A 55,421-nucleotide genomic window follows, 5' to 3' on the forward strand; every position below is an offset into this window, starting at 1 on the left:
TAACGGGTAGAAAAAAACCGCGGGGGGGGGGGGGTTGCCTGCTATATTTAAACCCAAAACCGCGCGCGGGCACCCCAGCTCCCACAGAATGGGGCGCCCGCTGGGACGCCCCTTGCAGCGTTACGCGGCGCCTTGGCCCTCGGCCAGGAAGAACCAGGTTTCCAGCACGGAGTCCGGGTTCAGCGACACGCTTTCAATGCCCTGTTCCATCAGCCATTTGGCCAGGTCAGGGTGGTCCGATGGCCCCTGGCCGCAGATACCGATGTACTTGCCGGCCTTGTTGCAGGCGGCAATGGCGCTGGCCAGCAGCTTCTTGACCGCCGGGTTACGCTCATCGAACAGGTGCGCGATGATACCCGAGTCGCGGTCCAGGCCCAGCGCCAGCTGGGTCATGTCGTTCGAACCGATGGAGAAACCGTCGAAGAATTCCAGGAATTCGTCGGCCATCAGTGCGTTGGACGGCAGTTCGCACATCATGATCACGCGCAAGCCGTTGACACCACGGCCCAGGCCGTTCTCGGCCAGCAGGTCGACCACCTGGCTCGCCTCGCCCAGGGTGCGCACGAACGGCACCATGATCTCGACGTTGGTCAGGCCCATGTCATTGCGCACGCGCTTGAGGGCGCGGCATTCGAGCTCGAAGCACTCACGGAACGACTCGCTGATGTAGCGCGAAGCGCCACGGAAGCCCAGCATCGGGTTTTCTTCTTCCGGCTCGTACAGTTTGCCGCCGATCAGGTTGGCGTATTCGTTGGACTTGAAGTCCGACAGGCGCACGATGACCTTTTTCGGCCAGAACGCTGCGGCCAGGGTGCTGATGCCTTCCACCAGCTTGTCGACGTAGAAGTCCACCGGGGCGCTGTAGCCGGCGATGCGCTTGTCGACGCTGTCCTTGATGTCGGCCGGCAGGCCGTCATAGTTCAGCAGCGCCTTGGGGTGCACGCCTATCATGCGGTTGATGATGAATTCCAGGCGCGCCAGGCCGACACCGGCGTTGGGCAGCTGGGCGAAGTCGAAGGCGCGGTCGGGGTTGCCGACGTTCATCATGATCTTGAACGGCAGCTCGGGCATGGCGTCCACCGAGTTCTTCTTGATGTCGAAGCCCAGTTCGCCCTCGAAGATGTAGCCGGTGTCGCCTTCGGCACAGGAAACGGTCACGCCCTGGCCATCGACCAGCAGCTGGGTGGCGTTGCCGCAACCCACTACCGCCGGAATGCCCAACTCGCGGGCAATGATGGCCGCGTGGCAGGTACGGCCACCGCGGTTGGTGACAATGGCGCTGGCGCGCTTCATCACCGGTTCCCAGTCCGGGTCGGTCATGTCGGAGACCAGCACGTCGCCGGGCTGGACCTTGTCCATCTCGGAGACGTCCTTGATGATGCGCACGCGGCCGGCGCCGATGCGCTGGCCGATGGCACGGCCTTCCACCAGCACGGTGCCCTTCTCTTTCAGCAGGTAGCGCTCCATGACGTTGGCCTGGGAGCGGCTTTTCACGGTTTCCGGACGGGCCTGCACGATGTACAGCTTGCCGTCGTCACCGTCCTGGGCCCATTCGATGTCCATCGGGCACTGGTAGTGCTTCTCGATGATCATGGCCTGCTTGGCCAGCTCGCTGACCTGCGCGTCGGTGAGGCAAAAGCGCGCGCGGTCGGCCTTGTCGACGTCGACGGTCTGCACCGACTTGCCGGCCTTGGCCTCGGCGCCGTAGATCATCTTGATGGCCTTGCTGCCCAGGTTGCGGCGCAAAATGGCCGGGCGGCCGGCTTCCAGGGTGTGCTTGTGCACGTAGAATTCGTCGGGGTTCACTGCCCCCTGCACCACGGTTTCACCCAGGCCGTAGGCGCCGGTGATGAACACCACGTCGCGGAAGCCCGATTCGGTGTCCAGAGTGAACATCACGCCGGCGGTGCCGGTTTCCGAACGCACCATGCGCTGCACGCCAGCCGACAGGGCCACCAGCTTGTGGTCGAAGCCCTGGTGCACGCGGTAGGAAATGGCGCGGTCGTTGAACAGCGAGGCAAACACTTCCTTGGCCGCGCGGATGACGTTTTCCACGCCGCGGATGTTCAGGAAGGTCTCCTGCTGGCCGGCGAACGAGGCGTCGGGCAGGTCTTCGGCGGTAGCGGAGGAGCGCACGGCCACGGCGATGTCCGGGTTGCCCTTGGACAGTTCGGCGAAGTGGGTGCGGATCTCGGCGTTCAGTTGCTCGGGGAACTCGGCTTCCATGATCCACTGGCGGATCTGCGCGCCGGTCTTGGCCAGGGCATTCACGTCATCCACGTCCAGGGCGTCGAGCGCCGCATGGATCTGAGCGTTCAGGCCGCTCTGTTCGAGAAAATCGCGGTATGCCTGAGCCGTAGTGGCAAAGCCACCGGGTACCGATACGCCGGCACCGGCAAGGTTGCTGATCATCTCGCCAAGGGATGCGTTCTTGCCCCCCACATGCTCAACATCGTGTTTGCCGAGCTTATCGAGGGAAACTACGTACTCTACCAAGGTGATCTCTCCACTAACTGTGTTGGAAAAGCTCAGGACCCGTACAGCTCCCAAACGGGAGGGTGCCGAGTGTTTATGGCCTGGACCCGGAAAATAAGTGAGAATGCCGGGCAATCAAGGCCGGCAAATCCGGCCTATCATATCCAAGAATCGTCACCAGCTTAAGGCCCAAGGCGCAAATGAAACGATCTGCTTTCTTTATCTCCGACGGCACGGGTATCACCGCCGAAACGCTGGGGCAGAGCCTGCTGGCTCAATTTGAGAACATTACGTTCAACAAGTTCACGCGCCCCTACATCGACAGCGTCGACAAAGCCCGGACGATGGTCAAGCAGATAAACGATTCAGCCGAGCGCGACGGCGTGCGACCGATCATTTTCGATACCATCGTCAACCAGGAAATCCGCGAGGTGCTGGCCACCTCCAACGGCTTCATGATCGACATCTTCTCCACCTTCCTGGCCCCGCTGGAGCAGGAACTGAGCGCTCATTCGTCCTATTCGGTGGGCAAATCCCACTCCATCGGGCACAACTCCAACTACATGGAGCGCATCGAGGCGGTGAATTTTGCCCTGGACAACGACGACGGCGCCCGCACGCACTACTACGACAAGGCTGACTTGATTCTGGTCGGTGTTTCGCGTTGCGGCAAGACACCAACGTGCCTGTACATGGCAATGCAGTTCGGTATTCGCGCAGCCAACTACCCGCTGACCGAGGACGACATGGAGCGCCTGCAGCTGCCGGCCGCCCTCAAGGCCCACCAGCACAAGCTGTTCGGCCTGACCATCGACCCCGACCGGCTGACCGCCATCCGCCATGAACGCAAGCCCAACAGCCGCTATTCGAGCTTCGCCCAATGCGAATTCGAGGTGCGCGAGGTGGAAAACCTGTTCCGCCGCGAAAACATCCCCAATATCAATTCAACACATTTCTCGGTGGAGGAGATTTCCGCCAAGATCCTCGTGGAGAAAGGCGTGGAACGCCGTTTCAAATAACCCTGACACCGCACCCCGTTCGCTGGCGCCATGAAACCATCATGCTAGAATGCGCCGCCCGCGCCGTGGGTGCTGATTTCCGGGAACCATGACCATCAAGCCTCTGCACCGCCTGATCTGCCTGCTGTTCGTCCCAGGCCTTGCCACGGCCGCCGAAAAGACCACCTACGGCCTCAACGAATACGCACGCCTGGACGATATCGACCTGCAGGTGGCCGCCAAGCTCGACACCGGCGCCAAGACCGCCTCGCTCAGTGCCCGCGACATCAAGCGCTTCAAGCGCAACGGCGAGTCCTGGGTGCGCTTCTACCTGGCCATCGACTCGGCCCACAGCCACCCCATCGAACGCCCCCTGGCGCGCGTCAGCCATATCAAGCGCCGTGCCGGCGACTACGACGCCGACGCCGGCCAGCACTACACCGCCCGCCCGGTCATTACCCTGGCCGTGTGCATGGGCACTGAAGAACGCGACATCGAAGTCAACCTCACCGACCGCAGCGCGTTCCAGTACCCGCTACTGATCGGCAGCGACGCACTCACGCATTTCAGTGCGCTGGTCGACCCCAGTCTAAAATATGCGGCCGGCAAACCTGCCTGTCGCAACGCTCATACCGCAGAGTAATCCCGATGCGTTCGCTTACCCTCCATCTGAAAGTCCTCATCGGCGTCCTGGTCACCCTGGGCCTGGCGATCACGGCTTATCAGATATTCGTGCTCGGCATTCCCATGACCGAGGACGAGACCGACGACCTGTGGAACATCGACGCCAAGGTCGAGTTCGTCGCGAGCCCCAAGGACCCGGTCAAGATCCAGATGTTCGTGCCACCGCTGACCCGCGACTACGTGAGCCTGAACGAAAGCTTCATCTCCAATAACTACGGGGTGAACGTCAACCGCATCGACGGCAACCGCAAGGTCACCTGGTCGGCGCGCCGCGCCAGTGGCAACCAGACCCTGTACTACCGCCTGGTGCTGACCAAGCGCTACAGCAGTGAAAAACCCAAGATCAAGGGCCCGACCTTCCGCGACAGCATGACCATCGACGGCCCGGAGAAAATCGCCGCCGAAGCCCTGCTGGCGCCGATTCGCCAGCATTCGGCCGACGTCGAGACCTTCGTCAGCGAGACCATCAAGCGCGTCAACAACCTGGCCGACGACAACGTCAAGCTGCTGCTGGCGGGCGACCCGTCCACGGCGCACAAGGCCAGCATCGTCGACCTGCTGCTGTCCATTGCCCACGTACCCATGGAAAAGGTCCACACCATCCGCCTGGTGGCCGACCAGCCGCAGGCGCCTGAGTTGTGGCTGCGCAGCTTCAACGGCAGCCAGTGGCTGTACTTCAACCCCGACACCGGCGAGCAGGGCCTGCCCGCCGACCGGCTGCTGTGGTGGACCGGCGATGAAAACCTGATCAGCGTGGAAGGCGGCAAGAAGGCCATGGTGACCTTCACCCTCAACAACAGCGAGATGAACGCCATCCGCCTGGCGAAGCTGACCGACGCCAACACTGACGCCGACTTCCTTGAATACTCGCTGTACAGCCTGCCGCTGCAGACCCAGCAGACCTTCATGATCATGGTGATGATCCCCATCGGCGTGCTGGTGATACTGATCCTGCGCAACCTGATCGGCCTGCAGACCCTGGGCACGTTCACCCCGGTGCTGATCGCCCTGGCGTTCCGCGAGACCCAGCTGGGCTTCGGCATTGCGCTGTTCACGGTGATCACCGCGCTGGGGCTGTCGTTGCGCTCCTACCTTGAACACCTGAAGCTGCAGATGCTGCCGCGGCTGTCGGTGGTGCTGACCTTCGTGGTGGTGCTGATCGCCGCCATCAGCCTGTTCAGCCACAAGTTGGGCCTGGAACGCGGCCTGTCGGTGGCGCTGTTCCCGATGGTGATCCTGACCATGACCATCGAGCGTCTGTCCATTACCTGGGAAGAACGCGGGGGCAGTCACGCCATGAAAGTGGCAGTAGGCACGCTGTTCGCCGCCTCCCTGGCGCACCTGCTGATGACCGTGCCGCAGTTGGTGTACTTCGTGTTCACCTTCCCGGCCATCCTGCTGATCATGGTCGGCTTCATGCTGGCCATGGGGCGCTACCGGGGCTACCGCCTGACCGAGCTGTTGCGCTTCAAGGCCTTCGTCAAGGCGGACTCCTGAATGTTCGGCCTGGTCAAGACGTGGAAAGCCCTGCAGGCGCGCGGCATCATGGGCATCAACCGGCGTAACGCCGACTACGTGCTGAAGTACAACAAGCGCAGCCTGTACCCAATCGTCGATGACAAGATCATCACCAAGGAACGGGCCATCGCCGCCGGCATCCACGTGCCGGAGATGTACGGGGTGATTTCCACCGAAAAGGAGATCAGCCAACTACCGGCCATCATCGGCGGGCGCAGCGACTTCGTCATCAAGCCGGCCCAGGGCGCCGGCGGCGACGGCATCCTGGTGGTGGCCGACCGCTTCGAGGACCGCTACCGCACGGTGTCGGGGCGCATCATCAGCCACGATGAAATCGAGCACCAGATTTCCAGCATCCTCACCGGCCTGTACTCCCTGGGCGGCCACCGCGACCGCGCGCTGATCGAATACCGGGTCACCCCCGACCAGATCTTCCGCAGCATCAGCTACGAGGGCGTGCCCGACATCCGCATCATCGTGCTGATGGGCTACCCGGTGATGGCCATGCTGCGCCTGCCCACGCGCCAGTCCAATGGCAAGGCCAACCTGCACCAGGGCGCCATCGGCGTGGGCGTGGACCTGGCCACCGGCGTGACCCTGCGCGGCACCTGGCTGAACAGCATCATCAGCAAGCACCCCGACACCACCAACGCGGTGGACGGCGTGCAACTGCCCAACTGGGACGGTTTCATGAAACTGGCTGCAGGCTGCTATGAGCTGTGCGGCCTGGGCTACATTGGCGTGGACATGGTACTGGACCAGGAAAAGGGCCCGTTGATCCTGGAGCTCAACGCCCGCCCCGGGCTGAACATCCAGATCGCCAACGACTGCGGGCTGACACACCGCACCGAGGCGGTGGAGGCGCGCCTGGCGGAACTGGCCGCCGAAGGGCTGACGGAAAGCGCCGAGCAGCGGGTGCGGTTTACCCAGGGGTTGTTCGGGCACGTGCCGACACCCGCCTGAGACTTGTGGGAGCTGGCTTGCCGACAACAGCTCGCTGGCAAGCCAGCTCCCACATGGCAGCGGCTACAAAGTTTGCCTCCACAGGTCTACAATCGCCCCCCTCGCTTTTCGATGGTGTTTCACCGCCCGCATGCCTACCTGCTCCGTCGTACCCCTGCCCTACAGCCCCGACCCCGGCGCCTGGTTCGCCGCCATCCGTCACGCCCCCGGTGCCATCCTGCTGGACAGCGCCAAGCCGGCCGCCGAGCGCGGGCGCTTCGACATCCTCAGCGCCTGGCCGCTGGAAACCCTGCGCGCGCTGCCCGATGAAAGCGGCGACGCCTACCTGCAACGCCTGCGCGCCGCCCTCGGCCGCCTGGGCCCGGCGCAGCTGCCGCAAGGCCTGGACCTGCCGTTCGCCGGCGGCCTGATCGGCTACCTGAGCTACGATTTCGGCCGGCGCCTGGAGCACCTGCCCAGCCTGGCCGTGGACGACCTGCAACTGCCCGACGCCCACCTGGGCCTGTACGCCTGGGCGCTGATCAGCGACCACCAGCTGCGCACCAGCCAGCTGATGTTCCACCCAACCCTGGGCACCGACGAGCGCCAGCGCCTGAGCGCGCTGTTCAGCCAGCCGGCCAGCGGCGAGGCCGGCCCGTTCAAGCTGGACGCGCCCATGCGCCCCGACCTTGCCCCCGAGCAATACCGCCAGGCGTTCGAACGCATCCAGGCTTATATCGCCGCCGGCGACTGCTACCAGGTGAACCAGACCCAGCGCTTCCGCGCCCCCTGCCATGGCGACCCGTGGGCCGCCTACCGCGCCTTGCGCCAGGCCTGCCCGACGCCGTTTTCCGGCTTCCTGGCAATGGAAGACGGCAGCGCCATCCTCAGCCTGTCGCCAGAGCGCTTCGTGCAGGTCTGTGATGGCCACGTCGAGACCCGCCCCATCAAGGGCACCCGCCAGCGCGACGCCGACCCCGAGCGTGATGCCGCCAACGGCCGCGAGTTGCTGGCCAGCCTGAAGGACCGCGCGGAAAACCTGATGATCGTCGACCTGCTGCGCAACGACCTGGGCCGCACCTGCAAGATCGGCTCGGTGCGCGTGCCCGAGCTGTTCGCCCTGGAAAGCTACCCCAACGTGCACCATATGGTCAGCGCCGTGGTGGGCGAGCTGGCCGCCGGCAAGGACTGCCTCGACCTGCTGGCTGGCAGCTTCCCGGGCGGCTCGATCACCGGCGCACCGAAGATCCGCTCGATGCAGATCATCGACGAGCTGGAGCCCACCCGCCGCGCGCTGTACTGCGGTTCGCTGCTGTACCTGGACGTACGCGGGCACATGGACAGCTCCATCGCCATCCGCAGCCTGCTGGTGAAGGACGGCCAGGTGAGCTGCTGGGGCGGCGGCGCGATCGTGGCGGATTCCGATTGGGAGTCCGAGTACGCCGAATCAGTGTTCAAGGTCAGGGTGCTGATGGATACCCTCGCCGCCTTGTAAATGTGGGAGCTGGCTTGCCAGCGAGCTTTTCAGCCCCATGAAAAACTCGCTGGCAAGCCAGCTCCCACAGGGACTTTTTGTTACCATCGGACACAAATGAGCGCCCAAGCGCCGAATGAACTAGGAAGCCGCCTGATGAGCCTGAACCTCGACGTCGCCGAACTCGCCGCGACTTATGCCAACAAGTCCCCACAGGACATCCTGAAGCTTGCCTTCGAGCACTTCGGCGACGAGCTGTGGATTTCCTTCAGCGGCGCCGAAGACGTGGTGCTGGTGGACATGGCGTGGAAGCTGAACAAGAACGTCAAGGTGTTCAGCCTGGACACCGGCCGCCTGCACCCGGAAACCTACCGGTTCATCGACCAGGTGCGCGAGCATTACAACATCGCCATCGAGCTGGTGTCCCCCGACCACACCCGGCTTGAGCCGTTCGTGAAGGAAAAGGGCCTGTTCAGCTTCTACAAGGACGGCCACGGCGAGTGCTGCGGCATTCGCAAGATCGAACCGCTGCGCCGCAAGCTGTCCACCGTCAAGGCCTGGGCCACCGGCCAGCGCCGCGACCAGAGCCCAGGCACCCGCAGCCAGGTGGCGGTGATGGAAATCGACGGCGCGTTCTCCACGCCCGAGCGCCCGCTGTACAAATTCAACCCGCTGGCGCAGATGAGCAGCGAGGAAGTCTGGGGCTATATCCGCATGCTCGAACTGCCGTACAACAGCCTGCACGAACGCGGCTTCATCAGCATCGGCTGCGAGCCCTGCACCCGCCCCGTGCTGCCCAACCAGCACGAACGCGAAGGCCGCTGGTGGTGGGAAGAAGCCACGCAGAAGGAATGCGGGTTGCACGCAGGCAACCTGATCCAGAAAGCCTGAACACAAAAAAACCGGCCAGATTGGCCGGTTTTTTTATGCCCTGCGGGCGGAAAATCAATGCACCGGCAGCTCTACGCCGTCGAACAGTTCTTCCAGTTCCTGCTTGTTGTGGCACTGGATGGCCTTGGCCATCACCTCACGGGTCAGGTGCGGGGCGAACTTCTCGATGAAGTCGCACATGAAGCCACGCAGGAATGTGCCACGGCGGAAGCCGATCTTGGTGACGCTGGCTTCGAACAGGTGGTCAGCGTCCAGCATGACCAGGTCGCTGTCGAGCTTGGCGTCCACCGCCATCTTGGCGACGATGCCCACGCCCAGGCCCAGGCGCACGTAAGTCTTGATCACGTCGGCGTCGGCCGCGGTGAACACCACCTTGGGGGTCAGGCCGCGGTGGCTGAAGGCCTCGTCCAGTTTGGAACGGCCGGTAAAGCCGAACACGTAGGTGACGATTGGGTATTCGGCCAGCACTTCCAGGGTCAGCTTCGGCAGTTTGGTCAGCGGGTGGCCCTGCGGCACCACCACGCAACGGTTCCAGCGGTAGCACGGCATCATGATCAGGTCGCCGAACAGTTCGAGGGCCTCGGTGGCGATGGCGAAATCGACGGTGCCGTCAGCGGCCATCTCGGCGATCTGCATGGGCGAGCCCTGATGCATGTGCAAGGCCACGTCCGGGTACTGCTTGATGAAGTTGCTGATCACCGGCGGCAGCGCGTAGCGCGCCTGGGTGTGGGTGGTGGCGATGGACAGGGTGCCCTTCTTCTCGTTGGAGAACTCCTGGGCGATCTGCTTGATGCTTTCCACCTTGCGCAGGATCTCGCCGGCGGTGGTGATGATGCGCTCACCGGCCGGGGTCACCCGGGTCAGGTGCTTGCCGCTGCGGGCGAAGACTTCAACGCCCAGCTCGTCTTCGAGCAAGCGGATCTGCTTGCTGATGCCGGGCTGGGAGGTATAGAGACTTTGTGCTGTCGCGGAGACGTTGAGGTCGTGGTGCGCTACTTCCCAGATGTAGCGCAATTGTTGAAGCTTCATATGTATCCCTCAAAGCAGATAAACGCCAACAGCGACGAGTTATAACTATATTAATGGTCTGGGTAATAAATCTAGAACTTTTTATCAAAATTTGTACGCGAGTGCACCTTGAACCGCGCCTACGCCTTGCGTCGGCCCAGCTGCTGGGACAGCGGCACCATGTAAACCGGCACCGGCGACAGCTGCAGCACCCGCGCCGCAGTGCGCCCCAGGGGTATGTCGGCACCGGCGCCATGGCTGTGGCTACCGACGATCAGCAGGTCCACTGCCAGGCGCTGGGCCTGGTCGAGAATGACCTGGGCCGGGTCGCCCTGGCGCACGCGCACGGCGGTAATCAGGGCCAGGTCCTGCTGGCCTTCCCCCAACTCTTCGCGAAAGCCGTCGAGCACCTTGTGCTCGATGCCGGCCATCATGGTGCTCAGGCCCTCGCTGTGCAGTTCGTTGAGGGTAGGCTCGTCCAGGTAGCTCTGCAAAACCGACTCGGCGAACAGCCCCATGGGTTCCACGGCATGAATCACGTAGAGCTCGGCCTTGAAGGTACGCGCCAGGGCCAGCGCGTGTTGCATCACGTAGGGGGCATACAGCCCCAGGTCAGTGGCATACAGCATCGAACGGATCATGTGATCTCCTCGACTGCCAAAACGGCAGAGCTTGCACAAGCTTAGCAGCGCTGCCCACAGTCCGACGCTCCGCTCATAACCTGAATGCCACCCCTCAGGGCAGCTCGTCGGGCGCGCGCAGCAAGGCCTCGCGCACGCGCAGGTCTATCTCGCCGGCCAGCAACCGGGCGTTCAACGCACCGTGGAACTGGCCGTCGTGGACGACAAAGATTGCAGGCAGGTGAAAGACCTCGTACCTTTGCACCGCCCCGAAGTTGTCGCCGGCATCAATCCAGCACAGGCGGTCCACTGCCAGCGGCAGGCGCGGCAGTTCACGGCGCGCCACGCGGCAACTGGCACAGCCGGCGCCGGTGAAAATCAGCAGCGATGTTCCGGGCGCATCCAGCAATGCATGATCTATAGTCAAATCAGTCAGTTCCAGTTCCTGCAACGCGTTGCAGGCATCTTCGTCAACCAGCTGACACTCGGAGCCAGTGTTCATGGGTCGTTTTCTTCCTCATCCTTTCGATGTAGCCGTAGAGTTGAACCTGTGCCACCGCCCTGCCCTTTCCGCCCGCCGCCTGCACGTGATCAGCCTGGGCGGCGTAGCCTGCCAGCATCACCGCGCCTACCGCGCCGGCACCGCCGTCGACCTGAGCATGCCCACCCTGAACAACGGCCTGCGCTACCCCGGTTACGTGGCCTGGTGCCGCAAACAGCCTGCAGGCTACCTGATCGGCGTGGCCTTTACCGATGAACAGACGCTGTTTGGCGCACGCATGGGCGAGCAGGTCTGCCAGATCCAGCAGTACTGCGAAATACAATCACCGTTTTCCGCCAGCGTGGAAAGCATCGATGCCCTGGCACGGCAATGGGTGGAGCGGCACGCCGCGGAATTTTCCCAGGCCAGCCTCAGCGACACCTCGTATTAAATTCGTTACGCATTTACACCGCGCCCCATTGTCGCAGCCCCTGCGTTCGCGCTAAGGTTCCGATCCCCGCTGCGCCCAAAATAAGCTGTGCTCCGCCGCGCGGGGGGATCGCTGGCGGCCGGCACCCGTGACCTGACGAGTAACACGATGGCTGATTTACCGATCGACGACCTCAACGTCGCCTCCAATGACACCCTGATCACCCCCGACCAGCTCAAGCGGGACATCCCCCTGAGCCCGGCCGCGCTGAAGACCGTGACCCAGGGTCGCCAGGTTGTCCGCGACATTCTCGATGGCAAGGACCACCGCCTGTTCGTGGTCATCGGCCCCTGCTCGATCCACGACATCAAGGCCGCCCACGAATACGCCGCGCGCCTCAAGGCCCTGGCCGCCGAAGTCAGCGACACCCTGTACCTGGTGATGCGCGTGTACTTCGAGAAGCCGCGCACCACCGTCGGCTGGAAGGGCCTGATCAACGACCCGTACCTGGACGACTCGTTCAAGATCCAGGATGGCCTGCACATTGGCCGCCAGCTGCTGCTGGACCTGGCCGAAATGGGCCTGCCGACCGCCACCGAGGCCCTCGACCCGATCTCGCCGCAGTACCTTCAGGACCTGATCAGCTGGTCGGCCATCGGCGCGCGCACCACCGAATCCCAGACCCACCGCGAAATGGCCTCGGGCCTGTCCTCGGCCGTGGGCTTCAAGAACGGCACCGACGGCGGCCTGACCGTGGCCATCAACGCCCTGCAGTCGGTGTCCAGCCCGCACCGGTTCCTGGGCATCAACCAGGAAGGTGGCGTGTCCATCGTCACCACCAAGGGCAACGCCTACGGCCACGTGGTGCTGCGCGGCGGCAACGGCAAGCCCAACTATGATTCGGTCAGCGTCGCCCTGTGCGAGCAGGCCCTGAACAAGGCTGCCATCCGCCCCAACATCATGGTCGACTGCAGCCACGCCAACTCCAACAAGGACCCGGCCCTGCAGCCGCTGGTGATGGAGAACGTCGCCAACCAGATCGTCGAGGGCAACAATTCGATCATCGGCCTGATGGTGGAAAGCCACTTGAACTGGGGCGCCCAGGCCATTCCCAAGGACCTGGCCGAACTGCAATACGGCGTGTCCATCACCGATGCCTGCATCGACTGGGCCAGCACCGAAACCACCCTGCGCAACATGCACGCCAAGCTCAAGGACGTGCTGCCAAAACGCGCTCGCGGGTAACGTCCACGCACACGAAAACGCCGGGGCATGCCCCGGCGTTTGCTTGTCTGCCTGTTGGCCGACGTGTGTTCAGGTCTTGGCGGCGTGCCGCTGGTGACGTTCCATGTAGCGCTCGACGTACGAGCACGATGGAATCACGGTGTAGCCCATGCGGTCGGCATAGGCCAGTGCCTGTTCGGTAAGGGCCGCGGCAATGCCACGGCCGCGCAGCGCGTTGGGCACGAAGGTACGGTAGATATCCAGGGTCTGCTTACCCAGGTCCATATAGGTCAGGTAGGCACGATGACCGTCCACATTGGTCTCGAATTGATGACCAGCCTGGTCATGGTGGATGGACAACGCCTCGCTCATCACAACTCCTCGCGGGTCTTGTATGTGACCCTTACCTTACCGATGTTTTTCCGGCGAAGGAACCTCTACGCCACCCCGTGCCTGTTTCGACACCGAGACGAGCTTTGTCGTTCTCTATTCAAAGGAGCACGTTGCTCAATAGTAGGCGCCGTTGCCACCGACACTCAAGACACTCGCCCGGCCCCGCGCAGCAATTGCGTGACCGAACATCTGAAGGCAGCCGCGACTGAACATTGCCGAATGTTAAACCTTTGACGACTGCCGACACTTCAAGTCACTACTAGTTCAGTAAAAAACACTTTAGCAGGCTTTACCAAACACACCGGGATGCTTTGCCAAGGTTAAATAATGGCCATTGCAAAGGTGATCTGGGTCACACCCTGTCATCGCCCTGAAGCCTTTTCCAGAGTGGCCGCTGGAAGCTGTACCCTGGCTGTCGCCGCTACAAGACAAGGGCATGCGAGAATTTTTTTTGCTTCTTGCTTTAGGTCATTTTACTTACTACAAGTAATGGGTACTATGTACGCCGGCTATTTTCTCACTCACGAGAGATGGCTTTAATTAGAAAGTCCTTGAAGGGGATCACGATGAACAACGTTCTGAAATTCTCTGCTCTGGCTCTGGCCGCCGTCCTGGCTACCGGTTGCAGCAGCGCCTCCAAAGAAACCGAAGCTCGCCTGACCGCTACCGAAGATGCTTCGGCTCGCGCTCAAGCTCGTGCTGACGAAGCTTATCGCAAAGCTGACGAAGCTCTGGCTGCTGCCCAGAAAGCTCAACAGACTGCTGACGAAGCCAACGAGCGCGCTCTGCGCATGCTGGACAAGGCAAGCCGTAAGTAATAGTCCCTCGGGATTGTTGCAAGGCCAGCCCACCTTTGGTGGGCTGGCTTTTTTTATGGGTGTTGTTCGCCTCCCCCTTTTGGACAACACCGATCCGACACTGAGAAAACAAGGCGGGCCCCGGAGATTGCACTGGCACGGCACGCTCGAAACAAACTGTAGGAGCGGGCCGAGCGCCGCGCGGGCGGCGCGCGGTCTCATGGACGCAAAATCGATACAGGCTGGCACCTGATAGCGTCACCACAATTTCACGACATGCACCCAAGGACTCCTCGATCCTGACGCACGTCAATCGCGATAGGGTCAAGAACCTCCGCGTCGATATCGCGTCATGGCAGCCAAGTGCCAGTCGATGTTTATTCTGCGCATGCAAAACCGCGCGGCGCCCGCGCGGCGCTTCGCGGGCTCGGCCCGCTCCTACCGGTTTGTTTCCAGCGTGCCATTCCAGTGCTATCTCCCGGGACCGCCTTGTTCGCCCGGCGGCGGACCTTTGTCGACCCAGCGCGTTTTTATGCTCTGTCGTGTGTCCCACAAAAAAAAGGGAGAGCCCGCATCAGCGGCCTCCCCCTTTTTTGATGCCTACTGGCAATCAATCCATCTTCTGCACCGGCACCTGCGGCGCAGGCGTCACCGGCGCCGTGGAGATGATGGAGTCATTGGCAGACCCCGCCACGCCCGGCGCGGCAATTTCCACCGGCATGCCGTCTTCGGCCGCCACCACGTCACGCACGGTATCCCAGTTCATCTGCATGTTGGTGCCGTTGAGATCCGGGCGGTTGAGCATCGCGTTGATGACCGCAGTGTGCTTGTCCACCGCCGACGGGTCGCCCTTGGCGTCCAGTGGGGTGTGCGCCTCGATGTAGATCTTGCCGGCGCTGACACCAAACTTGTACGGCTCGTTGATGATGCGCACCGGCGTGCCCACCGGCACCATTTTCGACAATTCAAGCACGTTGAAGTTGTACATGCGGAAACAGCCGTGGCTGGTGCGCATGCCGATGCCGAATTTCTTGTTCGAACCGTGAATCAGGTAACCCGGGATACCCAGGGTGAACTTGAACGGGCCCAGGGGGTTGTCCGGGCCGGCCGGCACCACGTTCGGCAGCGGGTCGCCGTCAGCGGCGTGCTCGGCCTTGATCGACGCGGGCGGAGTCCAGGTCGGGTTGGGGATCTTGCCGGTGATCTTGGTCTGCGAGATCGGCGAACCCCAGCCCTCGCGGCCAATGCCGATCGGGTAGGTGTAGACGACGTTCTCACCCTTGGGGAAGTAGTACATGCGGTATTCAGGCAGGTTGATCACGATGCCTTCACGCTTGCCCGGCGGCAGGATGAAGCGCGTGGGCAGCACGATCTCGGTGCCGGCGCCCGGCAGCCAGGCGTCGACGCCAGGGTTGGCGGCGATCATTTCCAGGTAGCCCAGGTCGTTGGCTTCACCCAGGTCGGCAAAGGTGTCTTCGTACTTGGCCTTGATCACCTGGACCTGACCGACGATGTCCTGGCCAGGCGGCGGCAGGGGGAATTCCAGTGCCGCAGCGGGACCGGCGGCGATGGCAGCGGTCAGGGCCAGGCAACGGGTGACGACGGAAAAGCGCGGCAACATCCGAGGATCCTTTGCAAAACGAGAGGGATAATCGGTCGATTGTACACCGACGCCCCGCTTACCGGGAGGCCTGTGGGCGGCCAGCGGATGAACAGAAAATCAGTTGGCCAGTTCCGGCCACACCGGCCGGGTGCCCTTTTTCTGCGCCTGCAGGATGGCCTTGCACAACGGGCACAGGCGCCGGTCGCGGAAAATCGACGCGGCCACCCCTGACCAGCGTGGCTGGGCCGGCAACAGCGTGCCGCACAACGTACGGTCGGCGGAGCCCCCCAGCTCTAGCTGGCGGGCGATCAGGTGCACACGAATTTCCTGGCACGCGAACAGATCGAGCTGCTCATCGGGCTCGATAAGTTGGTACGCAAACAGGGACCAGGCGGGACGCGGCATTGGGGGCTCCAGATCGGGGGGCGCCACATTAGCCGAAACGCGGTTGCTAGAAAAGCGTCAAAGCAGCGGTTTTAGCTGCGGCCAGACATTTTCCAGCAACTTGCCCTGAGCATTCACCGCCGGATGGATGCCATCGGCCTGCATCAGCGCCGGCACCCCGCCCACCCCTTCAAGGAAAAACGGCACCAACGCCACCTGTTTCTGCGTGGCCAGGTCGCCATACACCCGGGCGAAGGCAGTGGTGTAGCGCACGCCATAATTGGGCGGCAGCTGCATGCCCAGCAACAGCACCTTGGCACCGGCCGCGCGGGCGCCATCGATCATCGCTGACAGGTTTTGTTGCAATTGCGCTGGAGGGTGACCCTGCAAGCCATCGTTGCCGCCCAGCTCCAGAATCACCACGTCCGGCTTGTGCGCCGAAAGCAGCGCCGGCAGCCGCGCCTGGCCGCCTGCCGAGGTGTCGCCAGAGATGGAGGCATTCACCACCTCATCCTTGAAACCCTCGTGCTCAAGCCGTTGTCGCAGTAACGACACCCACCCTTTGCTGGTATCCAGGCCCAAACCGGCGCTGATACTATCGCCCACGACCAGCACGGTACCCGCCGCTGCGTTCTGCGCCAGCACCATCAGCGCCAGGCCAGCACTCAACCACAACATTCGCATCGGATTCTCCATGGGCATCAGCATCCTCAAAGCTCAGAACCTTAGCAAAGTGGTTCCCAGCGCGGAAGGCGACCTGACCATCCTTCACGAACTGTCGCTGGATTTGCACAAGGGCGACAGCCTGGCCATCGTCGGCGCCTCGGGCTCGGGCAAATCGACCCTGCTGGGGCTGCTGGCCGGCCTTGACCTGCCCAGCGCCGGCAATGTCACCCTGGCGGGGCGCGACCTCAGCCAGCTTGACGAAGACCAGCGCGCCCGGGTACGCGCCGAACACGTGGGCTTCGTGTTCCAGTCGTTCCAACTGCTGGACAGCCTCAATGCCCTCGAAAACGTGATGCTGCCGCTGGAGCTGGACGGCCGCCACGACGCCCGCGATACCGCTCGCAGCTTGCTTGAACGGGTAGGCCTGGGCCAGCGCCTCAGCCATTCACCGCGGCAGTTGTCCGGCGGCGAACAGCAACGCGTGGCCATCGCCCGCGCCTTCGCCGCCGAGCCGGACGTGCTGTTCGCCGACGAGCCCACCGGCAACCTCGACAGCCACACCGGCGAGCGCATCAGCGACTTGTTGTTCGAGCTGAACAAGGAACGCGGCACCACGCTTGTGCTGGTCACCCACGATGAACGCCTGGCGCACCGTTGCCGGCGCCTTATCCGCCTTGATGCCGGCCGCCTGGTCGGCCCCCTGGAGCCTTGACCCGATGGCTGGATTGCCACTCACGCGCCTGCTCACCCTGTCGGTCCGCCAGCTGCTGCGCGATGCACGCGCCGGTGAACTGCGGGTGCTGTTCTTCGCCCTGCTGGTGGCCGTGGCCGCCAGCACCGCCATCGGCTATTTCGGCGCGCGGCTGAACGCTGCCATGCTGCTGCGCGCCACCGAGTTCCTCGGTGCCGACCTGGTGCTGCAAGGCACCACGCCGCCGCGCCCGGAACAGTTGCGCCTGGGCCGCGAGCAGGGGCTGGCGCATGCGCGAGTGGTGGAGTTCGCCAGCGTGGTGGCCACCGACAACGGCATCCAGCTGTCGAGCATCAAGGCGGTTGACGACAACTACCCCCTGCGCGGCGAGCTGAAAAGCGCCGCCCAACCCTACGGCGAGGAAACCGCAGGCGGGCGCCCCGGCCCAGGCGAAGCCTGGGTAGAGTCGCGGCTGCTGGCGGCGCTGAACCTGAAGATCGGCGACAGCATCGACGTCGGCAGCAAAACCCTGCGCCTGGCGCGGGTGCTTACCTACGAGCCCGACCGCGCCGGCAACTTCTACAGCCTGACCCCGCGGGTGATGATCAACGAGGCTGACCTTGCCGCCACCGGGGTGATCCAGCCCGGCAGCCGGGTGACCTTCCGCGACCTGTGGCGCGGCAAACCCATTGCTCTCGCCGCCTACGCACAAACCGTGCACGCGGGCCTGGCGCCCAACCAACGCCTGCAGGATGCCCGCGATGGCAACCAGCAGATCGGCGGCGCGCTGAGCAAGGCCGAGCGCTACCTGAACATGGCCAGCCTGGTGGCGGTGCTGTTGTCCGGGGTGGCCGTGGCGCTGTCGGCCAGCCGCTTTGCCAGCCGCCGTTTCGACGCCAGCGCCCTGCTGCGCTGCCTGGGCCTGTCGCGGCGCGAGGTGCTGCTGTCGTTCTGCATTCAACTGAGCGTACTGGGGCTGCTGGCCTGTATCAGCGGCGCCTTGCTGGGCTGGCTGGCGCAGCTGGGCCTGTTCAGGCTGCTGCAGGGCCTGCTGCCCAGCACGGTGCCGGGCGGTGGCGCCCTGCCCGCCCTGGCAGGTATCGGCACCGGGTTGGTGGCGCTGGCCGGTTTCGCCCTGCCGCCACTGGCCGCACTGGGCCGCGTGCCGCCCCTGCGCGTGTTGCGCCGCGACCTGCTGCCGGTGCCAGCCAGTACGTGGCTGGTGTATGGCCTGGCCATCCTGGCGCTGGGCCTGATCATGTGGCGCCTGAGCCTGGACCTGCTGCTGACCTTCGCCCTGCTGGCCGGCGGGCTGCTGGCGGCGCTGGTGCTGGGCGGCGTGTTGCTGCTGGCGCTGCAGAGCCTGCGGCGGCTGCTGGCCGGTGCGCCGCTGGCGTGGCGCCTGGGCCTGGGCCAATTGCTGCGCCACCCGCTGGCCGCCGCCGGGCAGTCCCTGGCGTTCGGCCTGATTCTGCTGTCCATGGCACTGATTGCCCTGTTGCGCGGCGAGCTGCTGGACACCTGGCAGAACCAGCTGCCGAAGAACGCCCCCAATTATTTCGCGCTGAACATCCTGCCCAGTGACAAGGACAATTTCGCCCAACGCCTGGCCAGCTACTCGGCCAAGTCGGCGCCGCTGTACCCGGTGATTCCGGGGCGCCTGACTGCGGTCAACGGCGAGCCGGTACGCCAACTGGTCACCCGCGAGTCACGCGGCGACCAGGCCACCGAGCGTGACCTGAGCCTGACCTGGTCGGCCGAGGTGCCCACCGGCAACAGCCTGACGGCCGGCCAATGGTGGGGCCCGACACCGGACCCGGCCAACCCCGGGGTTTCGGTGGAAGCCAAGCTGGCGGACAGCCTCAAGCTGAAGCTGGGCGACACCCTTACCTTCAACATCGGCGGCAGCGAGCGCCAGGCTCGCGTCACCAGCCTGCGCGAGGTGCACTGGGACAGCTTCCAACCCAACTTCTACATGATCTTCCAACCCGGCACTCTCACGGACCTGCCTACCACCTATCTCACCAGCTTCTACCTCGCCCCCGGCCATGACCAGCAGGTGGTGGAGCTGGCGCGGGCATTCCCGGCGGTGACGCTGCTGCAGGTGGAGGCGTTGCTGGAGCAGCTGCGCAGCATCCTCGCGCAAGTGACCCTGGCGGTGGAGTACGTGTTGCTGTTCGTGCTGGCGGCGGGCATGGCGGTGCTGTTCTCCGGCCTGCAGGCCACCCTCGATGAACGCATTCGCCAAGGCGCGCTGCTGCGCGCGCTGGGGGCCGAGCGGCGCCTGCTGGTGAAGGCACGGCGCATCGAGTTCGGCCTGCTGGGCGCCGCCAGTGGCCTGCTGGCGGCCCTGGGCACCGAGCTGATCAGCCTGGCGCTGTACCGGCTGGCGTTCAACCTGCAGTGGCATTTCCACCCCTGGCTGCTGGTACTGCCGCTGGTAGGGGCATTGCTGATTGGCGGCGCCGGTGTGTTCGGCACCCGCCGCGCCTTGAATGCCAGCCCGCTGGCGGTGCTGCGCGACACCTGATTGCGGTTGAACGGTTGCATGGAGGGTTTTTTGGAACTAGATTCCAGAACCCCCCTGCAGCCAAGAACAACAATCAGGAAACACGCGCATGCCATCTCCCCTCCGCGTCGCCCTCATCGGCGCCGGCGCCATGGGCCGTCAACACGCCCAGTACTTGCAACAATTGCCCGAGACCCAACTGGTGGCGGTCGCCGACCCCTTTACCCGCCAGCTGGCCGATGATTTCGACGTGCCCAGCTACCCGCACCACCAGGCAATGCTCGACAGCGTTCGCCCTGATGCAGTGATCATCGCCAACCCCAACGACCTGCACGTGCCCACCGCCATCGACTGCCTGGAAGCCGGCATCGCCACGCTGCTGGAGAAGCCGGTGGCCTGTTCGCTGGAGCAGGCGCGGCTGCTGGTGGCGGCCGAACGCCGCACCGGCGTGCCGCTGCTGATTGGCCATCACCGGCGCCACAACCCGATCATCACCCGCGCCCGGCAGATCATCGAGAGCGGCGCACTGGGCCGGCTGACCACGGTGACCGGGCTGTGGCAGACGCGCAAGGACGACGCCTACTTCGACGTTGGCTGGCGCCGCGAGCCCGGTGCCGGGGTGCTGTTGATCAACCTGATCCATGACCTCGACCTGATGCGTTACCTGTGCGGCGAAGTCAGCGAGGTGCAGGCCATCACCAGCCACCTGGCCCGCGACCTGCCGGTGGAAGACAGCGCGGCGCTGTTGTTGCAGTTCGCCAACGGCGCGCTGGGCACCCTCACCGGCTCCGACGCCACCGCCGCGCCCTGGGGCTGGGACCAGAACGCCGGCGAGAACCCGGCGGTGTTCGCCCAGCAACCCGAGCAGCCCTGCCTGCTGCTGGCCGGCACGGAAGGCTCGCTGAGCCTGCCGCAACTCAAACTGTGGCAGTACGGCGACGCCCGGGGCTGGCACTCGCCGCTGCTGTGCCGGCAAGAGCAGGCCGACAACAGCCTGGCCATGCACAACCAGCTGCGCCACCTGGTGCAGGTAGCGCGCCGAGCGTGCGCGCCGCTGGTCACCGCAGCCGACGCCGCACGCACCCTGGCGCTGGTGCAGGCGGCGCAACGGGCCGCCAGCGAAGGCCGGACCATGGCGCCAGCCGCGCTGTAGCGATAACCGGGGCAAGCAGGCAGAATGGCATTCCAACCCTCAATGCCATTCCCGGGACACCTCATGAGCAACGCACTGGAGCGCGGCCTCTGCGCGCTGGAACTGCTGGCCGGCAAGGCCGCCGGCCTGCCCCTGCAACAGATATCCGAAGGCCTGGGCATCGCCCCCAGCGCCACGCACCGCATGCTCACCTGCCTGGTGGAACAAGGCTACGTGCGCCAGGACCCGCAGCACGGCAACTACATTCTGGCGCTGAAGGTCATCTCCCTGGCACTCAAGCACCTGGCCCACGCCAGCGTGGTAGACCTGGCGCGGCCGATTCTCGAGCGCCTGGCCGCCGAGTCGGGCGAGCTGGTGCGCCTGGGCATCGTCGACGGCGAGCACCTGGTGTGGGTGGGCAAGGCCCAGGGCACCCGCAGCGGCCTGCGCTATGACCCCGACGCGGGCGCCGAAGCCAAGCTGGGCTGCACCGCCTCGGGCCTGGCCTGGCTGAGCTGCCTGAGCGACGAACAGGCGCTGGAACTGGTGTATCGCCAGGGCCTGCCAAAACCGGGCGAGTATGGGCCCAATGCGCCGACCACCGTCGAAGCCCTGCTGAACAACCTGCACCAGGCTCGCGCCGATGGCTATGCCTGCGTCAACGAGAGCTTCGAAGCCGGGGCCGCTGCCATCGCCACCGCGTTGTACCACCCCGGGCAAGCCACGCCGTCGGCGGTGATCAGCATCGCCGGCCCCAGCGTGCGCCTGAGCGCCGAGCGCATGCACGCGCTGGTGCCCGCGCTACTGGCCGCCGCCAAGGACCTGGCGCAGACCGAACTGGGCAGCGTGCCAAAGTTCTCGACCATGACCGCCACGTAACGAGGCTAACATTGATAAATAATTAATATTTGGAATTGCATTCCACTGCTGCTATTTTCACTCCCGAGCCTCACCCAACAATAAAAAAATCGGGAGTATCGTCATGCCTCATTCCGCTCGCGTGGATGTCAGCACCTTCCTCGACGCCCGCCCCATGGGCGCGCGTCAATGGTTAGTGGTGTTGCTGGGTTTTATCGTGCTGGCCTTCGATGGCTTCGACACCACCGCCATCGGCTTCGTCGCCCCGGCGCTGGTGGATGACTGGGGCATTGCACGCCACGACCTGGGCCCGGTGATGATGAGCAGCCTGCTGGGCCTGGCCATCGGCGCCATGGTGGCCGGGCCCATGGCCGACCGCCTGGGGCGGCGCAAGGTCATCATCGGTTCGGTGTTCTTCTTCGGCGTGTGGAGCCTGGCCTCGGCGTTCGCCACCGACATCACCAGCCTCACCGTGCTGCGCTTCCTCACCGGCCTGGGCTTGGGTGCCTCCATGCCCAACACCGCCACCCTGGTGGCCGAGTACGGGCCCAAGCGCAGCCGCTCGCACATGGTCACCGGCATCTACTGCGGCTTCACCATCGGCGCCACCCTGGGCGGCATCGGCAGCGAAGCGCTGATCGAGCACTTCGGCTGGCCCTCGGTGATGGTGGCGGGCGGCGTGCTGCCCATCGTCTTCGCCCTGCTGATACTGGCGTGCCTGCCCGAGTCGATCAACTTCCTGGTGCACCGCCCCGACCTCAAGCAGCGCCTGCTGCAGGCCGTCGACAAGGTGGCGCCGGGCCTCGCCAACGCTGACACGCTGTTCTACAGCTCGGAGGAAAAAGTCCAGGACAAAGGCTCGGTTGGCGCCCTGTTCGCCCCGCGCTACCGCCTGGGCACCTGCATGATCTGGGTGACCTTGTTCATGGGCCTGCTGACCATGTACCTGCTGTCCAGCTGGCTGCCGCTGATCAGCCGCGACGCCGGCCTGAGCCTGTCCCAGGCGGCGCTGATCGGCTCGCTGCTGCAAGCCGGGGGCGTGCTGGGCAACTTCACCATCGGCATGAAAATGGACCGCTTCGACCACCACAAGGTGGTGGGCCTGACCCTGTTGGGCGGCGGTTTCAGCGCAGTGCTGATCGCCCTGCAGCAGCCGACCATCCAGGTGCTGTGCCCGCTGATCGTGCTGTTGGGGTACTTCATCAACGGCGTCAACACCGGCAGCTACGCCCTGGCCACACAGTTCTACCCCACGCAGATCCGCGCCACCGGCGTCAGCTGGGCCACTGGCATGGGCCGCTTCGGCGCCATCAGCGGCGCCGGTGTTGGCGCGCTGATGCTGGCCGCCGACTGGCACTTCAACCAGGTATTCCTGTTCCTCACCCTGCCCGCCGCCCTGGGCATCGTGGCCCTGACCATCAAATACCGTCACCAGCGACGCCAGCCAACCCTGGCCGCGTCGGCCTGATACCTGCCCTGCGCACCTTCGGGTGCGCTTTTTTCTTGCCCACGGGAGAACACCATGCGCCCTGCCTTTGCCCTTGCCCAACTGACCGCCCTGCACTGCAACCCGCCGCAGATGATTGACCTTGCCGCCAGCGCCGGCTACGACCACGCCGGCCTGCGCCTGCTGCCGGTGGCGCCGGGGGCGGTCGCCTACGCGTTGATGGAGGACCCTGCGCTGTTGCGCGAAACCCTGGCGCGCATGGCCGATACTGGTGTCAGCGTGTTTGACCTGGAACTGATCCGCCTGAACGCCGACTTCGACCCGGCCGCCTTCGAAGCCTTCTTCGAGGTCGGCGCGCGGCTGGGCGCCAAAGCCGTACTGGTGGCGGGCGACGACCCCGAACCCGCGCGGCTGGTGGCCAACTACGCACGGCTATGCGATGCGATGCAGCCCTACGGCTTGACCGCAGACCTTGAGTTCATGCCCTGGACCGCCGTGTGCGACCTGGGCACCGCGCTGCAGATCGTCAACCAGGCCGACCGGCCCAACGCCGGCATTCTGGTGGACAGCCTGCACTTCGACCGTTCCGCCAGCCGCCTCGACCAGTTGGCCAGCATCCCGCCGCAATGGCTGCACTACGCGCAGATCTGCGACGGCCCGGCCGAACGCCCTGCCAGCACAGACGCGCTGGTCCACGCCGCACGCTGCGAGCGGCTGCTGCCTGGCGAAGGTGGCATCGACTTGAAGGCCATCTGGAAACAGCTGCCGGCGCAGTTGCCGGTCAGCGTTGAAATTCCCAATGACCGACGCGTCGCACAGATGGGCGTACACGCGTGGGCAAAGGCCGCCTTGCAGGCGGCCCAGGCAACCTTGATCACGCCCCCGTAGCAGCGGCCGCAGGCCGCGTCCCAGGCACCGCGCGGGCCAGGACGCGGCCTATGGCCGCTGCTACAGGGCAGCGACAGGCTCTGCACCGCGGCGCTGTTGGCTGGCCTGCCCCTTGGCCCGTGCTGCAGCATGCTCGGCCGCCAGCAAGGCAAAGGTCAGCCCCGGCCCCAGGGTAATGCCAGGCCCCGGGTAGGTGCCGCCCATCACCGAATGCATGTCGTTGCCCACCGCGTACAGGCCGCCAATGGCCTGGTCGTGGCTGTCCAGCACGCAGGCGTGCGCATCCGTGGCAAACCCGGTAGCAGCGCCGATGTCCCCCGGGTACAGGCGTACGGCATAGTACGGCGCAGTAGCAATGCGCCCCAGGTTGGGGTTGGGCACATTGGCGGCATCGCCGTTGGCGCGCTGGTAGTCCGTGGTGCCGCGCTGGTAATCCAGGTCGACACCGGTCACCGAATACTCGTTCATGCGCTTGACGCTGTCCTGCAACCCTTGGGCATCGATGTCCAGTTGCCGCGCCAGCTCCGCCAGGCTGGCGCCGCAGGTCAGGTAGCCATCATCCAGGAACGTCTGCAACCCCTTGCCACCCGGCCGCACCATGCCCAGGCCGTATTTGCGCAAGCCTTCGGCATCGGTGATCAGGTAGCCTGGTGCCACGCCGGCGTTCTGCAGGCCGATGCCGAACAGGTGATAGGACGTCGACTCGTTGAGGAAACGCCGCCCCTGCTGGTTGACCGTGAGCATGCCCGGCTTGCCGCGGTCGAGAATGAAATGCGGAAACACTGCCTGGCTGCCATCGGCGCGTTGGCGGATCGACACCGGCGCCCAGAATGCATGGCTAAGGCCGGGTTCGCCGTAATGGCCGCCAACCTCCTGCACCACATCATGGGCCTGGCCGGTATGGCCAGGCGCGCCTGGGCAGCAACGCGCGTCGATACCCGGCAGCAGCGCCTTGCGCCGTTCCGGGTGACGATTGAAACCACCGGAGGCCAGCACCACTCCGCCGCGCACCTGCACCTGTCGCTTGACCCCACGCTGGGACAGTTCAATGGCCTGCACGCCATCGGCGCCTTTGACGATGCGGTCCATCTGGCAGTCGGTGAGCACCGGTACGCCCTTCTCGTCCAGGGAATACAGCAGGCTGGCCACCAGCGCGTTGCCCATCACCAGGCGCGTGCCGCGCGGGTGCTTGAGGCGGTCCATGGCCTGGCGCAGCAACAGCTTGGCGCTGTGCTTGAACGAGGCCAGCGAGCGGCCCAGGTTAAGCAGGTGCCCGACATCGTCGCGGTCCACCATCATGCCGCCCAGCACGGTGAATTCCGGAATGGGTGGGCGCACCAGGCGAAAGCGCTCCCCCAGCCTGCGCCCGTCGAACGCCAGGGGCTCCAGCGCCCGGCCCTTCAAGGTCGAGCCGGCGAGGTCAGAAATATAGTCGGGGTGGAACGGCCGGGCCCGGTAGCGCACCGCCGAACCCGCTTCTATCTTGGCCACCGCGCGCGGGCCGTTTTCCAGGAACGCCCTGCGCAAGGCCGGGTCGGAACGCGCACCCACCGCCAAGTCCAGATAGCCACTGGCTTTCTCCAGGCTGTCGTCGTGCACGCCCACCGAGGCGGCATGGTGGCTGTTGGGAACCCAGGTGGTGCCGGCGGAAAACGCCGTGGTGCCGCCCACGTACTCGCTGCGCTCCACCAGCAACACCTTGGCCCCCTCGATGGCGCCGAACAGTGCCGCCGACAGACCGGCGCCACCGGCGCCCACCACGACGATGTCAAAGCTCTCGCCGTCTTCAATGTCCACCAGGTGCTTTCTCATTGTTATGACCTCGCGCCGCAAATTGATTTATTGGAATTACATTCCACAAATTAATTTAATTACCGCAAAGCCGCAAGCACAAGCCCTATGCGCCGTGCTGGTAGACTGCCCGCCGGCCAGTCAAGGAGCATTTCATGAGTCGCTATCGCCCACCCCGCAGCCACGGCACTGCGCTGATCACCCCCGAGGGTGAGGCCCGCATGCGCGCTGAATTGCATGAGCTGTGGCATGTGCGCCGGCCGCAGGTGACCCAGTCGGTCAGCGAGGCGGCAGCCCAGGGCGACCGTTCGGAGAACGCCGAGTACACCTACGGCAAGAAAATGCTGCGCGAGATCGACAGCCGCGTGCGCTTCCTGACCAAGCGCCTGGAAAACCTGAAGGTGGTCAGCGAGCGCCCCAGCGACCCGAACAAGGTGTACTTCGGCGCCTGGGTGACCATCGAGGATGAACAGGGCGAAACGTCGCGCTACCGCATCGTCGGCCCCGACGAACTGGACCTCAAGCTCAACCTGATCAGCATCGACTCGCCCCTGGCCCGCGCCCTGCTGGGCAAGGCGCTGGACGCCGAGGTGCGGGTGCACACCCCCACCGGCGAGCAGCTGGTGTATATCGTCGAGATCGATTACCCCTGAACCGGCGCGACTTTTCCCGCACTGCGCGCATCTTCGCCTGATCGGCAAGGGCGCGCGCGGCGCCTAGGATGGTGGCTTTCCCCCTCGCCACGGAAGGCCCGCCATGAGAGTCAAGAACCAGGACAACCTGCACGCCTGGATGAGCAATAACGCAGTTATCGGCAACCTGCGCATCGACCAGTTGATACTGCCGGGCAGCCACGATTCGGGCAGCCATAAAGAGCGCCGACCGCAGTTTCAGCTGCCCCACGAGATCACCCAGGATCTCTCCCCCATCCAGCAGATCCGCAACGGCATTCGCTGCCTGGACTTGCGCGTGCAATTCGCCAATCGGTTTGCACCCGGCAACCCCTTGCGTTTTCAGCTGACGCACCTGACCAGCGTCGGGCAGAGCCTTGAGGAGGACCTGATCAAGCCGCTGCTGGCCTACTACGACGAGGCCGATACCCAACGGGAAATCATCATTCTCGACTTCCATGAGCTCAAGGGCTTCACCCCGGACGCGCATGAGGAGTTGCAGGAAATGCTGGTGAGCCGCCTGGGCCACCGCTGCCTGCCGTATGACGCCGTAGACAAGAAGCTGGTTTACCTATGGATTGAAAACCCCGGCCAGACGCTGGTGCTGGCGTATCGGGGCCCGGCGTGGAGCAGCCTGATCTGGAACCCGGTGAACCAGCGCTGGAGCGAGAGCAACACCCTGCCCACCCACCACCTGAAGAACTTCATGGACAAGGTGGCGAAGGAGCAGAAGCCGGAGGCGGAGCTGCGCTCGATCCAGTGCGCGAAATACGCGTTGCCGCTGTTCCTGCCAGACGACTTCAGCGACAAGATCGACCTGTGGTTTCACTCCGAAGACGAGCACAGCTACATCCAGCAGTTCTACATCATCAATACGGACTGGAGCCTGCGCAGCCGCATCGTCGCCAACTGCATCCACGCCAGCGTGGTCAAGTCACTGGCCAGTTGAACCTCAGCGCAGCGTAACGAGCCCTTGGCGCGCCACACGGGTCAGGTGGCCAATGACTTCGGCAGCGTGCTCGGCCGCCGGCGACTGCACCACCGCCAGGTCGAAACGATTGTTGGCCAAATTGGCCAGCGACTGGCTGGGGTCGATGAACTGGATCAGGAAGGCGCTGGCCTTGCCGGCGCGGCGCGGCCAGCCGTCGAGGTAGTGCAACAAGGTCGGCTGGTGCTGGCCTACCAGCAGGATTCGGGGGTTACGCGGTGCGCTGCTGGCCGGCAATGGGGCCAGGCAAACGATAGGACGGGGGCAACTCATGGTGGTGTCTTCCAAGCCTCGCAAGTCCCGCTGGGCTGCGGTGGGAGGCTACACCGAACCAGCGTTTTAGCGGTATTTCGGAAACCCTGGTGAAAGGAGTATTCCTGCGCCCCGCAAGTAGCTGTCTTAAATCGGCGCTTGGCTGCCATCGTAGTAAAACGATGGCACCGGTGTCAACGAGACGAAGGTAGATCAACGGCCCGGCGGGTTTTCGCCCAGCGGCACCACGGCCACGGTCAGGCGCGAGATGCAGCTGAGCTTGCCGCGCTCGTCGCTCAGGCGAATGTCCCACACATGGGTGGTGCGGCCGATGTGCACCGCCCGCGCCACGCCGGTGACCCGGCCGCTGCGCACGCCGCGTACATGGTTGGCGTTCACCTCCAGCCCCACGCAGTAATGGGTACTGGGGTCGATACACAGGTAGCTGGCCATGGAGCCCAGGGTTTCGGCCAGCACCACTGAGGCGCCGCCATGCAGCAGGCCGTAAGGCTGGTGGGTGCGGTGGTCGACGGCCATGCTGGCGGTCAGGGAGTCGTCATCCACGGCTTCGAAGCGGATGTCGAGCACCTCGCCGATGGTGTTCTTCTGCGCCTTGTTGAACTGCTCAAGGTTGGGTTGCGTGCGCCATAGGCTCATCGGGTTCGTCCTTTTCCGGAATTTTCAAGACTTGCGCGCCGTGCGCAAACAGCGAGGCGGCCGCAATCGACCGCCCCACTATCTGGTAGCCCCGGCCAGGCTTGCAAGCGCGGACGCCGGTGCAGGCTGGCATTTGGCCGTTCCGCCCCTGGCCGGGCCGGGGTCAGAGGTGGTGAACGGCCTGCACGCTCATCAACCCGGCCAGCGGCCAGTCACCTTCGAGCACCGCCAGGCTGGCGGTGTTCATGCCGCGTGGCTGCTTCAGGTGGCCATTCTCCAGCAGGCCCACCAACGCACCCACCAGTGGCTGGTGGCTGACCAGCAACACGTGGTCCAGGCCCAGGCTGTCCAGGTGGCCGATGACCTCCTGGGGGTCGCTTTCGGGGGTGAGCCAGGGCACGGTGACGATGGGCTGCTCCAACGCCAGTGCCTCGTGGACGATGCCCGCGGTCTGCTGGGCGCGCACGTATGGGCTGGCATACACCGCGGCCAGCGGCTGGCCCAGCAGGTGCGCGGCGCTGCGCAGCACCTCTTCACGGCCATGGTCGGTCAGTTCGCGCAGGCTGTCGCGGGCAGCGTGGCCCTGGGCCTCGCCGTGGCGCAGAATCCACAATTTCACAGCTTGGGCTCCTCGTCGCGGGCGGGGTGGGGTGCGGGCGGCACGCTGTGCGGCGCCTCACCTTCGGGGGCGCGCGCCGCCGGCCAGTCGGCGAACGGCCAGGGCTTCTGTTCGGTGTGGAAGCTGCCGAAGCGGCCGATCTGGGCCATGAACTGGCTGAGGCTGTCGCCGAAGTTCATCAGGGCAAGGTTCGGCGAACCGTACACCAGGCGGTAGACCAGCTGGATCAGCACCACGGCGCCCAGCAGCAGCTGCGCCACCTGCCACACCAGCACATACAGCACCATCCACAGCACGCGCAGCAGGATCGATTCCTGGCTGGGCTTGAGAGGCGAATCACTCATGTCCTTGCTCCTGCAAATCAGTTGAAACCACTGGTGGAAATGAAGTCGACGTCGGTCTTGGGTTCGGCGCGCATCAACAGCTCGATCACCTGGGCCAGGGTACGCCCTTCGAACAGGATGGCGTGCAACCCGGCTACCAACGGCATGTACACGTTCAGCTCCTGGGCCTTGGCCTTGAGCACCTTGAGGGTGTTGACGCCCTCGGCGACCTCGCCCAGGCGGCTGACCGCCTCGTCCAGGCTCAGGCCCTGGCCCAGGGCGAAGCCCACCTGGTAGTTGCGGCTCTTGGGCGAGGAGCAGGTGACGATCAGGTCGCCCACCCCGGCCAGCCCCAGGAAGGTCATGGGGTTGGCGCCCTGGCTGACGGCAAAGCGGGTCATTTCCGCCAGGGCGCGGGTAATCAGCATGCTCTTGGTGTTCTCGCCCATGCCCAGGGCGACCGCCATGCCGGCGATGATCGCATAGACGTTCTTCAGTGCCCCACCCAGCTCGACGCCAAAGCGGTCGGCGCTGGCGTAGACCCGGAAGGTTGGCCCGTGCAGGGCAGCCTGCACGCGTTCGCACAGGGCTTCGTCCTCGCTGGCCACCACGGTAGCCGTGAGGGCGTGCTCCGCCACCTCGCGCGCAAGGTTGGGGCCCGACAACACGCCGATGCGCGCCTGGGGGGCGATGTCGGTGAGGATCTCGCTCATCAGCTTGAACGTCTGCGCCTCGATGCCCTTGGTCAGGCTGACCAGCATGCGCCCGGCCAGCAGCTGCGCATGGGGCGCCAGCACGCTGCGCAGGGCGCTGGACGGCAGGGCGACGAAGATCAGCTCACTGCCGCCCAGGGTGGCCAGCAGGTCGGTGACCGGCTCGACGCCTGGGTGAATCTTGATGCCCTTGAGGTAGCGCGGATTCTCGCGCTGGGTGCGGATGGCCTCGGCTTGCGCCGGGTCACGCATCCACTGGCGTACGGCGTGGCCGTTCTCGGCCAGCAGGTTCGCCACGGCGGTTCCGAAGCTTCCGCCCCCCAGCACTGCAACAGGCTGCTGTTCAGTCATATCCAATCCATCAAAACCATAAAAGTGGCGAAACCGCATTATACGGAGCGCAGGCGCCTCGGCCAGCCCCGCAGGCCAAAGCCTTGCCGCCAAAGCGTAGCCGCACGTGTCAATGCCGTACACACGACTGGAAATGTCGCCCAAGGCGGTTAAAATGCGCGGCTGTTTCCTACCCACCAAGGCCGCACCGTGCGAGATTGCACCCGATGAAATGGCGCCCTAGCTGGGACATCCATAGCCGCACACAAGTGATCTGCCTGGGCCCTGCCCTGCTGCTGACGCTGCTGCTGACCGGCTTCTTCACCTTCGCGCGCATCCACGACCTGCGCGAGGAAATGACCCGCACCGGCCAACTCATTGCCAACCAGCTGGCGCCGGCGGCCGAATTCGGCGTGATCAGCCACAACACCACGGTGCTCGACAGCCTGCTGCGCGCCACCCTGGAAATTCCCCACGTGCGCTTCCTGGAAGTACAGGACAGCAACGAGCAGGTGCTGCTGTACGTGGAGCAGCCCGACAACGCGCAGGAACGCAGCAGCAAGGTGCAGGTATTCCAGGCCAGCATCCGCCTGCAGCGCGCAGCCCTGCCCGGCGACCTGCACCACGGTAACCTGATGCGCGTGGGCCAGCCCGATTGCGTGGGCCGGGTGATCGTCGGCATGTCCAACGACGCCTTCAACCAGCGCCAACAGGAAATACTGCTGAAAGCCGCGGTGCTGGCCCTGTTCGCCCTGTTGCTCAGCTTCCTGCTGGCCCGGCGCCTGGCCCTGAGCCTGGCGCGGCCGATCAGCGAGATGGGCCTGGCGGTGAAGGCCATCCAGGAAGGCGACTTCAAGGCGCCGCTGCCCATTGTCGACGACACCGAACTGGGCAACCTGGCCCAGCACATCAACAACCTGGCCAAGGGCCTGGACCAGGCCGGCCGGGAGCAACAGCAGGCCATCGAGCAACTGATCAGCACCCGCGAACAGGCCGAGCGCGCCAACAGCGCCAAGTCCGACTTCCTGGCCATGATGAGCCACGAGCTGCGCACGCCCATGAACGGCGTGCTGGGTATGCTGCAGCTGCTGGAGACCACGGCCATGACCGACGAGCAGATCGAATACGCAGCCCTGGCCACGCAGTCCACCGAGCACCTGCTGAAGGTGATCAACGACATCCTCGACTTCTCGCGCATTGAGCGCGCCGCCCTGGAGCTTGAGCACATCCCGTTCAACCTCGGCGAGCTGGTGGCCAGTTGCGCGCAGACGTTCCAGCACACCGCGCACAAGAGCGGCCTGGCCCTGCACCTGAACGTGGCCCAGGGCTTCGAGCAATTGCAGGTGGAAGGCGACCCCACGCGCATCCGCCAGATCCTGGTGAACCTGATTGGCAACGCCATCAAGTTCACCGACCTTGGCAGTGTGTACATCGACGCCCAGTGGCAGGTGCTGGACCATCAGTTGATCTGGCTGACCTGTACCGTGCGCGACACCGGCATCGGCATCAGTGCCGAGCGCCTGGAGAGCATGTTCGTGGCCTTCCAGCAAGCCGACAGCAGCATTTCGCGCCGCTACGGCGGCACCGGCCTGGGGCTGCCCATCGCGCGCACCCTGGCCGAGCGCATGGGCGGCACCCTGCTGGCCGAAAGCGAGGAAGGCCGCGGCTCGCTGTTCACCCTGGAAATCCCCCTGGCATTGAGCCAGCGTGCGGCCACCCCGCTACGCGAGGCGCGCCCCGGCAACCAAGCGCAGAACCTGGGCAAGCGTGTGCTGCTGGTGGAAGACAACCCGGTGAACCAGACGGTGATCGAGGCCATGCTGCGCAGCCTGGGCTTTGTGGTAACCGTGGTGGGCGACGGCGCCCAGGCCATCCATGAAGTCACCCACCAGCCCTTCGACGCCGTGCTGATGGACTGCCGCCTGCCCATCGTCGACGGCTACGAGGCCACCCGGCGTATCCGCCAATTGCCCGAGCACGCCCACCTGCCCATCATCGCCCTGACCGCCAACGCCCTGCTGGGCGACCGCGAGGCGTGCCTGACGGCCGGCATGAACGATTACCTGGCAAAACCGTTCAAACGCACCGATCTGGAGCAGCTGCTGCGGCGCTGGTTGGCAGCTTAAATGCGCGCCCAGGGCAGCCGGGGCTGGCGATAAATGCTAAAGTGCGGCAGTCTTAGACGTTATGTCAGGCAAAATGAACTGCCTGGATAAAAAATTTCAGTGCACAGGTGTACTTCTTTGTCCCTGGCGCTGTGACTTTCACTACAACGCAATAGTCTATGTGTAGGCTGCCATGCCAAAGGCGCATTCGCTTTGGCACGGCCGGGAGAATTTGCCCCACTGCCACACGGGACTATTGAGGAGCTCGCATGACCAAACAACACGCCTTTACTCGGGAAGAACTACTGAGCTGCAGCCGCGGCGAGATGTTCGGCCCAGGTAACGCGCAATTGCCCGCCGGCAACATGCTGATGGTGGATCGCATTACCCATATCAGCAGCGAAGGTGGCAAGTACGGCAAAGGTGAATTGGTCGCCGAGCTGGATATCAATCCGGACCTGTGGTTCTTCGCCTGCCACTTCGAAGGTGACCCGGTGATGCCAGGCTGCCTTGGCCTTGACGCCATGTGGCAGCTGGTCGGCTTCTTCCTGGGCTGGCAAGGCCTGCCGGGCCGCGGTCGCGCGCTGGGCTCGGGCGAAGTGAAGTTCTTCGGCCAGGTGCTGCCAACCGCCAAGAAAGTTACGTACAACATCCAGATCAAGCGCGTCCTCAAGGGCAAGCTGAACCTGGCCATCGCCGACGGTTCCGTCAGCGTTGACGGCAAAGAGATCTACACCGCCGAAGGCCTTCGGGTCGGCGTGTTCACATCCACCGAAAATTTCTAAGGGTTATCCGCATGCGCCGCGTCGTTATCACTGGTCTGGGCATTGTTTCCTGCTTGGGCAATGACAAAGACACCGTCACCGCAAACCTGCGTGCAAACCGCCCTGGCATCCGCTTCAACCCGGAATATGCCGAAATGGGTCTGCGCAGCCAGGTTTCCGGCTCCATCGACCTCAACCTCGAAGAACTGATCGACCGCAAGGTGTTCCGCTTCGTTGGCCACGCCGCTGCCTACGCCTACCTGGCCATGGCCGACGCGATCAAGGACTCGGGCCTGACCGACGAAATGGTCTCCAACCCGCGCACCGGCCTGATCGCCGGCTCGGGCGGCGCCTCGACCCTCAACCAGATGGAAGCGCTGGACATCCTGCGCGAAAAAGGCGTGAAGCGCGTTGGTCCGTACCGCGTTACCCGCACCATGAGCAGCACGGTTTCCGCCTGCCTGGCCACGCCTTTCAAGATCAAGGGCCTGAACTACTCCATCGCTTCTGCCTGCGCCACCAGTGCTCACTGCATCGGTACCGCCATGGAACAGATCCAGATGGGCAAGCAGGACATCGTCTTTGCCGGTGGCGGTGAAGAAGAGCACTGGAGCCAGTCGTTCCTGTTCGACGCCATGGGCGCCTTGTCCAGCAAGCGCAACGACACCCCGGAAAAAGCTTCGCGCGCCTACGACAACGACCGTGATGGCTTCGTCATCGCCGGCGGTGGCGGCATGGTAGTGGTCGAGGAGCTGGAACACGCCCTGGCCCGTGGCGCCAAGATCTACGCGGAAATCGTCGGTTACGGCGCCACTTCCGACGGCTACGACATGGTTGCCCCAAGCGGCGAAGGCGCGATCCGCTGCATGCAGCAGGCGCTGTCCACCGTCGACACCCCTATCGACTACCTGAACACCCACGGCACTTCGACCCCGGTCGGCGACGTCGCGGAAATGAAAGGTGTGCGTGAAGTGTTCGGCGACAAGGCTCCGGCCATCAGCTCCACCAAGAGCCTGTCGGGTCACTCCCTGGGCGCCGCCGGCGTTCACGAAGCGATCTACTGCATGCTGATGATGGAAGGCAACTTCATTGCCGGTTCCGCCAACATCGACGAGCTGGACCCAGCCGTTGCCGATATGCCGATCCTGCGCGAAACGCAGGAAAACGCCAAGATCGACACCGTCATGAGCAACAGCTTCGGTTTCGGTGGCACCAACGCCACGCTGGTGCTCAAGCGCTGGCAGGGCAAGTAAGGGCTCACCCCCTTGCTGAAAAGAACGGCACCTTCGGGTGCCGTTTTTTTATGCCCTGAATTGTCTTGTGGGAGCTGGCTTGCCAGCGAGCTTTTCGGGCCTCAACAGCTCGCTGGCAAGCCAGCTCCCACAGCGATTACCTCAACTACAGGGGCGCCGCCAGAGCACAAACGTACCAGCACTTCCAGGCCACACGGTCTACAGTAGGGCGATCATGCACAAGGACCGCCCGATGACCATCACCCTCAACACCGAATCCGCCGACAGCTTCCGCCACAGCCTGCAGATCGACGACCACGCACTGTTCACCGACCTGCCCACGGCCCTGGGCGGCGACGATTCTGCGCCCTCCCCCCACGACTATTTCGACGCGGCCCTGGGCGCCTGCAAGGCGCTGACGCTGAAGTATTACGCGCAGAAGAAAGGCATCCCGCTGACCGGCGTTTCAGTGGACGTGCAGCGCGACGACAGCCAGGAGCAAAAGGGCCATTACGCCATCAACGTAGTGCTGACGCTCAAGGGCGTGCTCACCGCCGAGCAGCGTGCCGAACTGCACCGCGTAGCCGACCGCTGCCCCGTGCACAAGCTGATGACCAGCACCGAAGTCGCCATCACCACCACCCTGGCCGAAGGCGCCTTCAGCCAGTAACGGAGCCCGTCATGCCGCACCTGATGATTCGCCCACCCGCCGAAGACGTCGAGGGCCAGCCCATCCTGCGGCCGCTGCCCTCCCGGCAATGCCGCGCCGTGGGCCCTTTCGTGTTTTTCGACCACATGCTCGCCACCGCCTATGCGCCCGGCGCCGGCGTGAACATTCGCCAGCACCCGCACATCGGCCTGTCCACCCTCACCTACCTGTTCGAAGGCGAACTGCTGCACAAGGACAGCCTGGGCAGCGACCAGCGCGTGAAGCCTGGCGAGGTCAGCTGGATGACCGCCGGCAAGGCCATCGCCCACGTGGAACGCACGCCGGACGACCTCCGCGCCCATGGCTCGCGCCTGCACGGCCTGCAGGTGTGGCTGGCATCGCCTGTAAGCGCCGAACAGGGCGACAGCCACTACAGCCATCACCGCGAGGCGGAATTGCCCGTGAGCGACGCCCTGGGCGTTCGTATCAGGATGATTGCCGGCCAGGGCTTCTGCCTTGCCGCACCGGTGCCGGTGCTTTCCCCTACCTTGTACGCCGAAGTGCACATGGTGGCCGGCAGCACGCTGCTGCTTCCTGACGAGCATCAGGAACGGGCGCTGTATGTGCTGGAAGGTGAGGTGCAGCTGGAGGATGAAATGGTGCAACCGCTGACGCTGCTGGTGCTGGAAGCCGGCGAGCAGCCGACATTGCTGGCACAGACCGATTGCCACCTGGTGCTGATCGGTGGCGCCCCACTGGACGGGCCGCGGCGCATGAACTGGAACTTCGTCGCCAGCGACGTGGCGCTGATTGATCAGGCGCGGGCGAAATGGGCAGCCGGCGATTGGCCGACCGTGCCGGGCGAAACCGAACGGATCGAATTACCGCGATAATCAGTGTGGGAGCTGGCTTGCCAGCGAGGTGTTGCGGCCCAGAAGATCGCTGGCAAGCCCGCGCCCCCAGATGAGCTCCCACAGATGCATCAGCGATGCATTCGAATCAGACTGCTGGTTTGAAGACTTCTTCCAGCAGGTTGTGCATGGCCTTGAAGGCACGGTCAGCGACAACCTTGTTGTACATCTGCACGCCCGGGTTGTTGGCTTCCACATCGGTGAACGAGTGGTAGGCGCCGCCGTAGCTGGTCAGCTGCCAATCCACGCCAGCGGCGTTCATTTCTTCTTCGAAGGCAGGCAGCTGCTCTTTCGGTACCAGCGGGTCGCTGGCGCCGTGCAGGACCAGCACCTTGCCCAGGATGTTCTTGCCATCGGCCGGGTTCGGCGTGTCCAGGGTGCCGTGGAACGACACCGCAGCCTTCAGCGGCGCGCCAGTGCGGGCCAGCTCCAGCGAGCAGCAACCGCCGAAGCAGAAGCCGAAGGTGGCCAGTTGGTCCTTGTCGACGGCAGCAGTGCCTTGGGCCTGCAGCTGCTCGAAGGCTACCTGCATGCGCTTGCGCAGCTCGGCGCGGTCGGTCTTGAGCGGCATCATCGCCGCCAGGCATTCCTCGTTGCCTTTCGGGCGCACGGCCTGGCCGTACAGGTCGGCCAGCAGCACCACATAACCCTGGGCCGCGACGGATTGCGCGATGCGCTCTGCGCCTTCGCTGATGCCTACCCAGTTAGGCGCCATCAGCAGGCCCGGACGCGGGGATACCACCGCATCGTCATACACCAGGCGGCTTTCATAAGGCTTGCCATCGATCTGATAGACAACGGATTGAACGGTAACAGTCATGACATTTCCCCAATACAAAGAGAGTAGGACTTAAACGCAAAAACCCGCCGAAGCGGGTTTTTGCTGCAACAGTTTAAACGGACAGTTCGACCAGCAGCTTGTTCAGGCGGCGCACATAGGCGGCCGGGTCTTTCAGGCTGTCACCGGCGGCCAGGGCCGCCTGGTCGAAGAGGATGTGCGAGAAGTCGGCGAAACGGTCTTCGCTCTGCTCGTGATCCAGCTTCTCGATCAGCGGGTGGCTTGGGTTGAACTCGAAGATCGGCTTCGACTCAGGCACCTTCTGCCCGCTGGCTTCAAGGATCTGGCGCATCTGCAGGCCCAGGTCCTGCTCACCGATGGCCAGGATGGCCGGCGAATCGGTCAGGCGATGCGACACGCGCACTTCGCTGACGCTGTCGCCCAGGGCGGCTTTCAGGCGCTCGATCAGGCCTTCCTTGTCCTTGGCCACTTCTTCCTGGGCTTTCTTGTCTTCTTCCGAATCCAGCTTGCCCAGGTCCAGGTCGCCACGCGCCACGTCGACAAAGCCCTTGCCGTCGAAGTCGGTGAGGTAGCTCATCAGCCACTCGTCGATGCGGTCGGTCAGCAGCAGCACTTCGATGCCTTTCTTGCGGAAGACTTCCAGGTGCGGGCTGTTCTTGACCTGCGCGTACGACTCGCCGGTGAGGAAGTAGATCTTGTCCTGGCCTTCCTTGGCGCGCGCCAGGTAATCGGCCAGGGACACGGTCTGCTCGCCGCTGTCGTCATGGGTGGACGCGAAGCGCAGCAGGCCGGCGATTTTTTCCTTGTTGGCGAAGTCTTCCGCCGGGCCTTCCTTGATGACCTGGCCAAAGTTCTTCCAGAAGCCCTTGTACTGCTCGGGCTCGTTCTTGGCCAGCTTCTCCAGCATGTCCAGCACGCGCTTGGTCAGCGCGGTCTTCATGGAGTCGATGATCGGGTCTTTCTGCAGGATTTCCCGCGACACGTTCAGGGACAGGTCGTTGGAGTCGACCACACCCTTGATGAAGCGCAGGTACAGCGGCAGGAACGACTCGGCCTGGTCCATCACGAACACGCGCTGCACGTACAGCTTCAGGCCGCGTGGCGCTTCGCGCTGGTACAGGTCGAACGGTGCGCGGGCCGGCACGTACAGCAGCGAGTTGTACTCCAGCTTGCCTTCGACCTTGTTGTGGCTCCAGCTCAGCGGGTTCTCGTGATCGTGCGCGATGTGCTTGTAGAACTCCTGGTATTCCTCGTCCTTCACCTCGGTGCGCGGACGGGTCCACAGGGCGCTGGCGCGGTTGACGGTTTCCCATTCGGCGGCAGGCTTTTCTTCACCCTCGGCAGCAGCCTGTTCTTTCGGCAGCTCGATTGGCAGGGCGATGTGGTCGGAGTACTTCTTGATGATGTTGCGCAGGCGCCAGCCATCGGCGAACTCGGACTCGTCGGCTTTCAGGTGCAGCACGATGCGAGTGCCACGGTCGGCCTTGTCGATGGTGGCAACTTCGAACTCGCCCTCGCCCTTCGACGACCAATGCACGCCTTCGCTGGCGGCGGTGCCGGCGCGACGGCTGTACACGTCGACCTGGTCGGCAACGATGAACGCCGAGTAGAAGCCCACGCCGAACTGGCCGATCAGGTGCGAATCTTTCTTCTGGTCGCCGGTGAGGTTCTTCATGAAGTCGGCGGTGCCGGACTTGGCGATGGTACCCAGGTGGGTGATCACGTCGTCACGGTTCATGCCGATGCCGTTGTCTTCGAGAGTGACGGTGTTGGCCGCCTTGTCGAAGCTGACACGGATTTTCAGCTCGGCGCCGCCTTCCAGCAGGTCGGGCTTGGACAGCGCTTCGAAGCGCAGCTTGTCGACAGCGTCGGATGCGTTGGAGATCAATTCGCGAAGGAAAATTTCCTTGTTGGAATACAGCGAATGGATCATGAGGTGCAGCAGTTGCTTCACCTCGGTCTGGAAGCCCAGGGTTTCTTTTTGAGTTTCCACACTCATGGTCATCAAACTCCAATCAGATGGCACAGGCCGCGGGCTCAAGCGCATTTGCGGCGGGATGACAACGAGATGGGGGCTGCCCGGGGGATTTCAAGGGGCAGGACTTTCATCGATCTTGAAATGCGCACGCGCGGTGGCGATAGGCTCTTGCGGGTCGGCCTGCCAGGCGTTGATCGCCACGTTGGTCACGCGCCGCCCCTGGCGCCACAGCTGGCAGCGGGCAAAGGTGTCGCGAAACAGGCCAGCGCGCAGGTAATCGATGGAAAAATCGATAATCTTCGGCACCTGGCCGGTCTCGGTGAACAGTATCAGCTGCAGCGCCGCAGCCAGTTCCATGAAGCCTGCGATCACGCCGCCGTGAATAGCCGGCAACAACGGGTTACCAATATTGCCGCGGTTGGCCGGCAGGATGAACAGCACGCCCTCCTCTTCACGACGGCACTGGATGCCGATCAGCGTGGCATAGGGAATCAGGGCCAGCAGCGGTGCGTAGTCGTTATCGGCATGGGCCACCCGCAGCCGCTCGCGCAGGGCATGGTCGATCATGGCTGGCCTCCCAGCGCACCGGCAAAGGCGGCACTGCCTTTCACCCCCTTGCCCAGGCGCATGAACGTGCCCACCACCTGGGCAATCGGTTCCTGCGCGCTGTCCTGGTAGGCGAAGCCCTTGGTGAAGATCACATCGCGGGTCACGCGATAGCACTGGGCGTAGCCATAGATGGCCTTGTGCGCCTGGGCGGGGTGAATGTAGTCGATGCGCAAGTCCAGGGTCGGGCACACCTCGAACTGGGGCAGCACGCACAAGGTGGCGATGCCGCATGTGGTGTCCATCAGGGTGGTGACCGCACCGCCGTGTATCACACCAGTTTGCGGGTTGCCGACAATGGCCGGCGAATAAGGCAGCACCAGGGTGACGCCCTGGGTATCAATGGCGCTGACACTCAGGCCAATGACCTGGCAATGCGGCAAGGCACTGATGAACCGACGGGCTTGCTGTAACAACGGTGAATCAGTCATGGGCGAGGCCTTGGTTATTGTTTTTCGAATCAGCACACCGCGAACAAAAAGTCTATATGGATCCAACACTTATATATCGTGCAGGTTCACGGAACTTAATTTGGCAGTCAGCGTTCGAAGGGTTAGATATCTTCAATAAGGAGAAACACCCCATGCGTAAAACTTTAGCTTATGCCCTGATGCTGGCCGCTTCCCTTGGCCTGGCTGCCTGCGATAAAAAATCCGAGGACAAAGCCCAGGATGCGCAGCAACACGCCGAACAAGCACAACAGAAGATGGACGACGCTCAGGATAAGATGAACGACGCCGCTAAAGAAAACGCCGAAGCTGCCAAATCCAACGCCGAAGCCAACCAGGAACGTGCGAAAGAGAACACTGACGGCGCTTCCAACGTGCAGACTCCAGCACCTCAGGCGACTACCCCAAGCGAACCTGCCAAGAACTGATTGGCGGTTGACGCACACAAAGAAGCCCGGCTAATTGCCGGGCTTTTTTTGTTTGTTTGAACAACCCCCGTTATTGAATAGTCGATAACACCCAATAGCGATATACCGGCGTCAGCATCAACAACAACGAACACACCAGCCCCACCATCCATACCAATGAACGCAACGACGCCTTGTCGTTCAGGTACAGGTACAAGTAAACAACCCGCGCAATGATGAACACTATCGCCAACAGGTCCACGAACCAGCCCTGGGTCTGGGTGGTATGCGCCATCAACACCCCCACCGCAAACAGGATAAAGGCTTCGAAACTGTTCTGATGCGCTGCCACTGCCCGCGCCCCCAGCCCGGTCAGACGCGCCTGCTGGGCGCGGGGGTTGTGATTATCGTAGCCGCCCTGCTCTTTCATGGCCTTGGCCACGGGGATGCGCGCGATATAGATCAACAGGGCGGCGATGAAAATGCACCAGAACGGGATGCTCATGGGGTGTTCCTCCGTGGGGTTCGCCCAAGGGGTATAGCACGCCCCCCCCGTATCCGCGTAGCCGCACTGTCTTGTGGGAGCTGGCTTGCCAGCGAGCTTTTAAGGCCCCAACAGCTCGCTGGCAAGCCAGCTCCCACAGGATGTAGCTGCCGAAGGCTGCGTCCGCGACCACCACCGCTTCCTCGTCGATCGCGTCGCCTGCATCGCGGGGGGCTTTTCGGCCAGGCATAAAAAATGCCCTGCATCCGTCGATGCAGGGCATTTCGATTTTGCGTTGGCGGCTTGTGGCCGCCGGCAAAGGTTTGCTACCGGGTGTCAGGCAACCGCTTCGCGGGCCTTGCCCATCACGCGGTCGTAGGCCACGGCGGCGACCAGCGCCACTACCGATGGCACCAGCCAGGCCAGGCCCTGATCGCTCAGCGGCAGGTTGGCCAGCGATGCCGGCAGCCAGTCAGCGAAGCCTGCGCCCTTCAGCGCGTCAACCAGGCCAAACACCAGGGACACACCCATCACCGGCGCGAATACGCGGGTCGGCGAGCTGAAGAACTCCTTGCAGAAGCTCAACGCCACCAGCGCGATGCAGGGCGGGTAGATGGCGGTCAGCACCGGGATCGAGAAGGCGATCAGCTTGGTCAGGCCCAGGTTCGATACCAGCAGCGAGAAGCCGGCCAGCAGGATCACCAGGGTCTTGTACGACAGCGGCAGGCAGCGGCTGAAGTATTCGGCGCAGGCGCAGGTCAGACCAACAGCGGTCACCAGGCACGCCAGGGAGATCAGCACGGCCAGGAAGCCGCTGCCCAGGGAGCCGAAGGTATGCTGCACGTAGGCATGCAGCACCATGGCACCGTTGGTGGCGTCGGCGGCGATGATATGGCTGCCCTCACCCAGGCGGAACAGGCTGACGTACACCAGGGCCAGGCCGACACCGGCGATCAGGCCGGCGATGATGGCGTAGCGGGTGATCAGCTTCGGCGACTCGACACCGCGCGAGCGGATGGCGTTGACGATGACGATACCGAATACCAGGGCACCCAGGGTGTCCATGGTCAGGTAGCCGTTGATGAAGCCCTGGGAGAACGGTGCCGCCTGGTAGGCCGGCTGCGCGTCACCCACCGGACCTGCCGGCAGCATGAATGCGGCGATACCGAGCGCGGCCAGGGCGATGATTTTCAGCGGTGCCAGGAAGCGGCCCACGGTGTCGAGCAGTTTGCCGGGGTACATCGAGACGGCCAGCACCACGATGAAATACACCAGGCTGTAGCAGAACAACGCGGTTGGGCTGTCGCCGGTCAGGGGCGCCAGGCCCACTTCGAACGACACGGTGGCAGTACGCGGGGTGGCGAACAGCGGGCCCACGGCCAGGTAGCTGACAGCCGCCAGCAGGCCGCCGGCAACCTTGCCGATAGGGCTGCTGAGCGCGTCCATGCCGCCGCCGACCTTAGCCAGGGCAACCACGGTGATCACGGGCAGGCCTACGGCGGTGATCAGGAAGCCAAAGGCCGCCATCCACGCGTGAGGGCCGGCCTGCAGGCCGACGATCGGCGGGAAGATGATGTTGCCAGCACCTACGAACAACGCGAACGTCATGAAACCAAGTGCCAGGATGTCCTGGCCTTTCAACACTTTCATTAAGGAATCCACACTACTGAATCGGAATTTAGAGAGGGATTTCCCCCTGGGTCAGGGAAATGCGGCCAGGCTGGATAAGCCGGACCCTTGCAGCGTGCGGCCACCCCTTTTGGGGGTAATCGCAGAGATGGCGGCTAGCGTATCGGATTCGGGCGATAAACGCACTGTTATTGCACGCACAGTCCGATGAACGCGCGTTAATGTCGCACAGGGGACAATTTTTGCCGATTTCGTCAGGCGAAACGTTTCACCTTTCCCACTTCCGGAAACGACAAAGGCCACCCGAAGGTGGCCTTTGTTGGCTCAGCTAATCAGAAAAGGCTCAGGCCTTCTTGATTTCCCAGCCAGTCAGCTCGGCCAGGGCCTTGCCGATGTCAGCCAGCGAACGCACGGTTTTCACGCCAGCGTCCTGCAGGGCTGCGAACTTCTCGTCTGCAGTGCCCTTGCCGCCGGAGATGATTGCGCCTGCGTGGCCCATGCGCTTGCCTGGAGGGGCAGTCACACCAGCGATGTAGGAAACAACCGGCTTGGTCACGTTGGCCTTGATGTAGGCAGCCGCTTCTTCTTCAGCCGAACCGCCGATCTCGCCGATCATCACGATCGCCTCGGTCTTCGGGTCTTCCTGGAACAGCTTCAGGATGTCGATGAAGTTGGAGCCCGGGATCGGGTCACCGCCGATGCCGACGCAGGTCGACTGGCCGAAGCCGGCGTCGGTGGTCTGCTTCACGGCTTCGTAGGTCAGGGTGCCGGAACGCGACACGATGCCTACCTTGCCTGGCAAGTGAATGTGACCTGGCATGATGCCGATCTTGCACTCGCCCGGAGTGATGACGCCTGGGCAGTTCGGGCCGATCAGGGTAACACCCAGCTCGTCGCACTTGACCTTGGCATCCAGCATGTCCAGGGTAGGAATGCCTTCGGTGATGCAGATGATCAGCTTGATGCCGCCGAACGCCGCTTCAAGGATGGAGTCCTTGCAGAACGGAGCCGGAACGTAGATCACGCTGGCGGTGGCGCCGGTGGCTTTTACAGCCTCGGCAACGGTGTTGAACACCGGCAGGTCCAGGTGAGTGGTACCGCCTTTGCCCGGGGTCACGCCGCCAACCATCTTGGTGCCGTAGGCGATGGCTTGTTCGGAGTGGAAAGTACCCTGCGAGCCGGTGAAGCCCTGGCAGATGACTTTGGTATCTTTATTGATCAGGACGCTCATTACTTGCCCTCCGCAGCTTTAACGACTTGTTGAGCAGCGTCGGTCAGGCTGGTGGCAGCGATGATGTTCAGACCGCTTTCTGCCAGTACTTTGGCGCCCAGGTCAGCGTTGTTGCCTTCAAGGCGCACAACGACCGGGATTTTCACGCCGACTTCTTTCACGGCGCCGATGATGCCTTCGGCAATCATGTCGCAGCGAACGATGCCGCCGAAGATGTTGACCAGTACTGCGGCGACATTGGAGTCGGACAGGATGATCTTGAACGCTTCGGTAACGCGTTCCTTGGTTGCGCCGCCGCCCACGTCGAGGAAGTTGGCAGGCTTGCCGCCGTGCAGGTTGACGATGTCCATGGTACCCATGGCCAGGCCGGCACCGTTGACCATGCAGCCGATGTTGCCTTCCAGTGCCACGTAGTTCAGTTCGAACTTGGCAGCGTGGGCTTCACGGGCGTCGTCTTGCGACGGGTCATGGAACGTCTTCAGCTTGGGCTGACGGTACATGGCGTTGGCGTCGATGTTGATCTTGGCATCGAGGCAGTGCAGATCGCCGTCGGCCTTGATCACCAGCGGGTTGACTTCCAGCAGGGCCAGGTCGTGGTCCTGGAACAGCTTGGCCAGGCCAACGAAGATCTTGGCGAACTGGGCAACCTGCTTGCCTTCCAGACCCAGCTGGAATGCCAGGTCGCGACCCTGGAACGGCTGTGCGCCGACCAGTGGGTCGATGGTAGCTTTCAGAATCTTTTCAGGAGTGTCGTGAGCGATCTTCTCGATGTCCACGCCACCTTCGGTGGAGGCCATGAACACGATACGACGGCTGGAGCGGTCGACTACTGCGCCCAGATACAGCTCTTTGGCGATATCGGTGCAGGATTCAACCAGGATCTTGGTAACAGGCTGGCCATTGGCGTCAGTCTGGTAAGTCACCAGGCGCTTGCCCAGCCACTGCTGTGCGAATGCCTTGGCGTCTTCTTTGCTGCGAACCAGCTTTACGCCGCCCGCTTTACCGCGACCACCCGCGTGGACCTGAGCCTTGACGACCCATTCAGTCCCGCCGATTTTTTCGCAAGCTGCTGCAGCTTCTTCCGGGGTGTCTACCGCGTAACCCTTGGATACTGGCAGGCCGTATTCAGCGAACAGCTGCTTACCCTGATACTCGTGAAGATTCATGCTTATTACCGTCTTCGTTAGGTACTGCGCTTCGGCGCTGCGCTCTCTGTGGAGTGCCGCGCCACCTGTGACTGCTGCTCGCAGGCGTTCAAGGATGCGTGGTCCCTGTTGGCCTGCGGGGTGAGTCCGACGAACTTTCCGCGGTGAGTCGTGCACGCAAGACTCACGACGGGCGGCCCGTCGTGGTTTCTTATTGTTTCACTTAACGCTTTTTACGGTTGGCAACGTGGATGGCACCGCCATTCACGGCCAGCGCTGCTTCATGCAGTGCTTCGGACAGGGTCGGGTGGGAGAAAACCATCATCCCGAGGTCTTCGGCGCTAGTGCCGAATTCCATGCCGATCGCGCCCTGCTGTACCAGTTCTGCGGCGCTTGGGCCAATTACATGGACACCCAGCACGCGGTCAGTCTTGGCATCAGCGATAACTTTTACAAAACCGCCGGTATCGTTTGCTGCCATGGCACGGCCACTGGCGGCGAACGGGAAGGTGCCCACGTTAACTTCAACGCCTTCAGCCTTCAAGGCCTGTTCGGTTTTACCGACCCATGCAATTTCCGGGTGGGTGTAGATAACCGACGGGATCAGGTCGTAGTTCATCTGGGTCTTGTGACCCTTGATGCGCTCGACGACCATGATGCCCTCTTCCGAGGCCTTGTGGGCCAGCATCATGCCACGTACCACGTCACCGATGGCATACACGCCAGGCACGCTGGTGGTGCAGTGATCGTCGACGAAAATGAAGCCACGCTCGTCGATGTTCACGCCGCTGTCGGCGGCCAGCAGGTCGGTGGTCACCGGGCGACGGCCCACGGCCACGATCAGCTTGTCGAAGGTGATGTTCTGTTCGCCGTTGGCGTCGGTGTAGGTCACCACGACTTCTTCGCCGTTGACCTTGGAACCGGTGACGCGAGCGCCCAGCTTGATGTCCAGGCCTTGCTTGGTCAGGGTCTTGTAGGCTTCTTTCGAGACGGCGGTATCAGCGGCCATCAGGAAGGTGTCCAGGGCTTCCAGCACGGTAACCTGGGCGCCGAGGCGCGACCATACCGAACCCAGCTCCAGGCCGATGACGCCGGCACCAATCACGCCCAGGCGTTTTGGCACGGCCTGGAATTCCAGGGCGCCGGTGGAGTCGACGATGACATTGTTGTCGACCGGGGCCGGCGGAATGTCGATCGGACGCGAACCGGAGGCCAGGATGACGTTCTCGGCTTCGATGACTTCAACCGAACCGTCAGCCTTGGTGACTTCGACTTTCTTGCCAGCCAGCAGTTTGCCGTGGCCCTGGATCGAGGTGACGCCGTTGGCCTTGAACAGGGTGGCAACGCCGGAGGTCAGGCCTTTGACGATGTTGGCCTTGCGGCCGACCATCGCTGGCACGTCCATGGTCACGCCGCTGTGGCTGATACCGTGGATGGCGAAACCGTCCTGGGCTTCGTGGAATTTCCACGAGCTGTCCAGCAGGGCCTTGGAGGGAATGCAACCGACGTTCAGGCAGGTACCGCCCAGGGCCAGTTTGCCTTCCTTGTCGGTGTACTTCTCGATGCAGGCAGTGGACAGGCCCAGCTGTGCTGCCTTGATTGCAGCCACGTAGCCGCCAGGGCCCGCACCAATCACTACCACGTCGAATTTCTGAGTCATAAATAGCTTCCTATTAGCTTCAAGCTTCAAGCCGCAAGCTGCAGGCCAGAGCCCCGCCGCGGACGGCTTGAGGCTCGTAGCTTACAGCTTTCAGCTGCTTTGTCAGATGTCCAGCAGCAGACGCGCCGGATCTTCGAGCAGATTCTTGATGGTCACCAGGAAAGTCACGGCTTCTTTACCGTCGATCAGGCGGTGGTCGTAGGACAGTGCCAGGTACATCATCGGGCGAATCACCACTTGACCGTTGACGGCCATCGGGCGCTGCAGAATGTTGTGCATACCCAGGATGGCAGCCTGCGGCGGGTTGACGATCGGGGTCGACATCATCGAACCGAAGGTACCGCCGTTGGTGATGGTGAAGGTACCACCGGTCATCTCTTCCATCGACAGCTTGCCGTCGCGGGCCTTCTTGCCGAAGGTGGCGATGCCGCCTTCGATTTCGGCCAGGCTCATCAGCTCGGCGTTACGCAGCACTGGCACTACCAGGCCACGGTCGCTGGACACGGCAACGCCGACGTCGGCATAACCGTGGTAGACGATGTCGGAACCGTCGATCGAGGCGTTGACGGCCGGGAAGCGTTTCAGCGCTTCGGTGGCAGCCTTGACGAAGAACGACATGAAGCCCAGGCGCACGCCGTTATGGGACTTCTCGAACAGGTCCTTGTACTTCGAACGCAGGGCCATGACTTCAGTCATGTCGACTTCGTTGAAGGTAGTCAGCATGGCCATGTTCGACTGGGCTTCGACCAGACGCTCGGCAACCTTGGCACGCAGGCGGGTCATCGGCACGCGTTTTTCAACGCGGTCACCGGCGGCCAGCACAGGGGCGGCAGCAGCGGCAGCGGCAGGCTTGGCAGCCGGGGCGGCAGCAGGCGCGGACTTCTTGGCTTCGATGGCCGCGACCACGTCTTCCTTGGTCACGCGGCCGTCCTTGCCAGTGCCCTTGATGCTGCTCAGGGCAATGCCGTTTTCTTCGGCCAGCTTGCGGGCAGCCGGAGCGCCGATGGCGTCTTCGTCGCCAGCGGCGGCAGCAGCAGGTGCAGCAGCGGCAGCGGCAGGCGCGGCAGCTGGGGCGGCGGCAGCAGCGCCGCCTTCAACGATGGAGCCCAGCACTTCGTCGGACAGGACGGTTTCGCCCTCGCCCTTGACGATGGCGCCCAGGACGCCGTCAGCGGTGGCGAGTACTTCCAGCACTACTTTGTCGGTTTCGATGTCGACAATCAGCTCGTCGCGCTTGACGGCTTCGCCCGGCTGCTTGTGCCAGGTGGCAACGGTGCCATCGGCAACCGATTCCGGGAAAGTAGGGGCTTTGATCTCGATAGCCATTATCAGTGGTTCCTTAAATTCGGTTTCTTGTGCGCGATGGCATCAAACGGTGAATGCGTCTTGCAGCAGTTTTTCCTGCTGCTCGGCGTGCATCGAAGCGTAACCACAGGCTGGCGCGGCCGAAGCATCGCGACCGGCGTATTCCAGGACCAGGCCCTTCTTGTGGTTGTTGAAGCTGCGACGCATGTGGTGCTGGCTGCTGTACCAGGCGCCCTGGTTCATCGGCTCTTCCTGGCACCACACCACGTGTTCGAGGTTGGTGTAGGGGGCAAGCGTCTCCATCAGGTCGTCTTCAGGGAACGGGTACAGCTGCTCCAGACGCACGATCGCGATGTCATCACGGCCTTCGGCACGACGTTTTTCCAGCAGGTCGTAGTAGACCTTGCCGCTGCACAGCACCAGGCGCTTGACCTTGGCAGGCTCGATGGCGTCGATTTCCGGGATAACGGTCTGGAAGGAGCCTTCGGCCAGGTCTTCCAGGGTCGAGATTGCCAGCTTGTGACGCAGCAGCGACTTCGGCGTCAGCACCACCAGCGGCTTGCGCAGCGGGCGAATGACCTGACGACGCAGCAGGTGGTAGATCTGCGCAGGGGTAGTCGGCACGCACACCTGGATGTTGTGCTCGGCGCACAGCTGCAGGTAACGCTCCAGACGCGCGGAGGAGTGCTCCGGGCCCTGCCCTTCATAACCGTGCGGCAGCAGCATGGTCAGGCCACACAGGCGGCCCCACTTGTGCTCGCCACTGGTGATGAACTGGTCGATCACGACCTGGGCACCGTTGGCGAAGTCACCGAACTGGGCTTCCCAGATCACCAGCGCGTTTGGCATGGTGGTGGAGTAGCCGTATTCGAATGCCAGCACCGCTTCTTCGGACAGGAACGAATCGTACAGGTCGAAACGTGGCTGGCCGGCGTACAGGTTCTGCAGCGGGACGTAGGTGGAAGCGTCCTTCTGGTTGTGCAGTACCGCGTGACGGTGCGAGAACGTGCCGCGGCCGATGTCCTGGCCGGTCATGCGCACCGGGTGACCTTCGAAGGCCAGGGTGGCGTAGGCCATGGTTTCGGCGTAGCCCCAGTTGATCGGCAAGCCACCGGCCTGCATCTTCTGGCGGTCTTCGTAGATCTTCGCGACCTGGCGCTGAACCACGAAGCCCTCTGGAATTTCCAGCAGCTTGGCGGACAGTTCCTGCAGGGTCTTGAGGTCGAAGCGGGTGTCGTGACGCGCGGTCCAGGCGTGGCCCAGGTAGGGACGCCAGTCGACGAACAGTTCCTTGTTCGGTTCCTTGACCAGGCTTTTCACTACGTGCAGACCGTTGTCCAGCGCGTTGCGGTACTCGTCCACCTGGGCCTGCACGGCTTCGGCGTTGAGGCTGCCGCCCTGGATCAGGCGCTCGGCGTACAGCTCGCGAGTGGTGCGCTGCTTGGCGATCTGCTGGTACATCAGTGGCTGGGTGCCGCTAGGCTCGTCGGCCTCGTTGTGGCCGCGACGACGGTAGCAGACCAGGTCGATGACGATGTCACGCTTGAACTGCATGCGGTAGTCGACCGCCAGCTGGGTCACGAACAGCACTGCTTCCGGGTCGTCGCCGTTCACGTGCAGGATCGGCGCCTGGATCATCTTGGCAACGTCGGTGGCGTACTCGGTGGAACGCGAGTCGCGCGGGTTGCTGATGGTGAAGCCGACCTGGTTGTTGATGACGATGTGCACCGTGCCGCCGGTCTTGAAACCGCGGGTCTGGGACATCTGGAAGGTTTCCAGTACCACGCCCTGGCCAGCGAACGCAGCGTCACCGTGGATGGAAATCGGCAGCACCTTGTCGCCGACCGCGTCGTTGCGGCGGTCCTGGCGGGCGCGCACGGAACCCTCGACCACTGGCGATACGATCTCCAGGTGGGACGGGTTGAACGCCATGGCCAGGTGCACTTCGCCGCCCGGGGTCATCACGTTGGACGAGAAGCCCTGGTGGTACTTCACGTCGCCGGAGCCCAGCTCGACCTTCTTCTTGCCTTCGAACTCGTCGAACAGCTCGCGCGGGTTCTTGCCGAAGGTGTTCACCAGCACGTTCAGGCGGCCACGGTGGGCCATGCCGATCACGACTTCCTTGGTGCCGTAGGAACCGGAACGCTGGATCATCTCGTCGAGCATCGGAATCAGGCTCTCACCGCCTTCCAGACCGAAGCGCTTGGTGCCCGGGTACTTGGTGCCCAGGTACTTTTCCAGGCCCTCTGCCGCGGTAACGCGTTCGAGCACATGGCCCTTCACGTCAGCGGAGAACACCGGGCGGCTGCGCACGCTTTCCAGACGCTGCTGGAACCACTGGCGTTGCTCGGAATCGACGATGTGGGTGAACTCGGAGCCGATGGTGCGACAATATGTCTGCTGCAACGCTTCGAGAATTTCACGTAGGCTCGCTTCCTCCTTGCCGATGAACAGGTCGCCGGCACGGAAGATTGTATCGAGATCGGCATTGGTCATGCCGTAATGATTGATTGACAGGTCTGCCGGTGCAGGTCGCTGCCACAGCCCCAGCGGGTCCAGCTGGGCCGCCTGATGGCCGCGCATGCGGAAGGCCTGGATCAATCGCAGCACTTCAACTTGCTTCTTCTCGTGCTCGCTGCTCACGCTTCCGGCGGAAACCGGTTGGGCGCGGCGCTGGTTTTTCGCCAGCAACACGAAATGGTCGCGAATTGTAGAGTGCGAAACATCGGTAGCTGCGCCGCCATCGGCAGGCAGCTTCTGGAAGTAGGTGCGCCACTCTTCTGGCACAGCGTTAGGGTCGTGCAGGTAGAGTTCGTAGAGCTCTTCCACATAGGCAGCGTTACCACCGGAAAGGTAGGCACTGCTCCACATGCGCTGCATCACGCTTTCTTGCATGCTTGGTCACCCTCGTTTGGGGACTCCACCGGCGTTGACGCCACAGCAAGCTTGAATAAGTCCGAGTGCAGCGACTACAACAAGCCACCGAGTATCACGCAAGTAGTCCGGGTACCAGCCCGGATGCCCCTGCTGGTCTCATTGCTTCAAAATTAAAAGCGACGGCCTTGTGGGCCACGCTCTGGTTGTTACCAGGGTGCGGGCTGAAGAAGACCCGCACCCTGGCGCTTTACGTTACAGCAGGTGTATCTGTATCAAACGCCGCTTTGCAGCAGCATGTTGCGTACGTGGCCGATCGCCTTGGTAGGGTTCAGACCCTTGGGGCAAACGTTCACGCAGTTCATGATGCCCCGGCAGCGGAACACGCTGAACGGGTCATCCAGGGACGCCAGACGCTCTGTGGTCTTGGTGTCACGGCTGTCAGCCAGGAAACGGTAGGCTTGCAGCAGCGCAGCAGGGCCCAGGAACTTGTCCGGGTTCCACCAGAAGGACGGGCAGGAAGTCGAGCAGCAAGCGCACAGGATGCACTCGTACAGGCCGTCCAGCTTTTCACGCTCTTCAGGCGACTGCAGACGCTCGATGGCCGGGGCCGGCGTGTCGTTCTGCAGGAATGGCTTCACCTTCTCGTACTGCTTGTAGAAGATGCTCATATCGACGACCAGGTCACGGATTACCGGCAGACCAGGCAGTGGACGGATGACCAACTTGTTACCTTTTACGACAGCGGACAGCGGCGTGATGCACGCCAGGCCGTTCTTGCCGTTGATGTTCATGCCGTCGGAGCCGCAAACGCCCTCACGGCACGAGCGACGGTACGAGAAACCCTCGTCCTGCTCCTTGATCAACGCCAGGACGTCCAGGACCATCAGGTCCTTGCCGCCGGTGTCGACCTGGAAGGTCTGCATGGACGGCGCGGTATCCACGTCGGGGTTGTAGCGGTAAACACTGACTTGCAACATGGCGGCCACCCTTAGTAAGTCCGGACTTTAGGTTCGAAAGTCGGAACGGTTTTCGGCGAGAAGTTGACAGCACGCTTGGCAACGCGCTTCTCACCCGGGAAGTACAGGGTGTGGCACAGCCAGTTTTCATCGTCGCGGTCTTCGTAGTCTTCACGGGCGTGAGCGCCGCGGGACTCTTTGCGATGCTCTGCGGCGATCGCGGTGGCTTCGGCCACTTCCAGCAGGTTCTGCAGTTCAAGCGCTTCGATTCGAGCGGTGTTGAAGCCTTGGCTCTTGTCGTTGATCTTGACGTTGGCGATACGCTCGCGCAGGGTCGCCAGCTGGGCGATGCCCTTCTGCATGTATTCGCCGGTACGGAACACGCCGAAGTAGTTCTGCATGCACTGCTGCAGTTCTTTGCGCAGGGTAGCGACGTCTTCGCCGGTGGTACGGGTGTTCAGGCCGTTCAGGCGGGCCAGGGCCACTTCGATGTCGGTGTCGCTGGCGCGGCTGTATTCGACGCCTTCGCTCAGGGCCTGCTCCAGGTGCAGGCCGGCAGCGCGGCCGAATACCACCAGGTCGAGCAGCGAGTTACCGCCCAGGCGGTTGGCACCGTGAACCGATACGCACGCCACTTCACCCACTGCGAACAGGCCAGGGATGATGGTGTCGTTGCCTTCGGCGTCCTGGGTGATGGCCTGGCCATGAATGTTGGTGGCAATGCCGCCCATCATGTAGTGGCAGGTTGGAACCACTGGAACTGGCGCAACGACCGGGTCAACGTGGGCGAAGGTCTTCGACAGCTCGCAGATACCTGGCAGGCGGCTGTGCAGCACTTCCTCACCCAGGTGGTCGAGCTTCAGCATCACGTGGTCGCCGTCAGGACCGCAACCGTTGCCGGCGATGATTTCCTTCACCATCGAGCGGGCAACCACGTCACGACCAGCCAGGTCTTTAGCGTTCGGCGCATAACGCTCCATGAAACGCTCGCCGTGCTTGTTGATCAGGTAACCACCTTCACCACGGCAACCTTCGGTAACCAGTACACCGGCGCCGGCGATGCCGGTCGGGTGGAACTGCCACATCTCGATGTCCTGCACCGGCACGCCGGCACGCAGGGCCATGCCCACGCCGTCGCCGGTGTTGATCAGGGCGTTGGTGGTGGACGAGTAGATACGGCCGGCACCGCCGGTAGCCAGCACAGTCGCGTCGGCGCGGATGTACGAGGTTTCACCGGTTTCGATGCAGATAGCGATCACGCCGACGAACTGGCCGTCGGAGTTCTTCACCAGGTCAACGGCATAGTATTCGTTGAGGAACACGGTACCGGCCTTCAGGTTGGCCTGGTACAGGGTGTGCAGCAGTGCGTGACCGGTACGGTCGGCAGCGGCGCAGGTACGGGCAGCCTGGCCACCCTTGCCGAAGTCCTTGGACTGGCCACCGAACGGACGCTGGTAAATGCGGCCCTGCTCGGTACGGGAGAACGGCAGGCCCATGTGTTCCAGCTCGAAGACCGCTTCCGGGCCCACGGAGCACATGTATTCGATAGCGTCCTGGTCACCGATGTAGTCGGAGCCCTTGACGGTATCGTACATGTGCCAGCGCCAGTCATCGTTCGGGTCGGCCGAGGCGATGGCGCAGGTGATGCCACCCTGGGCAGATACAGTGTGCGAACGAGTCGGGAACACCTTGGTGACCACGGCAGTCTTGTGACCGCCCTGTGCCAGTTGCAGCGCAGCGCGCATGCCGGCGCCACCACCACCGATGATGATGGCGTCGAAAGTCATTGAATTGATGCTAGCCATGAATCAGATACCCCAAAGAATCTGCACACCCCAGACGAAGTACGCGAACATTGCTACGCCGCATACTGCCTGGAACAGGAAACGCACTGCCGTCGCGGCCTTGCCCAGCGCCATCGGCGTCAGGTAGTCGGTCGCGATCGTCCACATGCCGACCCAGGCGTGAGCACTGAGGGCCACCAGCGCCAGAAGGCTGAAGATGCGCATGGCGTTGTGGGAGAACAGCGCATGCCATTGGTCGAAACCAATGCCTGGATGCGCAACGAGGTATCCGATCAGGAAGATGAAATAAGCCGCGAGAACAACCGCCGACACACGCTGTGCCATCCAGTCGTAGAGGCCCGAACGCGAAAGATTCGTAACGCTGGTTACCATATCCAAACTCCTGCCAGAACGATCAGCACCACAGAAACGGCGATGATGATTTTGGAGCCACGGCGACCGCCTTCCAGCGTCTCACCAATACCGGCATCCATGATCAGATGGCGCACACCGGCCACCAGGTGATACAGCAGGGAGGACAAAAGACCCCATGCAACGAACTTGGCCAGGGGGCTGGTCAAGGTGTCCTTCACGGACGCGAAGCCTTCTTCCGAGCCCAGGGATTTGCCCAATGCATAAAGCATGAAGCCGATACCCAGGAACAGGATGATGCCCGATACGCGATGAAGGAACGACGTTACGCCGGTTATGGGGAGTTTGATGGTCCTTAGGTCTAGGTTTACAGGTCGTTGGCTATTCACGGCTTTTTTTCACACTGAAGAGCCCCTAGCAAGCAGGGCAAGTTGTCGGGAAGTGTACTGGTCAGGTACCCACCACCCAGGGAGTGACGACGCCAGCGGAAACGGGCTGAAAAGCCCCTGACGGTCGGCTGCCGAGTATAGACAGTTAGGATACTAATGACAACGCGCAGGCCTACCCGAAAGGGCGGATTGCGCTATATGAAAAAAAGGCGTAAATGGCAGGGATCAGCAATGAAAAACAGCGCTAAAAGCCTTGTACAGCCTGACTTTAAGCAAATTGACATTCGGATTTATCTCACTATAGTGGTGCGGGCCCTGCGTGGGGGGTCTGTCTGATGATTTCAAGCATTAATAGGAGGCCACATGGCTGACAAAAAAGCGCAGTTGATCATCGAGGGCGCAGCCCCCGTCGAGCTGCCCATTTTAACCGGCACCGTTGGTCCCGATGTTATCGACGTGCGAAGCCTGACTTCCACGGGCCGCTTCACTTTCGACCCAGGTTTCATGTCGACCGCCTCGTGCGAATCGAAGATCACCTACATCGATGGTGACAACGGCATCCTGCTGCACCGGGGCTACCCGATCGAGCAGCTGGCCGAGAAATCCGACTACCTGGAAACCTGCTACCTGCTGCTGAACGGCGAACTGCCGACGGCAGAGCAGAAGGCCCAGTTCGTCAGCACCGTGAAGAACCACACCATGGTGCACGAGCAGTTGAAGACCTTCTTCAACGGCTTCCGTCGCGACGCCCACCCCATGGCCGTGATGTGCGGCGTGGTCGGCGCCCTGTCGGCGTTCTACCATGACTCGCTGGACATCAATAACCCGCAGCACCGCGAGATTTCCGCCGTGCGGCTGGTCGCCAAGATGCCGACCCTGGCAGCCATGGTGTACAAGTACTCCATGGGCCAACCCATGATGTACCCGCGCAACGACCTGACGTACGCGGAAAACTTCCTGCACATGATGTTCAACACCCCGTGCGAGATCAAACCGATCAGTCCAATCCTGGCCAAGGCCATGGACCGCATCTTCATCCTGCACGCCGACCACGAACAGAACGCCTCGACGTCCACCGTGCGCCTGGCAGGCTCGTCGGGTGCCAACCCGTTCGCCTGTATCGCCGCCGGTATCGCCGCACTGTGGGGCCCTGCCCACGGCGGTGCGAACGAAGCCGTGCTGACCATGCTCGATGAAATCGGCGATGTGTCCAACATCGACAAGTTCATCGC

53 protein-coding genes (1 of these 53 running past the window's edge) are annotated in these 55,421 nt (G+C 63.2%); 24 read left to right on the forward strand and 29 right to left on the reverse strand.

The features are described from left to right. Positions 1–120: 120 nt before the first annotated feature. Positions 121–2,496: a phosphoenolpyruvate synthase gene (ppsA, locus tag AC0SZ7_RS21395; protein ID WP_455925057.1), complete on the reverse strand. Its 2,376-nt coding sequence runs from the start codon at positions 2,494–2,496 to the stop codon at positions 121–123. 179 nt (positions 2,497–2,675) lie between these two features. Between ppsA and ppsR the strand changes: the two genes are divergently transcribed. The 6 genes from ppsR (at position 2,676) to AC0SZ7_RS21425 (ending at position 8,982) form a co-directional block, all read left to right on the forward strand. Continuing rightward, positions 2,676–3,494, forward strand: coding sequence for a posphoenolpyruvate synthetase regulatory kinase/phosphorylase PpsR (gene ppsR / locus AC0SZ7_RS21400; RefSeq protein ID WP_475506249.1), 819 nt, complete (start codon positions 2,676–2,678; stop codon positions 3,492–3,494). 88 nt (positions 3,495–3,582) lie between these two features. Next, positions 3,583–4,116, forward strand: a complete 534-nt coding sequence (rloA, locus tag AC0SZ7_RS21405; protein WP_475506250.1) for a retropepsin-like aspartic peptidase RloA — start codon at positions 3,583–3,585, stop codon at positions 4,114–4,116. A gap of 5 nt (positions 4,117–4,121) precedes the next feature. Next, complete coding sequence (gene rloB / locus AC0SZ7_RS21410; RefSeq protein ID WP_475506251.1) at positions 4,122–5,654, forward strand: osmotic stress tolerance membrane protein RloB; 1,533 nt, start codon at positions 4,122–4,124, stop codon at positions 5,652–5,654. Beyond that, positions 5,655–6,638, forward strand: a complete 984-nt coding sequence (locus AC0SZ7_RS21415) for an alpha-L-glutamate ligase-like protein (RefSeq protein WP_475506252.1) — start codon at positions 5,655–5,657, stop codon at positions 6,636–6,638. A gap of 130 nt (positions 6,639–6,768) precedes the next feature. Then, positions 6,769–8,112, forward strand: a complete 1,344-nt coding sequence (pabB, locus tag AC0SZ7_RS21420) for an aminodeoxychorismate synthase component I (protein ID WP_475506253.1) — start codon at positions 6,769–6,771, stop codon at positions 8,110–8,112. A 135-nt stretch (positions 8,113–8,247) separates the two neighbouring features. Further along, positions 8,248–8,982, forward strand: a complete 735-nt coding sequence (locus AC0SZ7_RS21425; RefSeq protein ID WP_475506254.1) for a phosphoadenylyl-sulfate reductase — start codon at positions 8,248–8,250, stop codon at positions 8,980–8,982. 54 nt (positions 8,983–9,036) lie between these two features. On the opposite strand, the gene cysB is transcribed toward AC0SZ7_RS21425, so the two are convergent. From cysB to AC0SZ7_RS21440, 3 genes are all read right to left on the reverse strand, one after another. Further along, positions 9,037–10,011: an HTH-type transcriptional regulator CysB gene (gene cysB / locus AC0SZ7_RS21430; RefSeq protein WP_475506255.1), complete on the reverse strand. Its 975-nt coding sequence runs from the start codon at positions 10,009–10,011 to the stop codon at positions 9,037–9,039. Between the two features lie 119 nt (positions 10,012–10,130). Then, positions 10,131–10,631, reverse strand: a complete 501-nt coding sequence (locus AC0SZ7_RS21435; RefSeq protein ID WP_475506256.1) for a universal stress protein — start codon at positions 10,629–10,631, stop codon at positions 10,131–10,133. A gap of 94 nt (positions 10,632–10,725) precedes the next feature. Continuing rightward, on the reverse strand, positions 10,726–11,112 hold the full coding sequence (locus tag AC0SZ7_RS21440; protein ID WP_475506257.1) for a YbbN family protein: 387 nt from the start codon (positions 11,110–11,112) through the stop codon (positions 10,726–10,728). Here AC0SZ7_RS21440 and AC0SZ7_RS21445 point away from each other — a divergent pair. Together AC0SZ7_RS21445 and AC0SZ7_RS21450 are read left to right on the forward strand one after the other, a co-directional pair. After that, positions 11,111–11,542, forward strand: a complete 432-nt coding sequence (locus tag AC0SZ7_RS21445; protein ID WP_475506258.1) for a PilZ domain-containing protein — start codon at positions 11,111–11,113, stop codon at positions 11,540–11,542. The two genes, AC0SZ7_RS21440 and AC0SZ7_RS21445, sit on opposite strands and share 2 nt — an antisense overlap. Positions 11,543–11,689: 147 nt before the next feature. Next, a complete protein-coding gene (locus AC0SZ7_RS21450; RefSeq protein WP_475506259.1) occupies positions 11,690–12,766 on the forward strand; it encodes a 3-deoxy-7-phosphoheptulonate synthase in 1,077 nt (358 codons plus the stop codon). Positions 12,767–12,835: 69 nt separating this feature from the next. On the opposite strand, the gene AC0SZ7_RS21455 is transcribed toward AC0SZ7_RS21450, so the two are convergent. Continuing rightward, positions 12,836–13,117: a GNAT family N-acetyltransferase gene (locus AC0SZ7_RS21455; RefSeq protein WP_416423306.1), complete on the reverse strand. Its 282-nt coding sequence runs from the start codon at positions 13,115–13,117 to the stop codon at positions 12,836–12,838. A gap of 587 nt (positions 13,118–13,704) precedes the next feature. On the opposite strand from AC0SZ7_RS21455, the gene oprI reads away from it, so the two are divergent. After that, the gene (gene oprI, locus AC0SZ7_RS21460) at positions 13,705–13,956 is read left to right on the forward strand and encodes an outer membrane lipoprotei OprI (protein ID WP_008372139.1); all 252 of its coding nucleotides are present in this window, start codon (positions 13,705–13,707) and stop codon (positions 13,954–13,956) included. A gap of 589 nt (positions 13,957–14,545) precedes the next feature. Here oprI and AC0SZ7_RS21465 read toward each other — a convergent pair. From AC0SZ7_RS21465 to AC0SZ7_RS21475, 3 genes are all read right to left on the reverse strand, one after another. After that, complete coding sequence (locus AC0SZ7_RS21465) at positions 14,546–15,556, reverse strand: L,D-transpeptidase family protein (RefSeq protein WP_475506260.1); 1,011 nt, start codon at positions 15,554–15,556, stop codon at positions 14,546–14,548. A gap of 99 nt (positions 15,557–15,655) precedes the next feature. After that, the gene (locus tag AC0SZ7_RS21470; RefSeq protein WP_475506261.1) at positions 15,656–15,943 is read right to left on the reverse strand and encodes a hypothetical protein; all 288 of its coding nucleotides are present in this window, start codon (positions 15,941–15,943) and stop codon (positions 15,656–15,658) included. 57 nt (positions 15,944–16,000) lie between these two features. Beyond that, positions 16,001–16,606, reverse strand: a complete 606-nt coding sequence (locus AC0SZ7_RS21475; protein WP_475506262.1) for an arylesterase — start codon at positions 16,604–16,606, stop codon at positions 16,001–16,003. A 10-nt stretch (positions 16,607–16,616) separates the two neighbouring features. Between AC0SZ7_RS21475 and AC0SZ7_RS21480 the strand changes: the two genes are divergently transcribed. The 6 genes from AC0SZ7_RS21480 to AC0SZ7_RS21505 all read left to right on the forward strand — a co-directional run bounded on the left by AC0SZ7_RS21480 (position 16,617) and on the right by AC0SZ7_RS21505 (position 24,113). Continuing rightward, positions 16,617–17,300: an ABC transporter ATP-binding protein gene (locus AC0SZ7_RS21480; protein ID WP_475506263.1), complete on the forward strand. Its 684-nt coding sequence runs from the start codon at positions 16,617–16,619 to the stop codon at positions 17,298–17,300. Between the two features lie 4 nt (positions 17,301–17,304). Then, a complete protein-coding gene (locus tag AC0SZ7_RS21485) occupies positions 17,305–19,809 on the forward strand; it encodes an ABC transporter permease (RefSeq protein ID WP_475506264.1) in 2,505 nt (834 codons plus the stop codon). A gap of 88 nt (positions 19,810–19,897) precedes the next feature. Continuing rightward, entirely contained in the window at positions 19,898–20,941 is a 1,044-nt protein-coding gene (locus tag AC0SZ7_RS21490; RefSeq protein WP_475506265.1) for a Gfo/Idh/MocA family protein, read from the forward strand. 63 nt (positions 20,942–21,004) lie between these two features. Then, complete coding sequence (locus AC0SZ7_RS21495; protein ID WP_475506266.1) at positions 21,005–21,799, forward strand: IclR family transcriptional regulator; 795 nt, start codon at positions 21,005–21,007, stop codon at positions 21,797–21,799. Positions 21,800–21,902: 103 nt separating this feature from the next. After that, positions 21,903–23,246: an MFS transporter gene (locus AC0SZ7_RS21500; RefSeq protein ID WP_475506267.1), complete on the forward strand. Its 1,344-nt coding sequence runs from the start codon at positions 21,903–21,905 to the stop codon at positions 23,244–23,246. A 54-nt stretch (positions 23,247–23,300) separates the two neighbouring features. Next, positions 23,301–24,113 carry a sugar phosphate isomerase/epimerase family protein gene (locus tag AC0SZ7_RS21505; protein WP_475506268.1) on the forward strand — a complete coding sequence of 271 codons (813 nt, stop codon included), beginning with the start codon at positions 23,301–23,303 and terminating at the stop codon, positions 24,111–24,113. Between the two features lie 60 nt (positions 24,114–24,173). Here the strand turns inward: AC0SZ7_RS21505 and AC0SZ7_RS21510 are convergent, their stop codons facing one another. Continuing rightward, entirely contained in the window at positions 24,174–25,925 is a 1,752-nt protein-coding gene (locus tag AC0SZ7_RS21510) for an FAD-dependent oxidoreductase (RefSeq protein WP_475506269.1), read from the reverse strand. A gap of 134 nt (positions 25,926–26,059) precedes the next feature. Between AC0SZ7_RS21510 and greB the strand changes: the two genes are divergently transcribed. Beyond that, a complete protein-coding gene (gene greB, locus AC0SZ7_RS21515; protein WP_475506270.1) occupies positions 26,060–26,557 on the forward strand; it encodes a transcription elongation factor GreB in 498 nt (165 codons plus the stop codon). A gap of 103 nt (positions 26,558–26,660) precedes the next feature. Next, complete coding sequence (locus AC0SZ7_RS21520; RefSeq protein WP_475506271.1) at positions 26,661–27,524, forward strand: PI-PLC domain-containing protein; 864 nt, start codon at positions 26,661–26,663, stop codon at positions 27,522–27,524. Between the two features lie 3 nt (positions 27,525–27,527). Here AC0SZ7_RS21520 and AC0SZ7_RS21525 read toward each other — a convergent pair whose 3' ends face one another. From AC0SZ7_RS21525 to AC0SZ7_RS21545, 5 genes are all read right to left on the reverse strand, one after another. Beyond that, complete coding sequence (locus AC0SZ7_RS21525; protein WP_475506272.1) at positions 27,528–27,836, reverse strand: hypothetical protein; 309 nt, start codon at positions 27,834–27,836, stop codon at positions 27,528–27,530. Between the two features lie 192 nt (positions 27,837–28,028). Continuing rightward, positions 28,029–28,472, reverse strand: coding sequence for a hotdog fold thioesterase (locus tag AC0SZ7_RS21530; protein ID WP_475506273.1), 444 nt, complete (start codon positions 28,470–28,472; stop codon positions 28,029–28,031). Positions 28,473–28,635: 163 nt separating this feature from the next. Next, complete coding sequence (gene sixA / locus AC0SZ7_RS21535) at positions 28,636–29,091, reverse strand: phosphohistidine phosphatase SixA (protein ID WP_475506274.1); 456 nt, start codon at positions 29,089–29,091, stop codon at positions 28,636–28,638. Further along, positions 29,088–29,435 (reverse strand): DUF4389 domain-containing protein, encoded by a 348-nt coding sequence (locus AC0SZ7_RS21540; RefSeq protein ID WP_475506275.1) that lies wholly within the window; start codon positions 29,433–29,435, stop codon positions 29,088–29,090. Before AC0SZ7_RS21540 ends, sixA begins: the two co-directional genes overlap by 4 nt. Before the next feature lie 17 nt (positions 29,436–29,452). Further along, entirely contained in the window at positions 29,453–30,478 is a 1,026-nt protein-coding gene (locus AC0SZ7_RS21545; protein WP_475506276.1) for an NAD(P)H-dependent glycerol-3-phosphate dehydrogenase, read from the reverse strand. A 206-nt stretch (positions 30,479–30,684) separates the two neighbouring features. Between AC0SZ7_RS21545 and AC0SZ7_RS21550 the strand changes: the two genes are divergently transcribed. From AC0SZ7_RS21550 to AC0SZ7_RS21570, 5 genes are all read left to right on the forward strand, one after another. Next, positions 30,685–32,583, forward strand: a complete 1,899-nt coding sequence (locus AC0SZ7_RS21550; protein WP_475506277.1) for a response regulator — start codon at positions 30,685–30,687, stop codon at positions 32,581–32,583. Between the two features lie 248 nt (positions 32,584–32,831). Beyond that, positions 32,832–33,347, forward strand: coding sequence for a 3-hydroxyacyl-[acyl-carrier-protein] dehydratase FabA (gene fabA, locus AC0SZ7_RS21555; RefSeq protein WP_416423286.1), 516 nt, complete (start codon positions 32,832–32,834; stop codon positions 33,345–33,347). An 11-nt stretch (positions 33,348–33,358) separates the two neighbouring features. Next, on the forward strand, positions 33,359–34,579 hold the full coding sequence (fabB, locus tag AC0SZ7_RS21560; protein ID WP_475506278.1) for a beta-ketoacyl-ACP synthase I: 1,221 nt from the start codon (positions 33,359–33,361) through the stop codon (positions 34,577–34,579). Positions 34,580–34,811: 232 nt separating this feature from the next. Beyond that, positions 34,812–35,228: an OsmC family protein gene (locus AC0SZ7_RS21565; protein WP_475506361.1), complete on the forward strand. Its 417-nt coding sequence runs from the start codon at positions 34,812–34,814 to the stop codon at positions 35,226–35,228. 11 nt (positions 35,229–35,239) lie between these two features. After that, positions 35,240–36,100, forward strand: coding sequence for a pirin family protein (locus AC0SZ7_RS21570; RefSeq protein WP_475506279.1), 861 nt, complete (start codon positions 35,240–35,242; stop codon positions 36,098–36,100). A 106-nt stretch (positions 36,101–36,206) separates the two neighbouring features. On the opposite strand, the gene AC0SZ7_RS21575 is transcribed toward AC0SZ7_RS21570, so the two are convergent. The 4 genes from AC0SZ7_RS21575 to AC0SZ7_RS21590 all read right to left on the reverse strand — a co-directional run bounded on the left by AC0SZ7_RS21575 (position 36,207) and on the right by AC0SZ7_RS21590 (position 39,932). Beyond that, positions 36,207–36,938 (reverse strand): dienelactone hydrolase family protein, encoded by a 732-nt coding sequence (locus AC0SZ7_RS21575; RefSeq protein WP_475506280.1) that lies wholly within the window; start codon positions 36,936–36,938, stop codon positions 36,207–36,209. Between the two features lie 73 nt (positions 36,939–37,011). Then, positions 37,012–38,916: a molecular chaperone HtpG gene (gene htpG, locus AC0SZ7_RS21580; RefSeq protein WP_475506281.1), complete on the reverse strand. Its 1,905-nt coding sequence runs from the start codon at positions 38,914–38,916 to the stop codon at positions 37,012–37,014. Positions 38,917–39,006: 90 nt separating this feature from the next. Beyond that, on the reverse strand, positions 39,007–39,462 hold the full coding sequence (locus AC0SZ7_RS21585; RefSeq protein ID WP_475506282.1) for a PaaI family thioesterase: 456 nt from the start codon (positions 39,460–39,462) through the stop codon (positions 39,007–39,009). Then, positions 39,459–39,932, reverse strand: coding sequence for a PaaI family thioesterase (locus AC0SZ7_RS21590; RefSeq protein WP_475506283.1), 474 nt, complete (start codon positions 39,930–39,932; stop codon positions 39,459–39,461). The genes AC0SZ7_RS21585 and AC0SZ7_RS21590 overlap by 4 nt, the downstream gene beginning before the upstream one ends. Before the next feature lie 152 nt (positions 39,933–40,084). Between AC0SZ7_RS21590 and AC0SZ7_RS21595 the strand changes: the two genes are divergently transcribed. Further along, on the forward strand, positions 40,085–40,378 hold the full coding sequence (locus AC0SZ7_RS21595) for a hypothetical protein (protein ID WP_455926117.1): 294 nt from the start codon (positions 40,085–40,087) through the stop codon (positions 40,376–40,378). Between the two features lie 70 nt (positions 40,379–40,448). On the opposite strand, the gene AC0SZ7_RS21600 is transcribed toward AC0SZ7_RS21595, so the two are convergent. The 11 genes from AC0SZ7_RS21600 to sdhC form a co-directional block, all read right to left on the reverse strand. Further along, positions 40,449–40,862 carry an MAPEG family protein gene (locus AC0SZ7_RS21600; RefSeq protein WP_475506284.1) on the reverse strand — a complete coding sequence of 138 codons (414 nt, stop codon included), beginning with the start codon at positions 40,860–40,862 and terminating at the stop codon, positions 40,449–40,451. Between the two features lie 315 nt (positions 40,863–41,177). Continuing rightward, positions 41,178–42,491 carry a branched-chain amino acid transport system II carrier protein gene (gene brnQ / locus AC0SZ7_RS21605; protein WP_475506285.1) on the reverse strand — a complete coding sequence of 438 codons (1,314 nt, stop codon included), beginning with the start codon at positions 42,489–42,491 and terminating at the stop codon, positions 41,178–41,180. A gap of 322 nt (positions 42,492–42,813) precedes the next feature. Continuing rightward, positions 42,814–43,701 (reverse strand): succinate--CoA ligase subunit alpha, encoded by an 888-nt coding sequence (gene sucD / locus AC0SZ7_RS21610; RefSeq protein WP_027978530.1) that lies wholly within the window; start codon positions 43,699–43,701, stop codon positions 42,814–42,816. Next, positions 43,701–44,867, reverse strand: a complete 1,167-nt coding sequence (gene sucC / locus AC0SZ7_RS21615) for an ADP-forming succinate--CoA ligase subunit beta (protein ID WP_416427566.1) — start codon at positions 44,865–44,867, stop codon at positions 43,701–43,703. Before sucC ends, sucD begins: the two co-directional genes overlap by 1 nt. Before the next feature lie 202 nt (positions 44,868–45,069). Beyond that, positions 45,070–46,506, reverse strand: a complete 1,437-nt coding sequence (gene lpdA / locus AC0SZ7_RS21620; protein ID WP_475506286.1) for a dihydrolipoyl dehydrogenase — start codon at positions 46,504–46,506, stop codon at positions 45,070–45,072. Positions 46,507–46,608: 102 nt separating this feature from the next. Continuing rightward, on the reverse strand, positions 46,609–47,832 hold the full coding sequence (gene odhB / locus AC0SZ7_RS21625; protein WP_475506287.1) for a 2-oxoglutarate dehydrogenase complex dihydrolipoyllysine-residue succinyltransferase: 1,224 nt from the start codon (positions 47,830–47,832) through the stop codon (positions 46,609–46,611). 42 nt (positions 47,833–47,874) lie between these two features. Then, complete coding sequence (locus tag AC0SZ7_RS21630; RefSeq protein ID WP_475506288.1) at positions 47,875–50,706, reverse strand: 2-oxoglutarate dehydrogenase E1 component; 2,832 nt, start codon at positions 50,704–50,706, stop codon at positions 47,875–47,877. A 254-nt stretch (positions 50,707–50,960) separates the two neighbouring features. Further along, complete coding sequence (locus AC0SZ7_RS21635; RefSeq protein WP_473005929.1) at positions 50,961–51,665, reverse strand: succinate dehydrogenase iron-sulfur subunit; 705 nt, start codon at positions 51,663–51,665, stop codon at positions 50,961–50,963. Between the two features lie 11 nt (positions 51,666–51,676). Further along, entirely contained in the window at positions 51,677–53,449 is a 1,773-nt protein-coding gene (sdhA, locus tag AC0SZ7_RS21640; protein ID WP_416423272.1) for a succinate dehydrogenase flavoprotein subunit, read from the reverse strand. 3 nt (positions 53,450–53,452) lie between these two features. Continuing rightward, a complete protein-coding gene (gene sdhD, locus AC0SZ7_RS21645; protein ID WP_416423271.1) occupies positions 53,453–53,821 on the reverse strand; it encodes a succinate dehydrogenase, hydrophobic membrane anchor protein in 369 nt (122 codons plus the stop codon). Beyond that, positions 53,815–54,189 carry a succinate dehydrogenase, cytochrome b556 subunit gene (gene sdhC / locus AC0SZ7_RS21650; protein ID WP_008372071.1) on the reverse strand — a complete coding sequence of 125 codons (375 nt, stop codon included), beginning with the start codon at positions 54,187–54,189 and terminating at the stop codon, positions 53,815–53,817. Before sdhC ends, sdhD begins: the two co-directional genes overlap by 7 nt. Positions 54,190–54,552: 363 nt before the next feature. On the opposite strand from sdhC, the gene gltA reads away from it, so the two are divergent. Then, positions 54,553–55,421, forward strand: the 5' portion of a protein-coding gene (gltA, locus tag AC0SZ7_RS21655) for a citrate synthase (protein ID WP_416423270.1). 421 nt of this gene lie beyond the right edge of the window; 869 of the gene's 1,290 nt are visible here — the first part of the coding sequence; its start codon is at positions 54,553–54,555; its stop codon lies off the right edge, out of view.

Source organism: Pseudomonas sp. JC1203, from assembly GCF_056175065.1.

Bases quoted from the DNA above. Each gene is read 5' to 3' on its own strand.
- ppsR (WP_475506249.1), top strand. From the start codon at position 2,676: ATGAAACGATCTGCTTTCTTTATCTCCGACGGCACGGGTATCACCGCC.
- rloA (WP_475506250.1), top strand. From the start codon at position 3,583: ATGACCATCAAGCCTCTGCACCGCCTGATCTGCCTGCTGTTCGTCCCA.
- rloB (WP_475506251.1), top strand. From the start codon at position 4,122: ATGCGTTCGCTTACCCTCCATCTGAAAGTCCTCATCGGCGTCCTGGTC.
- AC0SZ7_RS21415 (WP_475506252.1), top strand. From the start codon at position 5,655: ATGTTCGGCCTGGTCAAGACGTGGAAAGCCCTGCAGGCGCGCGGCATC.
- pabB (WP_475506253.1), top strand. From the start codon at position 6,769: ATGCCTACCTGCTCCGTCGTACCCCTGCCCTACAGCCCCGACCCCGGC.
- AC0SZ7_RS21425 (WP_475506254.1), top strand. From the start codon at position 8,248: ATGAGCCTGAACCTCGACGTCGCCGAACTCGCCGCGACTTATGCCAAC.
- cysB (WP_475506255.1), bottom strand. From the start codon at position 10,011: ATGAAGCTTCAACAATTGCGCTACATCTGGGAAGTAGCGCACCACGAC.
- AC0SZ7_RS21435 (WP_475506256.1), bottom strand. From the start codon at position 10,631: ATGATCCGTTCGATGCTGTATGCCACTGACCTGGGGCTGTATGCCCCC.
- AC0SZ7_RS21445 (WP_475506258.1), top strand. From the start codon at position 11,111: ATGGGTCGTTTTCTTCCTCATCCTTTCGATGTAGCCGTAGAGTTGAAC.
- AC0SZ7_RS21440 (WP_475506257.1), bottom strand. From the start codon at position 11,112: ATGAACACTGGCTCCGAGTGTCAGCTGGTTGACGAAGATGCCTGCAAC.
- AC0SZ7_RS21450 (WP_475506259.1), top strand. From the start codon at position 11,690: ATGGCTGATTTACCGATCGACGACCTCAACGTCGCCTCCAATGACACC.
- AC0SZ7_RS21455 (WP_416423306.1), bottom strand. From the start codon at position 13,117: ATGAGCGAGGCGTTGTCCATCCACCATGACCAGGCTGGTCATCAATTC.
- oprI (WP_008372139.1), top strand. From the start codon at position 13,705: ATGAACAACGTTCTGAAATTCTCTGCTCTGGCTCTGGCCGCCGTCCTG.
- AC0SZ7_RS21465 (WP_475506260.1), bottom strand. From the start codon at position 15,556: ATGTTGCCGCGCTTTTCCGTCGTCACCCGTTGCCTGGCCCTGACCGCT.
- AC0SZ7_RS21470 (WP_475506261.1), bottom strand. From the start codon at position 15,943: ATGCCGCGTCCCGCCTGGTCCCTGTTTGCGTACCAACTTATCGAGCCC.
- AC0SZ7_RS21475 (WP_475506262.1), bottom strand. From the start codon at position 16,606: ATGCGAATGTTGTGGTTGAGTGCTGGCCTGGCGCTGATGGTGCTGGCG.
- AC0SZ7_RS21480 (WP_475506263.1), top strand. From the start codon at position 16,617: ATGGGCATCAGCATCCTCAAAGCTCAGAACCTTAGCAAAGTGGTTCCC.
- AC0SZ7_RS21485 (WP_475506264.1), top strand. From the start codon at position 17,305: ATGGCTGGATTGCCACTCACGCGCCTGCTCACCCTGTCGGTCCGCCAG.
- AC0SZ7_RS21490 (WP_475506265.1), top strand. From the start codon at position 19,898: ATGCCATCTCCCCTCCGCGTCGCCCTCATCGGCGCCGGCGCCATGGGC.
- AC0SZ7_RS21495 (WP_475506266.1), top strand. From the start codon at position 21,005: ATGAGCAACGCACTGGAGCGCGGCCTCTGCGCGCTGGAACTGCTGGCC.
- AC0SZ7_RS21500 (WP_475506267.1), top strand. From the start codon at position 21,903: ATGCCTCATTCCGCTCGCGTGGATGTCAGCACCTTCCTCGACGCCCGC.
- AC0SZ7_RS21505 (WP_475506268.1), top strand. From the start codon at position 23,301: ATGCGCCCTGCCTTTGCCCTTGCCCAACTGACCGCCCTGCACTGCAAC.
- AC0SZ7_RS21510 (WP_475506269.1), bottom strand. From the start codon at position 25,925: ATGAGAAAGCACCTGGTGGACATTGAAGACGGCGAGAGCTTTGACATC.
- greB (WP_475506270.1), top strand. From the start codon at position 26,060: ATGAGTCGCTATCGCCCACCCCGCAGCCACGGCACTGCGCTGATCACC.
- AC0SZ7_RS21520 (WP_475506271.1), top strand. From the start codon at position 26,661: ATGAGAGTCAAGAACCAGGACAACCTGCACGCCTGGATGAGCAATAAC.
- AC0SZ7_RS21525 (WP_475506272.1), bottom strand. From the start codon at position 27,836: ATGAGTTGCCCCCGTCCTATCGTTTGCCTGGCCCCATTGCCGGCCAGC.
- AC0SZ7_RS21530 (WP_475506273.1), bottom strand. From the start codon at position 28,472: ATGAGCCTATGGCGCACGCAACCCAACCTTGAGCAGTTCAACAAGGCG.
- AC0SZ7_RS21540 (WP_475506275.1), bottom strand. From the start codon at position 29,435: ATGAGTGATTCGCCTCTCAAGCCCAGCCAGGAATCGATCCTGCTGCGC.
- AC0SZ7_RS21545 (WP_475506276.1), bottom strand. From the start codon at position 30,478: ATGACTGAACAGCAGCCTGTTGCAGTGCTGGGGGGCGGAAGCTTCGGA.
- AC0SZ7_RS21550 (WP_475506277.1), top strand. From the start codon at position 30,685: ATGAAATGGCGCCCTAGCTGGGACATCCATAGCCGCACACAAGTGATC.
- fabA (WP_416423286.1), top strand. From the start codon at position 32,832: ATGACCAAACAACACGCCTTTACTCGGGAAGAACTACTGAGCTGCAGC.
- fabB (WP_475506278.1), top strand. From the start codon at position 33,359: ATGCGCCGCGTCGTTATCACTGGTCTGGGCATTGTTTCCTGCTTGGGC.
- AC0SZ7_RS21565 (WP_475506361.1), top strand. From the start codon at position 34,812: ATGACCATCACCCTCAACACCGAATCCGCCGACAGCTTCCGCCACAGC.
- AC0SZ7_RS21570 (WP_475506279.1), top strand. From the start codon at position 35,240: ATGCCGCACCTGATGATTCGCCCACCCGCCGAAGACGTCGAGGGCCAG.
- AC0SZ7_RS21575 (WP_475506280.1), bottom strand. From the start codon at position 36,938: ATGACTGTTACCGTTCAATCCGTTGTCTATCAGATCGATGGCAAGCCT.
- htpG (WP_475506281.1), bottom strand. From the start codon at position 38,916: ATGAGTGTGGAAACTCAAAAAGAAACCCTGGGCTTCCAGACCGAGGTG.
- AC0SZ7_RS21585 (WP_475506282.1), bottom strand. From the start codon at position 39,462: ATGATCGACCATGCCCTGCGCGAGCGGCTGCGGGTGGCCCATGCCGAT.
- AC0SZ7_RS21590 (WP_475506283.1), bottom strand. From the start codon at position 39,932: ATGACTGATTCACCGTTGTTACAGCAAGCCCGTCGGTTCATCAGTGCC.
- AC0SZ7_RS21595 (WP_455926117.1), top strand. From the start codon at position 40,085: ATGCGTAAAACTTTAGCTTATGCCCTGATGCTGGCCGCTTCCCTTGGC.
- AC0SZ7_RS21600 (WP_475506284.1), bottom strand. From the start codon at position 40,862: ATGAGCATCCCGTTCTGGTGCATTTTCATCGCCGCCCTGTTGATCTAT.
- brnQ (WP_475506285.1), bottom strand. From the start codon at position 42,491: ATGAAAGTGTTGAAAGGCCAGGACATCCTGGCACTTGGTTTCATGACG.
- sucD (WP_027978530.1), bottom strand. From the start codon at position 43,701: ATGAGCGTCCTGATCAATAAAGATACCAAAGTCATCTGCCAGGGCTTC.
- sucC (WP_416427566.1), bottom strand. From the start codon at position 44,867: ATGAATCTTCACGAGTATCAGGGTAAGCAGCTGTTCGCTGAATACGGC.
- lpdA (WP_475506286.1), bottom strand. From the start codon at position 46,506: ATGACTCAGAAATTCGACGTGGTAGTGATTGGTGCGGGCCCTGGCGGC.
- odhB (WP_475506287.1), bottom strand. From the start codon at position 47,832: ATGGCTATCGAGATCAAAGCCCCTACTTTCCCGGAATCGGTTGCCGAT.
- AC0SZ7_RS21630 (WP_475506288.1), bottom strand. From the start codon at position 50,706: ATGCAAGAAAGCGTGATGCAGCGCATGTGGAGCAGTGCCTACCTTTCC.
- AC0SZ7_RS21635 (WP_473005929.1), bottom strand. From the start codon at position 51,665: ATGTTGCAAGTCAGTGTTTACCGCTACAACCCCGACGTGGATACCGCG.
- sdhA (WP_416423272.1), bottom strand. From the start codon at position 53,449: ATGGCTAGCATCAATTCAATGACTTTCGACGCCATCATCATCGGTGGT.
- sdhD (WP_416423271.1), bottom strand. From the start codon at position 53,821: ATGGTAACCAGCGTTACGAATCTTTCGCGTTCGGGCCTCTACGACTGG.